Source organism: Paenibacillus sp. FSL H7-0442 (assembly GCF_038593105.1).
In the GTDB taxonomy this organism is placed as follows: domain Bacteria; phylum Bacillota; class Bacilli; order Paenibacillales; family Paenibacillaceae; genus Paenibacillus; species Paenibacillus polymyxa_D.
The window spans coordinates 2,818,014-2,875,684 of the sequence record NZ_CP151963.1; the positions used below are offsets into that span (position 1 = coordinate 2,818,014).

The window sequence follows — 57,671 nt, forward strand, 5'->3', positions numbered from 1 at the left end:
TAAGGATTATGCTCTGCTGCCCCCGCTTAAAGGCCCAAATGGAGATCAGATGATTGGTCGCAACAACGGCGGCGGTCCGGGACGAGGTAGCTTCGTGATTACAAAGGAGAACCGTTATCCGGCAATGACGATGCGTTGGATCGATCAACAGTATGACCCTTACATGGCGGCTCAAATTCACTGGGGTCCGTTGGATGTCGTATTCAAGACGGACGAAAAAGGAAAATTGGTGAACCTGCCGCTTCCCAAGGGAGTCTCCGCAGGTGAATTCCGTCAAAAAGTGGCTCCAGGCACAGGAAATCCGGGCGTCATTACTTTCGATGACTTCGGAAAAGTTGTTGATATGGAACCCCGAGCTCAGAAGCGTGCTGAGTATTTGGAGAAATATTACACTCCATATATGAAAAAGGAAAACTATGCGAGCATCTTCTTTGAACCGGATGAACTAGATAAAATCAATCGGATTGAGCCAGAACTTATTAAATATGTAAATACCCAAAGAGGCAAGTTCATCGTCGATGGCGAGGTAGATGAAAAGTGGGACAGCTATGTGAAGACACTCGAGAAGATGGGGCTGAACGAATTAATGGAGATCTATCAAAAAGGGTTGGATCGATATAATGCAAATTTAAAAAATAAATAATCAAACGATAGGTGGGGAGAAAACTGTGCTTGATGTAATAACCATTGGGGAAGTATTGATAGACTTTACGCCATCAGGTCGTACCACGGGAGGCAACGAGCAGTTTGAATGCAATCCTGGAGGGGCTCCGGCTAACGTAGCAGCTGCTCTATCCCGTTTAGGAGCTAGAGCGACATTGATTAGCAAAGTTGGGGATGATCAATTCGGTTCCTTGCTGCACGATACCTTGATGAACGGCGGCATCGACGTGTCTGCGCTTACGTTTACAGATGAAGCCAATACAACGCTGGCATTTGTTCATCTGGATGACAACGGAGACCGATCGTTCAGCTTCTACCGGAAACCAGGAGCGGATACATACTTGCGCACGCAGGATGTCCCGTTCGATAGGATTGAAAACTGCCATGCACTGCACTTTGGTTCTTTGTCGATGACCCATGAGCCGGCCCGTACGGCAACAAGAGCGGCAGTTGTGAAGGCTAAAGAGGCAGGAGTCCTGCTTTCATTCGATCCGAATATCCGGTTTGCTTTATGGGAGAGTAAAGAGGAAGCGAAACAGAATATCCTTTGGGGCATGAAGTATGCAGATATCCTGAAAATATCGGAAGATGAGCTCCACTTTATAATGGGTACAACTGATGTGGAAAAAGGCTCGCTAGAGCTGCAACAGCAATTCGGCATCGCCGGGATCTTCGTAACTTTAGCGGAAAAAGGCTGCTATTACCGATTAGCTGATCATGACGGATATGTGCCGGGTTTTCAAGTAGAGGCCACTGATACGACAGGAGCCGGCGACGCTTTTCTGGGCTGCTTGTTATATAAGATACTGAAAGCCGGTGTTTATTTGAATCAGCTGACCAAACAGCAAATCATCGGTATGCTAACTTTTGCTAATGCCGGCGGTGCATTAGTAACCACACGGAAAGGGGCTCTTCAATCTATGCCGACGACAGATGAAATTACCCAGATAATCGAGACAAATAAACAGCACGATGATGATAGATTTAGGCCGGGTTTTCATTTTTCACCTCACTCCCATTGGTTGAATGATCCCAACGGATTAGTCTATTACGAGGGAGTCTATCATCTGTTTTATCAGCACCATCCTTATAGTAACCAATGGGGACCAATGCACTGGGGTCATGCTGTAAGCCAAGACCTGGTTCATTGGGAGCATATGCCTATCGCTCTGTTCCCGGATGAGCATGGCGCTATTTTCTCCGGTTGCTGTGTGGTTGACTGGAATAATAGCAGCGGACTGTTCGATGGTTCCCATGGATTGATCGCACTCTTCACTCATGCAGACAGCTGTCCGGAGACCGAACAACCTCGCCAGCGGCAAAGCCTGGCTTACAGCAGCGATAAAGGCCGAACTTGGCACAAATATGAGGAGAACCCAATACTCGACGAGCATGATCTGGTCGACTTCCGGGACCCCAAGGTGTTCTGGCATTCGCCAAGTGCATCCTGGATTATGGCTCTTGTCGCGGGAGACCACGTTCGGTTTTATCGTTCCGACAATTTGCGTGAATGGTCGTTGTCAGGCGAATTCGGAAAGAGTGAAGGCTCGCATGACGGAGTTTGGGAATGCCCTGATCTCTTTGAATTGCCGGTTGATGACAGCGGACATTCCAAATGGGTACTTATCATAAGCATCGGAGATAATCCCAACTGTCCAGAAGGCTCACGCACGCAATACTTTATCGGAGAGTTCGACGGAAATACGTTCATCAATGACCATCCGGCCGATCATATCCTGTGGCTGGATTATGGCCGGGACAATTATGCGGGGGTCACCTGGTCGGATATAGCTGAGCAGGACGGACGACGTGTGATCATCGGATGGATGAGCAACTGGAAATATGCTAACCAAACGCCTACCGGGGCCTGGAGAGGCACAATGACTCTGCCTCGCGTCTTGTCATTGACCAGTCGAGACGAAGGCGTAGTTCTGACCCAAATGCCTGTTCGGGAAATAGAGCAGCTGCGGAAAGGAACGCTCTGCTGGAATGAGGTTAAGGTTACGCCAGAGGTGCCGTTTACGCAAAAAACGAATGATGTTCTGCTTGAAATTGAAGCGGATATCGACATTCGTTCCGAAGACGAGGTTCATATTAAAATGAAGTCCTCTGGGCAAAGTGAGACTATTATCGGTTATGACCCTGTGCGCCAATGGCTATTCATCGACCGCTCGAAATCGGGCCTGAGTGATTTCCACCCGTCGTTTGCGTGCAAGCACGGTGCTAGAATGGTTTCGGAGAATGGGAAGATCAAGCTGCATATCTGGCTGGATCGCAACGCGGTTGAAGTGTACGCGAATGAGGGCTTGGTTGCACTGACGGATCAAATATTCCCTGATGCTCCGATGGATCGTATTGAGATAAGTGCGAAATCAGGGGAAGTTGTAGTGAACTCGTTTTATATGCATGCTCTTAACTCCATTCATATTCCTAATGGTCCAACGGAGCAGACATCCAGGAGGGTTGAAGTATGAGCCATGCAACCGATAATCGGGGATTGATTATGTATTGGGCCTTCAATGAAGGAACCGGTACAAGCGCTCTGGAGAGCGTATCCCAAGTCCAGGATAATATCCAGTACGTGTTTAACCAAGCGGAGTTTACTCAACCTTGCCCTCCACGGTGGAGACAGGGGGTAATTGGAAATGGGCTTCTGTTCGATGGTTATTCGACTTACATTGCGCATTCGTTCGATGAGGGAAATCAGAACACCGAGCCAGAGTATCGATCAGCGTTAAGCATAGGAGTATGGGTAGCCCCACGCTCCTATGAATGGGGGGATGATGGCAAATTGTCCGCCATCGTGAACCGCTACAACCTGGATCGCAAGCAGGGTTATCTGCTCGGCATGTTCCGTCACGGTTCCTGGTCCTTCCAAGTCGGGCTGGAAGGAGGAGACTGGAAGGAACTTTGGTCGCCGGACGGCCATGAACTGCCCAAGAATGAATGGTCATACGTGAATGCTGTGTTCGATGGGAACCAAGGGGAAATCAAGCTGTATTTAAACGGCAGTGAAATCGCTTCAGCTGCCGTGCCTCGTGGTTCCCGCCTGGCTGAGGCGGCGGACACGGATCTTCTTATCGGCAAGAATAACCATAGCAGCCTGCTGGCGGAAGTGTTCAGCCTGCACATGTTTAGCGGTATCATTGATGAACTCAAGATTTATAATCGGGCGCTGAGCGCGGAAGAAGTGGCCGCTTCTTATCGGCATGTGCTGGATACCTTTCATGAAGGCATCCGGCCACAATTAAACTATGACGAGATCAAGCTGGACCGAACGCCACTGCTACTTGATCGGCACAGACCGCAATATCATGTTAGCCCGCCGGCCCATTGGATGAACGAACCTCATGCACCGATCTATTTTGACGGGCAATATCATTTGTTCTATCAGCATAACCCGCAGGGGCCGTTCTTTCATCAGATCCATTGGGGACATTGGGTAAGTCAGGATTTGGTGCATTGGCGTGATCTACCCGTGGCCCTGGCGCCCGAAAAGGATCAGCTCGCACCGGACGGGATCTGGTCGGGAAGCGCAACCTATGATGCTGACGGACTTCCTGTCTTGTTCTTTACGGCAGGTAATGACAGCGCTTCTCCGAATCAGAGCGTAGCGCTTGCCCGAAGCACTTATACCCTTGACGGAAACCCGGATCTGGTTCAGTGGGTCAAACATCCAGAGCCGTTGATCGTGCAGAAGAAGGGAATGGGCGCATTTGGGGATTTCCGAGATCCATTCGTATGGAAGGACGATGACGGCTGGTATGCTCTGGTCGGGTCCGGAATTGAAGGTGGAGCAGCACTGGCATTTGCGTCACAGGATATGCTGAATTGGACGTATAAAGGGCCGTTTTTTAAAGCGGATATTCAGAAGTTTCCTTACCTTGGACCCATCTGGGAGCTCCCTGTGCTTCTTCCCCTTGGCAGTGACAAGCAGGGAGTGAACAAACATCTGCTGCTTGTCAGCCCTGTGGGGAAGGGAGCGGATGTCGAGGTGTTCTATTGGATCGGACAACTTGACAAGCAAAATCTTTCGTTCATCCCCGATCAAGAAGAGCCTCAATTGATTGATGTCGGGGATTTCCATTTTACCGGACCGAGCGGAATGGTTGATCCGAAGACCGGCAGAAATATCGTCTTTACGATAGCCCAAGGCGACCGGACCTCCGAGATGGAATATAAGTCGGGTTGGGCTCATAACGGAGGCTTGCCGTTAAGCGTGTATTTGAGGGATGACGGACGTCTGGGAATAGAGCCGATTCAGGAGCTTCAATCGCTGCGTGGCCCTAAGCGGCTATCGCTTCGAGACCAGTCATTGGCTGAAACTAATGTGCAGCTTAGGAATGTTCATGGTGACATGCTTGAGATTCAATTGGAATTGGAGCCCGGCAGCGCCAAAAAATTCGGAATCAAGGTCCGTTGTACGCCGGACGGAGAGGAAGAAACTCTGCTGTATTATGATTGGAATCAAGCGTTGCTCATGGTCGACCGCTCGAAAACGACCCTGCATCCTGGAGAAAAGTGCGGAGGGATTCAAGGCGGTAAGTTGGAGCTGCTTGGGGAGAATCTGAAGCTTCACATTTATTTGGACCGCTCCATGGTCGAAGCTTATGCAAGCGGATTGAAAAGCCTGACAACCCGGGTATATCCGAGCCGTATGGATGCTTTGGGACTCGAGATTTGGGGAGATGGAGAACCGTTTGTTAAATCCTTGGATATATGGGATATGCAGTCCGTTTGGTAAGACGGTTGTTTAGGCGCTCCTTACGAATGGGGTATGCACAAATGATCAAGAAACTTTGCATTCCTCCGTTTGGAAACGTTTCATTCATATTCTCCCTTCTTCATGACTATTCATCTTTGTACAAGGAGAGCATTTCGAAATGAGGTATCGATGTTCGCAAGTATAACAAGTTTCGAAGGAGGCTCGAGAATGAGGAAAGTCAAAAGAGGAAAATGTTGGATATCGGGAATGGTTATATGGGCTATGGTGCTCCAGCTTGTTGTTCCGGGAATCTCTGTCGCGTCCGAAAATAGAACTGTTGCTGGAGAAACGCTCATTCCTAAGAATGATGTGAAATCATCGGTTACGGATGCGATTTATCAAATCAAGAATATTCCTAAGAATGACATGGGATTGTCAGTTACAGATTCAGTCTATCAAATCCGGAATCCTGGATTTGAAACAGGAGATTTGACGGGATGGACCGTTATCAAAGGCGATGCGTTCGGTCCGAATAGCGTAACCGACGAAACGACTTGGTGGGCAGAAAAAATACCGTATAACCAGGAAGGAGCTTATCATTTAAACGGCTGGAAGTATGACGAATCTGCGACAGGTGTACTTCGTTCCAGCACTTTCGAGCTGGGCGGAAGCGGCTGGATCAGCTTCAAGCTTGGCGGTGCAAAGAACCCAGACAAGGTATTTATAAATATTGTGGAAGTCGATACGGGACAAGTTATTGCCCGATACGGAAATAGCGCATTCGCCGACGTTGGCTTCCCGGATCCTGCGCAGGGCATGCGGCTTGCCAATATGGTGCAATACAAGGCGGATCTTTCCACACAATTGGGCAAGAAACTGTATGTGGAGGTCGTCGATAATGCAACCTCGGATTGGGGAGTCATTTTTGCGGACGCATTCTCCATGTACCATGAGTCGGAGCCAGCTGAAGGAATTGTTGCGACGGATATCAAGCCGGATTTCAAGCGCTATGAAATCGATAATCCAAGCTTTGAAACCGGAAATCTCGATGGCTGGACGGTTGAGGAAGATGCTTTTGAAGTGACTGATGAAGCTCATGCGAGCAAAGAAGGGAACTTTTATGCCAAATCCTCCCTGCAAAGAAAGGGCTCCATCACTTCTAATACTTTCACGCTTCAGGGAACCGGAACAATTAATTTTACTGTTTTGGATATCCTCAAACCGGAAAATGCATATGTTGCACTTTTCGATGCGAACAGCAACACATTGCTTATGAAAACCGGGAATGTCAGCGCGAACGAGAAAATCTCATGGAAAGTGCAAGAACACTACAACAAGAAGCTCTATGTAAAGGTTGTCGATCATTCCAATGAAGCCAGCATTGCCGTTGATAGTTTCCAAGCAAGTGGTAGGGGGACTATTTTCTACTTAAACCTTGATGAAGGCGCAGGAAAGAAAGCGTTGGAGAAAGTACACAATCTTAGGCACGATGTGAACTATGTATTTAACAACGCCAGGTATATGGCATCGAAGGATCCGAGATGGACTCCGCGTGGAATAAAAGGCGGCGCCTTATTGTTCGATGGATACTCGAATTATATTGAGGTCAATGCAAACGTTACTGTGCCTGTAAGCGACGCGTTAACCATCGAAGCTTGGGTTGCACCGCGTAGCTATGAGTGGGGAGACGGAAACAAGCTGTCTGCGATCGTAAACCAATCCGACCAGGATAAAGCGGAAGGCTTTTCTCTTGGTATGTATCGGCACGGTACATGGTCGATGCAAGTAGGCATCGGCGGTCAGTGGATTCAGGTATGGGTAAAGGATCACCCGTTGGAAAAATACAAGTGGAATTATGTGGCCGCTACTTTCAGTAAAGAAGATGGAAAAATTAAGTTATATCTAAACGGTGAGGAAGTGGCTTCCCAAGCAACCCCCGTCAACGTTCCGATCACACCATCTACCGAAAGCCTGATCATCGGGAAAAATAATAAACCTGTAGAGTTAGCAGGGGTGTTCTCCTTCAATATGTTCAGCGGACTCCTAGATGAAGTGAAGCTGCATAATAAAGCCCTTACGAACCAGGAGATACTTGCTGGATATGAGAGCGTGAAGGCGCTTCATGGAGGTTCAATTCCGAAAATTCCGAATGCGGACATTGATGAGGATCCAAGTGTGTTTGACGGAGATCAGCACCGACCCCAGTACCACGCGATGCCTCCGCAAAACTGGATGAATGAAGCACATGCACCGATTTACTATAACGGCAAATACCATTTATTTTATCAACATAACCCGCAAGGTCCATTCTGGCATCAAATCCACTGGGGGCATTGGGTGAGTGACGATATGGTGAACTGGGAAAATGTAAGACCTGCTCTTGCGCCCGAAGCGGGCACCCTAGATCCGGACGGCACGTGGTCAGGCAGTGCAGCGTATGATCGAAACGGCAATCCTGTTCTGTTCTATACCGCTGGCAACGACTCCTTGTCGCCGAACCAAAGAACAGGGTTGGCAACTCCGGCGGATTTGTCCGATCCCTATTTGGAAAAATGGGAGAAATATCCTAAACCGGTAACGGAGCAGAACGGAAAAGGCATCCACAACGAGTTCCGCGATCCGTTTGTATGGTACGACAAAGAGGTGGACAAGTGGTATCAGTTAGTGACATCTGGTCTTCCAGACTTCAGCAGCGGCACAGCTTTGGTGTATGTATCCGATGATATGTACAATTGGAAATATAAGGGGCCGTTATACGTTAGTGACAGAAGCCGTTATCCGGAGTTGGGTACGGTATGGGAGCTACCAGTGTTATTGCCGTTAGGCACGGATAGTACGGGCAAGCAAAAATATATTTTCATGATTAATCCCCATGAAAAGCCGGAGCATGTTCCTCCAGCGAACGATGTGCAAAGAGATGTTGAGGTCTTTTACTGGATCGGGACCTGGGACCGGGATAACTTTAAATTTATTCCTGATCAGGAGGCACCCTCCAAAATGGATGTAGGTGACGGCTATTTAACCGCAGAGAGCGGTCTGGTCACACCCGACGGAAGAACGGTCGTATTCTCTATGGTGCAAAATGTAAGAACACCGCAAGCCGAATATCAATCTGGATGGGCTCATAATTTATCTTTGCCGGTTTCCCTAAGCCTCGATAAGCATGATAAATTGCATATCGAACCGATTAAAGAACTGCAGAGCCTTCGAGGGGAAAAATGGGTTGATTTTTCGGACAAAAATTTGGAGAGTGCCAATCAATTGATTAAGAATGTCAAAGGCGACATGCTAGAGATTGTGATGGAGATTGATCCGCGTGAAGCCCAGAAATTTGGTCTCAAGGTGCGACGCTCGGAAAAAGGCCAAGAAGAGACGCTCATTTACTACGACAAGAAGAACGGGACGTTTAATGTGGATCGAACCAAGAGCAGCATTGATCCGGATGTGCGTGTAGACGGCATTCAAGGAGGATATGTAGATCTTGAAGGAGAGAACTTGAAACTCCATATCTTTCTTGATCGCTCGGTCATTGAAGCCTTTGCAAATTACAAGAAGAAGCTGACAACTCGTGTCTATGTAGGCAGATACGACTCCTTAGGCTTACAGATCTGGGCCGATGGCGATATCAATATCAAATCCATGCAAGTATGGGATATGAATGCCTTAACGGGTAAACCGGCTGCTCCGGTCTATGTACCCGATAAGTGGGATAATTCTGTGTATAAGGATATTACAGAGCTGCCTAACCATGATTTTGCTACGGGCGACTTAACAGGATGGATGACGGAAGGAGACGCCTTCCAGAATGTCCATGTGACCAATACCCAGTTCTTCTGGGACAACATTTTCTTCAACCCGTCGCATAAAATTCCGGGCAGCTACCATTTGTGGGGCTTCAACGAGCAAGCCGGCGGCGACAGCTTAACAGGAGCGCTAAGATCTCAAAATTTCGTCCTTGGTGGGAACGGTAAGATCAACTTCCTTATCAGCGGAGGCCGGGATATAGATCGTCTGTATGTTGCGCTGGTTCGGGCGTCGGACGACAAAGAGTTATTTAAAGAGACAGCGACCAATTATGAGGAATATCAACGTAAGATTTGGGATGCGACGGATTATATCGGGGAGGAGCTTTATATAAAGGTGGTTGACCACTCCAAAGGCGGGTTTGGACATATTAACGTCGATGATTTTAATGTACCTGTTCAGGTAAAGAAGAAAACTAACAACTGACTCTTGTTAATACAGAATACCCGTGAGTCCTGTAGTCACTCCAAGCAAATCGAATAGTCAAATAGCTTATCATTCGAAATGGCATCGGTATTGTATCTGATTCTGGAATTGAGCTTTTGATTCATATTGGCATTAATACAGTAAAATTAAAAGGACAGCATTTCAAACCTGTAGTGAGGGAAAACGACCAAATTACGATTGGTAACAAATTGGTTGAGTTTGATTTGAAGCAAATCGTAGCTGCAGGCTATGATCCAACAGTAATGATCGTTGTTACGAATTCATTTAATTATGATCAGGTCCAAGTCAATTTTGAAAATCCAAACTCGAATCAATTGTTACTATTAACTTCTGAAGAAGCTAAAGGATGATATCCTTCATTCAGTGGATTAATGAAATATGATCCTATAGAAACCGTATCCGCTAGAAGGCTGCGGTTTCTATAAGTTTATTACACAGTATGGTTTGTTCTCGTTAATATGGTGCTCTAAAATGTAGGATATTTTCGATAACTTTCGATGGCAGGTTAAGTAAGATTAAACCTCTGTCTTGAAATCCGGATAAATTCGGATATAGCTGCAGTTTCATAAGTATCTTTACGACGTATGAATAGAGTCGGAACTTTATAGAATTCTTCCGAGATTTCTTGAGATCGCAAGTTATATTGAACCGTGGCTCTTTCAACCACCGAGCGAGGTAAAAGGGATACTCCGAGACCAGCATGAATACATCCAAGGATTCCTTCCAATGTTCCGAACTCCATGATCTTAGCAGGAATAATTCCTTGCAAATGTAACCAATCCTCGAGTTTTCGTCGGTATGAACACCCAACACGAAATACTAGTAAAGTCAGATTTTGCAAATGTTCAGGCTGATCTATTGAGGGGAATTGTCCTCCCGATATAAGCGCAAGTTCCTCAACCCCTACCTCAGTAATATCGAGCTCAGCATGATCAACTGGCGCAGCTACGAAAGCTCCGTCCAACTCGTATTTCAACACTAAATGGATAAGTTCTTCCGTCGTTCCAGTTTTTAATGCCAAATCCACCTCTGGATAGGATTTATGGTAATCAGTGAGAATAGATGGTAGGCGAATCGCAGCTGTGGTTTCAGGCGATCCGATCCGAAGCGGGCCTCTTGGGATCGAGTTATCTGCCACGACTCGTTCTGCCTCTTGAGTAAGAAAGACAATTTTCTCAGCATAGGACTTGAGTGTCTCTCCGGATGTTGTGAGCCGAACCCCTTGCCGGCCACGACGAAATAACGCTGTTTTCAGTTTCTTTTCAAGCTGCTGGATACGGATGCTTATACTCGACTGAACATATTCCATTTTTTCGGCTGCTTTGGTAATGCTTCCTTCGTTCGCAACCGCCAGAAAAATCTGCAAGTCTCGGATGTCCACCGTCATTCCTCCATTTAATTATTGATAATTTTGATATTACAAATCGTATAAATTCATTTTACACGATATTTGTGAGGAGTTACAATTAGTTTAGTGAGCGGCAGGTCTTATGAAGAAAACAGGAGGTTATAGTATGAGGGCCTATCATTCATTAGAGATAGAAGGATTAAACGTATTTTATCGTGAGGCTGGTAATCCCACCAAGCCAGTCATTTTATTGCTTCATGGCTTTCCATCCGCAAGTCATATGTTTAGAGAGCTAATACCTATTTTAGAAAAAGACTACTATTTAATTGCTCCTGATTATCCGGGGTTTGGGAATTCCTCATCACCTGACAGAGAAGATTTCCAGTATACATTTGACCATATTACTGAAATTATCGAAACTTTCATCGATAAACTAGGGCTTACTAAATATGCGTTATATGTCTTTGACTACGGAGCCCCTATTGGCTTTCGCATTGCCAAGCACCATCCAGAACGTGTAACAGCAATAATAAGCCAAAATGGCAACATTTATCGTGAAGGACTAGGAGGAAAATGGGCGGCACGAGAAGATTATTGGCGTTATCCTACACAAGAAAAAAGGGAAAGTTATAGGACAGCATTTGCGCCTAACACAATCAAGGGCCAATATGTTGATGGAACAAAGGAAAGCCAAGTTTCCCCAGATGGCTATACTCTTGATATTGCTTATATGTCCCGGCAGGGAAATGATGAGAAACAATTGGATTTAATTTTCGATTACCAAAATAATGTAAAAATGTACCCGGAATTTCAACAATATCTCCGTGAATATCAGCCGCCCTTGCTAGCAGTCTGGGGTGAAAATGATGTTTCCTTTATTCCGGCTGGTGCTGAGGCTTTTAAGAAAGATTTACCTAAAGCCGAGATTCATTTATTAGATACTGGGCACTTTGCATTGGAAACACATGCATATGAAATTGGAGAACTAATGTTGGATTTTTTAGGAAAACAATAGAATTTGAAGATTCAAAAGTTGGTAAATCCCGGATGGTTTCTACCGTCATTTCTTGTTATAGGAATTGATTTTTTTAATGTTAACTAGGATTTATGTTCATATTAATTGATGTATTGAGAGGTAAATTGAATTTAGAAGGGTGACAGGTCAGTCTCATGGAGAATTCAGGAGCTAAAAATGCGAAATTGTTTAATTCCACAAAGACCATGATCGGTGGTTTAGTTATGCTCATTATTGCAATGGGAATCGGACGTTTTTCATATACTTCCATACTTCCATTGATGCAATCACAAGCTCATCTATCCGCTACGGAATCCGGATATTTGGCAGGGAGTAATAACTTGGGTTACCTTATCGCTGCCTTTGGTGCAGGTTTCATAACCTGGGGATCCCGAAGAGCCTATCATCTTCGGATGCAATTGGTACTCTGCATCATTTTAACGGGACTTATGGGAATCCTTCATCATTTTTATGGTGGATGATTTTGCGCTTTCTTGCTGGAATTAGCAGCGGCCTTATTTTCGTTCTATCATCAAGTTTAGTGTTGGACGCGTTGTTTTCAGATAAGCGTGAGAAATGGGTAGGTATATTTTACGGAGGAGTTGGCGTTGGTATTGTTTTAGTTGGTTTACTTACGCCTTTTCTTAGCATTTTCACTTGGAGGGGGCCTTGGATCGGCCTTTTGATCATTAGTATCATCCTTATCATACCCGTTTGGTCATTTATCCACGATAAAGAGCCGAAACCTATAACTCAAAATGCTGAATCCCTGAGTTCATCAGCGGAAAATCCATCTATTTTCGGCTGGCTACTTATTGCTTATGGACTCGAGGGGTTAGGTTATATTGTAAGCGCGACGTTTCTTGTAGCAATGGTTAAGCAAATGCCTCATATGTCGATTTTTGCTGACTTTAGCTGGATTATCGTTGGGATAGCGGCGGTACCATCAACAGTGATCTGGTCCTGGTGGGCGAGTAAAGTCGGTTACATCAAACCATTGATTATTGCGCTTATCCTGCAGGCTGTTGGGGTCATACTGCCGGTATGGCTTCCCAATATATTCGGCGTGACGTTAGGATCTGTCCTTTTTGGAGGCACTTTTATGGGCATTTCCATGCTTGCTCTCGCCGCGGCTCGTATGTCTAGACCATCCAGTGGTAGTAGAGCAATTGCTTTGATGACAGGATTTTATGGCATAGGTCAAATACTCGGTCCAATCGGAGCCGGAATCGTGTTGGAAATGGCGCATAGCTACAACCTATCACTACTTCTTGCCGCTTTGGTGCTTGTTGTTGCTGCTATAATATCGCTATCCGGTGCAGTCATTTCAAGTCAAAAAGGAGCGGTAGGAAATTTAAACCATGCTCACATTCATCCTGGTCAAGAGCTTAGTTAGATCCTGGGCAGTTTGCTTTGGAATCAGATACAAATGGAATTGGTGAATTGATTCCTTATTGGAGGAATAAAAAATGCAAATAGGTTTTTTTGATTCTGGTATTGGAGGCATTACTGTATTGCATGATACATTAAAAGTTTTACCTAATGAAGATTATATGTATTACGCAGATACATTAAATGTTCCATATGGGCACAAAACGAAAGATGAAGTTAAAAAGTATGTTTTAAACGCTATAGAATTTATTAGCCAGCAAAAAGTAAAAGCGATAGTGATTGCTTGTAATACTGCCACAAGCACAGCAATCGAAGAAATAAGGAGAAAATACAGTATTCCAATCATTGGTATGGAGCCTGCCGTAAAACCAGCTGTTAAATCAAAAAAAAATATAGATAAACGAGTTTTAGTAACTGCTACTGCTTTGACTCTAAGGGAAGAAAGACTTCAAAATCTTATTACTAAATTAGATAACGAACATGTTGTTGATTTATTACCTCTTCCGAAATTACTTCAGTTTGCAGAAAGTTTTGAGTTTAACGAGCAAATAGTGCTGCCTTATCTTCAAGAACAATTATCTATATATGATTTAAGTAAGTATGAAACTATTGTTTTAGGATGTACTCACTTTTCTTACTATAAAGATATATTTAGAAAATTATTTTCATCGGATGTTAATATAATTGATGGAAATAATGGTACTGCAAAAAATCTAAAAAAAGCACTGGAAGAAATGAATTCTTTAGATGAAGGCAACGGTAATATTTCTTTCTATTGTTCAGGGATCAAAGTCGAGGATAAGGCTAAATTAAAAGAGTTTAATAAACTGTTCAAAAGATTGGATGCTATTAACGAATATAATTGAAAAGTCTGAGATTTTATTATCATTGATTATTGCGCTGATCCTGCAAGTCGTTGGTGTCATGCTGCCAGTATGACCTTCCCAATATATTCGGCATGAGGTTAGGGTCTGTCCTTTTTTGGAGGCACGAGTTCGTCTAATTTTCAATAAAAGGAGGTTTTTAAAGGTGTTTGAGACTGATTTGACGCGTGCTCTTAAAATTCGATACCCGATTTTTCAAGCGCCGATGGCTGGTGGCGTTTCGACGCCCGAATTAGTAGAGGCTGTTTCAAATGCCGGTGGGCTAGGCAACCTAGGGGCGGATACTTAACACCGGAGCAGCTCCGTAGCGAGATCCAAAAGATCAAGCAACGAACGGACCAGCCTTTTGGAGTAAACTTGTTTGTGACTGAGCAATCAGAAGATTCGGAAGAAGCAATTTACCGGATGACAGATTATCTGAATAAATACCGCATCAAACTTGGCACTGCTCAAAATCCATCTCTTATGAAGTTTTCAGAATCATTTGAGGAGCAGCTACAGGTAGTGTTGGAGGAGCGTGTACCTGTATTTAGTTTCACTTTTGGCGTACCATCCCAAGACGTGATCCAAACCATGAAACAGCATGGAATATTCATCATTGGAACTGCAACAACTGTTGATGAAGCCAAGCAATTGGAAGCAGCTGGCGCAGATGCAATTGTGGCTCAAGGGAGCGAAGCAGGCGGGCATAGGGGGACCTTCATGAAAGACCCTTCCCATGCTTTGATAGGCACTATGGCTACTGTTCCGCAGATCGTTGACCATGTGTTGATCCCGGTCATCGCAGCAGGGGGAATCATGGATGGGCGGGGACTTGTAGCAAGCCTTACATTAGGAGCCGCTGCAGTACAGATGGGCACTGCGTTTCTAGCCTGCCCCGAGAGCGGCGCCCATGAAACGTACAAACAGAAAATCCTCTCGTCAAATGAGGACTCCACTGAAATTACACGTGCTTACTCTGGAAGAGCTTCAAGAGGCATTCAAACAAAATTTATGATTGACATGCATCAGTACCCAGGAACAATCCCGGCTTACCCCATTCAAAACGCGATGACCCGGGACATTCGCCAAGCGGCTGCAAAAGCGAACAACCCCGAGTACATGTCACTTTGGGCGGGACAGGGTCTTCGGTTAGCAGGCGACCAACCTGCCGCTTCAATTGTAAAACAAACCATCGATCAAGCCAGTGTTCTTGTCCGGAAATTTTCTTTTATTAGAATGGTTGATAATAAATAGGGAAAAATAATTTTTATTAAAGGGAGGAAGTTAAAATGCCATTACTTCGTTTTGATCTTATTAAAGGACGAGATAAAGCAAGCCTGAAAAAACTTTTGGATGTTGCCCACCAAGTTGTTGTGGAAGCTTTTGACGTTCCTGAGCGAGATCGTTACCAAATCATTCACGAACACCCGGCGGACCATATGATTATTGAGGATACTGGGCTAGGATTTAACCGTACCGATAGTCTAGTTATTCTCTCCATAATAAGCAAAGCCCGGCCAAAAGAGAAGAAACAAAAGCTCTATTCCTTGCTGGCTGAAAGGTTAGAAGCTGAATGCGGCATCGCACCAACCGATTTAATGGTATCTATTGTTGAAAATAATGATGATGATTGGAGTTTTGGACTGGGGGAGGCACAATTTTTGACCGGTAAGTTAAGCTGATTCAATGCTAGTCGTTTCGATCTTAATCGGTAATATCTCTAATTCTAATCGCCCTTCAACTGGCCTAGTAGGCTAGTTGAAGGGCGATTTCCATGAGGTTTGGTATTGAGATGGTAAAATAGGCTTATGGATGGTCCAAAATTACAATTACATCCAATCATTCTGATGTGTAACAACCCAATTCATAGTAAGTATTATTGTTGTAATCAAAGCTTTTAATCACGTCAAGACCAAGCTTTTTGGTGTGGGCAGCGTATGATCTGTGATTGATGTGGTTTATAAAAGTTATCAATATCGGATATTTTTTACTCATTTGCATTCTGGAAAAATCAAAAACCTTTCGGAGTACTACCGTCCCCCTGTAATCCATATCAATGCAAATTGGCCCATACTGATAAGTGTTTTCAGTAGAAAGCGTAGTTCCCTTATATTCTGTATCTTTCAAATCGTCAATCATAAATTGAAAAAAAGGCCACTTAGCCCAATACTTCCATGAGGCAGCCATCACATAAGCAACAATCTTCTGGTCATGACATGCAATCGTAATTCCATTTTCTTTTTCAATTAATTCCTTAAATTGTTCTTCTGTAAATAAGGTTGTTACGAAGCCATCAGGTTTGTCTTTTTCACTAATGGTTGTAATGTGATATTTTTTTTGTAATTCCACTATAGCAGATATATCATCAACAGTAGCGTTTCTATAAATCATTGTTATCCTCCTATATGAAATGAGCTTAAAAAAACTTTACTTCAGCATTCGACATATTGCAACCATTTTAAGTTGTAGGTTTTTGCGAGAGGAAGGCTACACTATGATCAGGAGAGCGTTAACAGGGGGAGAGCGACTGGAATTTCTATTATCCTACCTGTCTTACAAGGGAACATTGGAAAAGTTTTTTAACAATTTTCCCAGGAGGGAGAGGATTTTCAGATCGACCCACTGCAGATTAGTGTAGCCCCTGACGAATAAGTAAATGGAGTTAGTTATTAGATCGCGGCGGGTAAAAGAAAATAAAGTTTTAGACTGACGATGCTTCATTAAGCTAACGGGCAAAATTTCAATGCTAAGTGTATAATTTAGAAGACGTAAAGAATCTAATTTGGAGGCTTCTATGATTAGAGATCTTTGGTTTACAGTGCAACGGATTGATGATAATACATACGCAATTAGTGAATACGGACATTGGGAGAAAGTACATTCATTTTTATTATTGGGAGATCAAGAAGGGGTATTAATTGATACAGGGCTTGGGATTGATAGTATCAAAAGAATAACAGAGCAGTTGACATCTTTACCTCTAAAAGTTATTACGACACATGTCCACACTGACCACATAGGTAACCATGGCGAATTTGAACGGATCTTTGTCCATAAAGGAGATGAAGACTGGCTAATTAACGGGATTCAAGGCTTAACAATAGAGCAAATCAGGAAGAATATTAGAAGAGATATAACCTTGCCTACTCCAGAAAGGTTTAATCCGGATACATACCAACCCTTTAAAGGAAAGCCGACAGGTTTGTTGAAGGATGGTGATATATTCGATCTAGGGGACAGAAGATTAATTATATATCACACTCCAGGACATTCTCCTGGCCATATTTCAGTTTTCGATGAAACAAAAGGGTATTTATTTACTGGCGATCTGCTCTATGATGAAGTGCCAATATATGCCTTTTATCCTTCAACGAACCCTGTCGATTTAGTGAATTCATTAGAAAAGATTGCAAGAATACCCAACGTCAAAATGGTATACGGTTCTCACAATACATTAGGACTTAATCCAATAATTTTAGATGAAGTAAAAATTGCAGTTAAATTTCTGAGGGAACATGATCTCGTCAAATTTGGAACTGGGATTCATAAATTCAACGGATTTAGTGTTCAGTTCTAATAATCTTGTCAAACTAACGGGAAACGTTAGCTCAATAAAATAGCGACAGTCTAGGACTTTATTTCGTGTTATTAGGTCAATCAGAGATTTCTGGTTGGCCTTTTTTCTTAGGCACCATATGATGGCGGTAGCCGAGAGAACGTTGACTTTATTGGGGCGGGCCCGTCGTGAAAACAGTTCTCTCACTGCCCTCAATGACCATGTTTGAGCTGGTTGAGACAGGGATCTCGTATCACAAGCGAAGCTATGAGGGAACCATCGTGGGAGTGGCCGCAACTTTAATATTAGGGAGTGTGTTATGGAGCCGGTTGTAGGATTAGATGTGGATTAGTTTCCTATTTTAATACGCGAGGAGTGCAAGCATTTTATAATCAATCCACTTCAAACTAAACGTGCGAGAAACACGCAACTACGAAAAGTAAAAACCGACACTGCAGATGTCAAAAGATTGAATTTATCAATAAATAGGCAAAATGAATAAAGTCCCTGGACTCTTAATGCGATGTGCATGCGGACCGGGGACTTGCTATGTGAAATACACAATATAAGCAATTTGCTTATCTTTTAAAAAACACTTATAAACACTTAACAAAAAGCGTGTAATCGCTTATGATGAATATAGGGAAAGGGGGAGGGGTTATATTTACCAAGAGGAACGACTTTTAAAAATTATGGAGTATCTCCAAAGCCGTAACCAATTATCAAATTCGGAAATTTGCGATTTATTGAACATCTCGAGAGATACGGCAAGAAGGGATATTATTAAGCTTGTTCATGAAGGGGGGGTTATCAGAACCCATGGAGGTATTGCCTTACCCTTATTAAAAGAAGAAATAAGAGCCTATAAGGAACGTGTAACCTCAGCAACAAAGCAAAAGATGCTTATTGCAAAAGCAGCTTCTGAGCATATCGCTGACGGAGATGTATGCTTCATGGATGTATCGACTACCATTCAACTGCTCTGTGGGCAATTGGACAAGAATCTGACGGTTTACACACACTCGTTGGATAATGCAGAAGCTTTATCAGCAAAAAGTGAAATTAACATAAATTTGCTCGGGGGCAAATTTAATCATGAAAACCGTTTTTTTTATGACTACGACACGGCTATGCAGTTGAACGATGTTTTTTTTGACAAAGCTTTTTTAGGAGCTGCCGCCATTATGGAAGACGGAGTGTATTTTGCGAACCGTGATGATGCTTTAGTTAAAAAGCTGGTATCGAGGCGTGCCAGAGAAGTATTTTTACTTGCCGATTTCAAAAAATTTAATTTAACAAGCCCGTTTAAAGGTCTGAATTTTTCCGAAATTGATATTCTAATTACAAATCAGGATGCCCCGAAGCATTCATTGCTGATGTTGCAGGATAGCGGAGTAGAAGTTATCAAGGTGCTTGAGGAAGAAAAGTGATAAAAAATCGCAAGGGAGCATGGGCCATGATACAAGCAATCTTTAGCGATATTGACGGGACGTTGTTAAATTCAAAACATCAAATTACATTCGACACCAAAAATACAATCCAAAAGGTTGTGGGAGGAAATATCCCTTTTGTACTCGTTTCAGCGAGAATGCCAAGCAGCATTTTTCCTCTTCAGCAAGAGCTCAATATTAACGCTCCCGTCATTTGTTATAGCGGTGGTCTAATATTGGGCTGTAATAGGGAAATCCTCCATAGCATCTGTTTATCGAAAAAGAGCATTAAACAAATATACGATATTGTATCGGATCATTATCCTTCTATTAGTTTTAACTTATATGGCTATGACCAGTGGATCGTTGATAACACTCAAAATCCTTGGGTAATTCAGGAAGCGGGAATTATTAATGGCTCTCCCATACAGAGGGTGCTTTCCTCATATATAGAAGAAGATCATGATACTCACAAAATTTTATGCATGGGACCTCCCGAAGACGTTGAGCGGCTTGTACAACAAATCAAAAATGAAGTTACTGGTATCAGTGTCTATAAATCCAAGGGAACCTATCTGGAAATTATGGATGAGATGGTGTCCAAATCGTATGCCATTCAGGAACTCGAGGGGATATTTAATATTACTTATCGTGAATCGATGGCCATTGGAGACAACTATAATGACATGGATATGATTTTGTACGCAGGCCTAGGAATTGCAATGGGGAATGCGCCAGAGGAAGTTAAGAAAATTGCCGACTGGGTCACATTGAGTAATGATGAAGACGGTTTGAAAATAGGCTTGGAGAAATACATTTTGTCCGTTTGAAATGATCCAGTGACATTGTATATCCAAACACCAAAAAACTGTAGGCATTAGAAATAGAACAGAGGGGGACACATAACCCTGAGGATACTGAGTTTGTATCTTCTCGGTCTGCGAGTGACGAGAACGGTAGAAAAAGAAAAGCAGAGTGAGACGACAAAAAGAGATCAACGTGTTCCGACCGTTGATCTCTTTTTTGTTGTGCTCAATCAGCACGACAGATTACAAAAGAGATGAGGAAAGTTAGGTTGGGAGTTTGGTCGTCTGGATTTGTAGTGAAGAGCTTATTTACCTGTAATGCAGAAGAGCAGAAGGGATTAGCGATGCACGTTCTTATTATGCGCATCAAAAATCTAGTTTAATGAATATATAAGTATACTAAATATCACATTCACATAGGAAATCATACGAAAAGGTCCCTAAATATCCATTTTTCATCAGTAAGATCAGAAAATAATTTGGCAAAGTTCATTTACTTCTAGATGGAGGTGAGTTGCATTTTGTTTTAGGTGTGTTTTTAAATAATCTTCTCCAGCTAATTGACAATTTATCATTTGTCGGGTGACAAGAACATTGTTACATTCCCGATAGGATTTCATCGACGGCGACAGAGGCCCTTTTATTAAACTAAAGGGCAGGATAGTCAATTTTTTCACAAATACTTTACATTTGAAAGAAATTTGCGAAATTCGTAGATAAGAGGTTATGAGAAAGTAATGTAAAATAGATATTAATTGTAATTTGCAAGAAATATGTCGTACCGTTCGGCACAATAGCATGCAGCGCTTCCATGAGCTTGAGTGAGGAAACTAAATCATTTCCAGGGAACTTAATGATTAAGTGGATCAATTCGAAAGATCCCAGGAAATAAAGAAATGATCTCGCCAAATTTGGAACTGGGATTCATAAATTCAACGGATTAGCATTCAGTTCTAATAATCTTGTCCAACTCACGGGAAACGTTAGTTCAATAAAATAGCGACAGTCAGTAAGAAGTTCTCTTGTTTTCAACTATCCATTCCCCTTTATATATTAATACCAATTACAAAAAAGTCCCAAAAACAAATGTTTTTGAGACTGGGTTAAAAACCAAGTATTCTTGTTTACTAACTGGTACCCTATGCTACATATTCATTTTTTCCTGCGCCTATACCCGTGATAAAGATAATAACAGAAGTTAAAACTAACATCAGTAAGGAAGTATTCCAATTATGTGTCACATCATGCAACCATCCAAATAAGACAGGGCCGATAGCAGACAAAAGATAACCTAATGATTGAGCCATACCGGATAATTCTGCTGCCCCATTCGTATCTTGAGTACGTAAACTAAAAAACATCATAGCTAAACTAAAGGCAAATCCCACTCCAATTCCAACCATAATTATCCATATTGGAATAAGGATCGTGCTTCCGTGTAAGATACCGAATACCCCTCCAATAAGCAAGACGACTGAAACCAGTACTAATGAATGCTGCTTCTTTAAACGTCCAGCTAAAATAGAGACAATAAACGTAGTAGGAAGCATAGCAAATTGCATTAAAGACAACATCCAGCCAGCTGCATGAGTGTTCAGCCCTTTTTGTTCAAGAATTTCAGGAAGCCACGTTATCATGGTATAAAAGATTAAGGATTGAAAACCCATAAATAACGTGACATTCCATGCTAGTTTAGAATGCCATAAGTTTATAGATTTAACTTTCTTTTTAGTTTGTACAAATCTAATAGATTTATGTTGATTTTGTATTAGTGGTAACCAAAAGAAAAGTGTAAGAAGAGATAAGATTCCCCAGCATCCGAGACCTCCTGACCATCCTAACCCTGATAATGAGGAGATGGAAATACTTATACCGGATCCAATAGCTCCACATAAATTCATAGAGACTATATAAATCCCTGTTATCATTCCTACATTTTGTGCAAAGTTATGTTTAATAAGACTGGGGAGTAATACATTACCAATGGCAATACATGAACCAATTAAGATTGTTCCTATAAATAAGGTTATTACACCACCAAAAGAACGTATTCCAAATCCAATGGTTAATAAGATTAAAGAAATAAATAGGATAAACTCCGTACTAAAACGTTGAGCTAACTTAGGGGCAAAAGGGGATAAGAATGCAAAAGTAAGTAAAGGTACTGTAGTTATTGTCCCTGCTAGTATATTAGATATGCCTAAACTGTCACGTATAGAATTTATTAGTGGACCCACTGATGTTAGTGGGGCTCTGAGATTGGCTCCCATTAGGATGATACCTATAATAAGTAATCCTATTCTAGGCTTTAGATCCGGTTTCGGTTGTCCTAGTTGATTGGTTTTTTGTGAAATACCCATGATCGCTATAGATCCTCCGTATTTAATACTAAAGCTTTTCTAAATTAGGTAATCAATTCATTTATTGTTTGGATTGCCACACTTCCATATTGTTCCACAATAGTAACCGTAAAGCAGAGAACATAATAAAATGTTGTTTTCTACTTGACGGTTACTTTTAAACATTTTAATTAAATTAAGCGAATTTTTGGACTTCCCCCGTTAGTTAATAGGAGAACGACAAGCTCCTACTTTTATACCTAAAGAATTATAGTGATTTTTTATGTTTATGATGGCTTGACCACTTGTAACTTTATTAATTAATTGTTTTATCTTCCAAAGGTCTACTGGTTTATTCATTAATAAGTCATTAAAAATTTGTTTGATTTCTTGTGGGTAAACATTTCCTACCATACTAGAAAGTCCATTACATCCATTCATTATCTTTTCTATAAGATTTACATCTCCACCAGCGAACATGATGAAATCATCTGGTAAGTCAGTATTATGGTGACGTTTGGCATCACTCTCTTCTTTAAGTCCTACAAGGTTAGAGTACTTCTGGTTAATAACAGTCTTTAATGATTCAGCACTTAGCTCAAATCCTGTTCGGAAAGGATTATTATAAAGGACAACGTTTTTGGTGGTATGTTGTAGCAGCTCATTGATATAAGAAATAGCTTGTTGTTGTGTCGGCTGAATGTAAGGTGGAAACTGAATTAGAATAGAATCAAAAACAGATTCCTCAAGCTTTTTAACCAGTTTTATTGCATTTCTTGTTGTTGTAGCTGATACGCCAAACATCAGTTCAACATTTTCAAATTTTTGTTGATTAAAATAATCAATAATATGGATACGCTCTTCAATGCTCATTGAATTTTGTTCGCCTGTCGTAGCAGACACAAGTAGTGAATCTATCCCGTTATCTGTTAAATGTTTAACAATAGGATTGAATCCTTCTAAATATAAGCTCTCATCATCACGAAAGGGAGTTGGAATAGCAACATTAAAATTTTTCATCAGTTATATCCTCCAGTGTATATACATTACAAGAACTAATTTGTACATAAGGTCAAATACTAAATCCTTTCAGATAATTTTTAAAAGGTATATTTGAATGACTAAATTGTTCTATGTTCATGTTGTTTAAAGTTTGGTTACATTCTTCAGGCCAAAAGTATTAACCAATCTTTTCTAGTTATTCTTTATTTGTGTATCTGGTTTGACTATGTGACGAGGTGTACTACCCACCGGTTTCTCTAAAAACCAAGTGCCCATTGAAGTAAGAACCGGTACATTTTGAAACGTGTAAATAATAGCATCCTCTGTTTGCTAAGTGTTGCAATGCTCATGAGCAGAGCAAGGAGGAGCTAAGAATAGGTCGCCTTTTTTCAATTCAATCTTTTCTCCATCCACGATAATATAACCCTCGCCCTGAAATACTAGATTGAGAGCTACATTAGTATGACGATGAGCTTTATTATGCCCACCAGGTTTAAAAATTTGGACGACTACTTTCATAGTTGATGAAGTTCCATGCGTATCCCCTGTATGATTATGAATGAGTGACAATGTTCCACGGCCACTTTAAAGAAAGCCTTCCGATACAGATTAATTGAGTAATGGATAAATGTCTTTCCATTTCCATGAACATGCTCGAACGGCAGGCTTACTACTCTTTATTAAAAACTCACTGTAGTAGATAATCTCTGTTTTTTGACTACCCATCTTATCACCCCCACAAAATTTTTACACAGTTTAAAGAATTTATACTTTTAGGATTAAATGGATCTCTGTGCAACTAATAGTCTAAGACAGTTCAATCAATAGTACAATTCAATTATTTATATAATAACCATAGGTTTAACCTATGATATAATGTGTAATATCTAAGATTGTTTATAGTATTCCTATTGAAATTCATGTTAATAAACTTGCAAAATGTAAAGGTAGGAACTATTACCGTTTAAATCAGGAGGCTTAAGAATGGAGTTAAGACAACTTGAATATTTTTACGCTGTGTGCCAAGAGCTACATTTTACAAGAGCAGCAGAAAAGGTAGGGATTTCTCAACCTTCTTTAAGTCAACAAATTCGTTTGTTAGAACATGAAATTGGCACACTTTTATTTGATCGCATTGGTAAAAAGACGGCTCTTACGGAATCAGGGGAATTACTCTTAAAGTATACACGTAACATTTTTCATGAACTGGAACAGGCAAAAACCTCAATAGATGAACTAAATGGCCTTCAAAGAGGAACCATTTCTATAGGCACCTTGTTAACCGTTGAAAATTACCTCATTCCGCCCACATTACGTAGTTTTCATCATCTATATCCTGGTGTTAAGATATCTGTGTTTGGATTACGTACTGGGGATATTCAAAAACAATTGTTAGAAAATAAGCTGGATATAGGCATTGTTTTTTTACCTATGAAAGGGGATGAATTAGAAACCATTTCTTTATATAGAGAGGAAATGGCGTTTGCAGTGCCTGTTGGACACCCGTTAGAGAATCAGGATAAATTAGGTATAGAAGTCTTGCAAACAACACCTTCCATCTTACTTCCTGAACAATATTTTATAAGACAGCTTATAAATAAAGCTTGTAAAGATGTGGGGTTTATTCCAGAACCGGTCTTTGAAATTACAACCATGCAATCTTTAATTAATATGGTTATAGATAGGATAGGGGTAACTATATTACCGCGACCTTACTTAGAGTACCTTAACCATCCTCGTATCAGAATTATTCCCATTTTAAATGTTAATCTTGCTCGATATATAGGAATTATCTACAGGAAAGATAAATACCTGAGTGCTGCGACACGTATTTTTATTAATACTCTAAAAGAGACTTCACTCCATTTGACTCAGAATTTTATGAAAGGCACTGATTAAACAGTCCACTCATTTTATTAATCTTTATTTATATACTACTGGACATATAAAAGAAAGAAGCTACGACGGTCAGTTCTTTTTTGGTTTGGAAAAGTCAGAGGGAATAGCTTCAGGTGCTATTAATATGTAAAGAACGGAAAAGTCACCCTTTCAAAAATAATAAGGTCACCTTGAATCACTGATTGAATCGTACCAAAGGGCAATCGCGTAGGTAAAGATGCGTACGAAAAACCGTATTGTGATGGTGGGCAGACTTGAATTATCTCGATTCAGATATGAATTTGACTTTTGAGAAAATAATGAGGTTTATACTAGATGCCATCGCTCCATTTAAGAAGGAATGACCCATTTTGCGTTAACAGACTTGGATCTAAGTCTACAGAACAAATTTCCAAGGAGTGCATTGGTACTTAGGGGAGCGGTCGAGGATTCAGCCGCTCCAAAAAAGTCAAACAGTCCTCCTTTTATTAATGGCTATGATGTGCATGTGCATCCGGCGCACCTGACTCTATAGTGCACATAATGGATTCATCGTGTCTATGCTGTTCGGACTCGATCTGCAAAGTAGAGTGAGGAATGTTCTTATGCTCCAGCATATGCTCGATACTATGCAGTAGGGCCTCGGTTTCATACACTGTTTTATTTCCATCAACTACAATATGCGCAGTCAGAGCGTTTAAGTTGCTAGTAATTGACCAAATATGCACATCATGTACGGCTTTCACACCTTCGAACTGCGAAATGGCTTGTACGACTTCCTCTACATCAATGTTACGGGGTGTTCCTTCCATAAGCACATGCAGGGAAGACTTACTAACAAAGTAACCACTGCGAAGGACAAGTACTGCGACAATTACACTAGCAAGTGGGTCTGCCCAACCCCATCCCAAGAACATCATCAGAAGAGCGGCAATAATCGCTCCAACAGATCCCAGCATATCGCTGAGGACGTGCAGATAAGCACCTCTCATATTCAGGTTGTGCTCTGTATCGCTACCTCGCATCATAATCCAGGCAACGAGTATATTAATGAACAGGCCAACAATACTGATAACTAGCATCCCTACTGTAGCTACTTCTGGAGGATTTATAAACCTTTCAATCGCTTCGTAAAAAATGTATAAGGCAATCGCAATCAGAGTAACACCGTTTAGCATTGCAGCCAATATTTCAAATCTCCTGTAACCAAAGGTTTTTTCCTTATTGACAGCTTTCTCTCCAAACTTAAACGCGAACAAAGCGATCGCCAACGCAAGAGAATCCGATAACATATGACCTGCATCCGAGAACAAAGCTAAACTATTGGTAATAAATCCACCAAAAGCTTCGACCAGCATGTAAGTAGTGATGATGATGAAGGAGATCAGCAAAACTTTTTTATTGTTGTGTCGATGTCCATGATTATGTCCTGCCATACATATCCCAGCTTTCTATTTTATTAACATATGAGCAACTGTTCATATGTTTTATTGACTTCAATTATATGTGGGGAAAATATACACGTCAAGTGCAGCATGGCGCAACTGTACAGTGACAACAAGTTTATCCCTTACGAGGAATTTGTAATATTTAATGCGGCGGCTATTAGATAGAGTTACTTATGGGAATGACATAAGATAATTTCGCTTTAATCGAAATTATAGGATTTATTTCGACATAATTAGATTCTCTTAGAAAAAGGAATATTGAAGTATTTGACGAATCATTCCATTGATACAATTTCTCCCATAATGGGGTGAATGTATGTACACACCTACCAAGTTAAATAAGATTGGGGTAAATAGATGGTTTGCTTTTAGTAAGAAGCTTAACTGAGAAGTCACGTTTTATGGAGAGCTAGAATATGATCACTAGGTATTAATTGGAATGGATCTAGAGGTAACAAATTATTGCGAAAAACCATTTGAAATCAACCACTCATATTTAAAATCTGATTTTTTGGCTCTGAATTACTATGCCAGTGACACAGCCAAAGCCTGTCCAGAGGTTGCCGATGAACAGTGGTCGGGAGTTAATGTCTCTGGTATCAAGGGAGAAATATCTGGCTTCGAAACACATCCGGGCTTCTATGAAATGTGCGAGAATCCTGCTCTGGAGACTACAGACTGGGCTATAGATCCAACTGGACTGGAATACATTTTGCGTGATATTTATACAAGATATAATATGCACTTGATGATCACAGAGAATGGTCTTGGTGCATACGACGAGTTGACCATTGATGGGAGGATTCATGATGATTACAGAATTGATTATTTGAAAAAACATATCCTCGCAGTTAAAAAAGCGATTGATTTTGGTGTAAAGGTCATTTCCTATAATCCGTGGTCTGCCATCGATTTATTATCCACTAGTAACGGATATAAAAAACGGTATGGATTAATTTATATAGATCGAACAGATGATGATATCAAACAATTAAAGCATTATAAAAAAGATTCTTTTTATTGGTACAAAAAAGTTGTTGAGTCAAATGGGAAAGAAATTTAAGGACCCGTTGAACAAGAAACTCCGCTGAGAACTTTAATATGAGTCCCTTATAAACTCCACGAACAAGCCACTAATCTGTTAGTCTAGGATTAGTGGCTTGCTGTTGTTGGTAGACAATACAAAGTTGCTCTAGAAGTCGTCTAAATGGAGGCTTTAGGGGCAATGAAACCGTCACATATCAGCTGAGTCTTCTCGGTTCATTAATATCTAAGCCAGGTTTATGATTAGAGCATTCTTCGAAGAAGCAGAAGTGTGAATGTTCAAAATTTGTTCAGTTATACCATGCTAAAATCTTCGTATCAAAATAACAGCCAAAACATACAAAGGAGACAGTAATTGTGTGAACAGGAAAGCAGCATCGTTTCATATATAATATTTATTTAATGTATGTCGATATTGCAATGCATATAATCGCATCCTGATTTTAGTAGGCCAGGGGAATGTTATTTAAGGCAGCGGCGATAAAACAAACTGAAAAGCGGGTAACCGTTCTTTCAATGAACGGTTATTTTTCATGCTTAAATTTAAATTTTTCCTTGAGAGAAAATAGCGTTGCTGTACTTAGTACTATATGAGATGAGGTGGCATTAGCCTAAACAATTCAGATGATTTTATTTGTCGCATAAGAAGGAGGAACTTTTATTGTTACCATTAATTAAGGAATTTCGTCTAAACCAAAAGCTTACTTCTTATTTAAAATTAATCCTAGTAGTCATTATTCTTGCCGCAGCTATTGTTCCCGTCGCCCCTTCACGGGCACATGCTTTTTACGGAACGGGAAACGGTACGGAACATAACCCTTATATCATCACGACAGCGGCGATGCTGGATGATATCAGGACTAATCCGAACGCTTATTACAAATTGGGTGCTAATATCCAATTAACGGATTGTACTTGGAACCCGATTGCCAATTTCTCGGGTGTGTTCGATGGGAAAGGATACACGATTTCCGGCTTGACGATTAATCAGCCCTTGTCAATGAATGTCGGTTTTTTGGCAATTTAATGGCTACAGGTATTGTTCGTAACGTTCGGTTAATGGATGTTAACATAATCGGAAATAGGAACGTAGGAAGTGTTACTGGTATAAGTTTCGGTCAAATCAGTAATGTATTTGCATCCGGCAGTGTAGAAGCGCTCGGAGAGGGCACCTATGATTATGCGAGTGGTCTGGTCGGGTGTTAACAACGCGTCGATTACTAAGTCTATATCGGCTGTCAACGTGAGGGGAACCAAATCTACTGGATATGTTGGAGGAATTGCAGGCTATAATATTCAAGGCACCGTCAGCCAAAGTTATGCGACTGGCCAAGTGGATGGACTGTCCCGCGCTGGTGGTTTAGTCGGATACAATTCTAACGGAACCGTGAGCAATTCTTACTCAACGGGTTCAGTCACAACGACCTTCAACCGAGCTGGAGGACTTGTTGGACAAAATGCTGGCTAGGTAACAAACAGCTATTCCAAAACAACGGACACATCACTTTCACATCAGGCGAAGATTTCGTTATTTATGATTGACCTTTCGAATAGGCCAATAACAGCCGGAACTGGGATGAACTTCCTATAAGCAACCTTAGTTTGTTTATCGCTTATGTTGCTTAAGTTTTTATCGAAAAACGCTCATGGTACGGCTTCTTATAACAGAAAAGGTGGGGCTATATGCTGATAGTGGGTATGAGGATTTACAATATACATTTGATTGTTTTCCCCTGAATGATTAATATAATGGACAATGTCATAAACCTACCGTATTAAAAAAAGAGATGAGGATTACGATGAATAAAGCAAAGATTCTTATTATCGAAGATGATGCCCCGATTGCCGACTTGCTTTCGTACGGGCTTTCTATGGAGGGGTTCCAGACACGCACAGCGGCCAGTGGAGCAACGGGAATGCATGAGCTGCAGTCGTTTCAGCCCGATTTGCTGCTGTTAGATTGGATGCTACCTGACCAGAGCGGTCTAGACATTTGCAAAAAGGTGACAACGGACTATAACATACCGATCTGCATGATTACAGCCAAATCGGACATTACCGATAAAATTCTAGGCCTTGAATTCGGTGCCGATGATTATATTACCAAGCCTTTTGATCTGCGCGAAGTTGTTGCACGCATTCGAACCATTTTGCGCAGAGTGGAGCAGGCGAACAGCTCGGACAGGGAAGAAGCCACGAAAGCCGTCATTCGGTTTGACAATATTGAAGTGATCGAAGAAGAACGACTCGTCCAAATAGAAGGCCGTCCTGTTGAATTGACCCCCAAGGAATTTGATCTGCTTATGATGCTGGTTAAACATCAGGGCAAAACCTTTACACGTTCCGAACTGCTTGATCTGGTGTGGGGTTATCATTTTGTCGGAGATACCCGTACGGTTGATACGCATATCCAGAGACTCCGCAAAAAGCTAGACGCCACCGAATGCATTACTACCGTCTTCGGAATCGGGTACAAATTTAAAAAAATGGGTGGATAAGCATGATACGTAAAATCAGCATCAAATTCCTGATCGGTTTTTTTCTGATTTTTTCGCTTTCTTTTGTCGTGCTCAATCAGACAGTCAAGGAATTTATCCGGACAAGCAATCAGAATCTGGTTACCTCCGAACTGATCGGACTGAAAAATAACAGCAACGTGTATGTGCGTCAGGCTTTCCTGATTAACCATTTCAGTAGCAATGAGCTGTATTTTGGAGAAATTGCGAGGGAAATAGCAACTAATCTGAACCATACCACGGACAGCAGTATTGGCGTGTATACGGTGGAGGGCAAATTGCTTTATGCCCCGGACAGCTCCATTTTTCAGCAGCACATGCAAAGCGATCTGCAGCAGGCGATTGGTGGCAATACAGCGTACAGCATTACTTATGATCGTAATAAGACGACTGTCCTTTTCTCCTATCCGGTTGTTATAGACGGTTCAAAGGTGGGCATACTGCGTTTTTACAAAGATTTCAGCTCACTCTACGAACAAACCGGACAGATTCGGCAGATTACCCTCTATATTGCCCTGGCGATTTTTGCGGCAGCTTTTCTGTTTTCCTATATTCTTTCCAGGCATATTACCATCCCGCTGACCAGACTGACGCAAGCCTCCACTGAGGTGAAAAACGGGAATCTGGATATCCGCCTTCACTTTAAACGCAGGGATGAAATTGGCCGACTGGCTGAGAATTTTAACGATATGATTGATCAAATTAGTAGACAGATTCATATTATTGAGAAGGACCGGGACCATTTGAAAGAGCTTCACCAGCAGGAAAAGCGCTTTTTTGACAATATTACTCACGAACTGAAAACGCCATTAACCTCCATTCTGGGATATGCGGAGCTGATCAGAATGAACGGTGAGAAAGACCGTGCTTTTTTTGGCAAAGGGATGAATCATATTATCGAGGAGAGCAAGCGCCTGCATGCGATGGTGCTAAAACTACTGGAAGTTTCACGCAAAAATATCATGATCAATGAGCTTGATCGGGTAGATATCGGGCTAATTCTGCAGGATGTATGTGAATCGATGATGATCCGGGCACAGCGCTATAAAAAGACCATTGAATATGAGATGAATGAGGAATTGATGATGTTGGCCGATAGGGACAGAATCAGACAGCTGTTCATCAACTTGATAGATAATGCGATAAAATATAGTTTGCCGTTTTCGGTAGTAACGGTAAAAGCAGTACGGGCAGAAGAAAAGATCCGCTTGATTTTCAGCAATCCAAGCGATCCGATTGAGGCAGAACATCTGTCACACCTGTTACAGCCATTTTATCCAGCTCATTCCGACAGTGCGGAGGAAGGCAGTGTAGGATTGGGGCTCAGCATTGTGAAATCCATCGTTGAAGAATTTGCGGGTTCCATCTCGATTGCAAACGAGCATAATGAAACCATCGTTACGGTAGAATTTAAAGCGCTGGAAACCGCGGGGAACGGAGAATGAATAATGGGCAATAAATATGTTGTAATGCTGCTGGTCCTATCTCTCGTGGTATTACTGCTGTCAGGATGCGGTTCAGAACCAAAAACAGAGACCGTCGTCATCGCCGACAGCAATGAAGTTTCCAGTACCGATCAAAGCTCTCGGCCGTTTCAGGTTCAAAAAATATATCGGCTTCCGGATCGTTTTGCAAATCGGGGGGAGCTACTGGGATGGTCGTCTGGAAATGCCGTTATCGCATCGTTCGGAGCCATGACCATACTGAAGCGAGGCACGGTGGAACGTTTAACTTATCCGTATGAGCAGAGCAAGGCCATACCCGGAATCGGTAAGGTAACTTCCAATACGACACTTTCTCCCGATGGGAAATATATTTGCGAATTTTCTCGTTCTTCCTCGGAGACAACCCTAAGGCTTATTTCCTTGCAGGATGGCAAGGAAAAGGAAATAGACAGGATCAGTACTAGAAACGAGTCTTATGTACAATATGTTTCCTGGTCGGCCAACAGTTCGTATATCGGCTACCTGGTAGAAAATCCGTTTGATAATGGAGCGGATAGCCTGTACATCTACGATATGGGGTCTCAAACTTCTGGCAAGTATCAGTTAAAAGGCATTATGAAGGAAGACACGCTTTTGAGTGTTAACATTGCAAATGATGGCCGCAGCATACTGGTGGAGTTGTTTGGTGCAAAAAAAGGTCAGAAAAAGATACTAACCATGGGGAAGGTTTCCGGGAAGAATATTGAATTTCAATACGAGCGTCAGATTGGTGGAGATTCAGTAGCCTGGATGAATAACGACCAGTTTGTGTTTCTCGGAACGGATAATTCACTGTATGAATATGATCGGCGAAACGGCGAACTCTCCGTCATTCTGGAAAAAGTGTTTGATTTTGAATTCTCGCCTGACAGGAAAAATATCGCATACACCGAGTATGATCAAAATGTTACTTACGTAGGCAAGGTGCAGGGAAGAAATATACTGTATAAGGAACCGGTGTATCGCGGAATTGTGCCGACGCATATATACTGGAATCCGAACAATAAAAGTGTACTGCTTCAAGGACAAAAACAATTGGATTCCTCGCAGACTGCGTCAACGGATTCTCCTAGCAAGGAGTCATTGATCATTGAATTGAAATAGCGGTGAGGATCGCCATGTTTGTAGACGTCAAAAACCTTATTTCGGTTGTTCAGCCGGAATAAGGTTTTTCTTTTTGCAACCGTTGTGACAATTTGTTTACATGTTGATCAAACTTTCGCGACATCTTTTTTTTATAGTAAATGAAGCAAGATCATTAGCCTATAAGGACAAGGAATGGACCATAGTGAATGGAAACCGGAATTTGCACCTGAATCAACCCATAAAACGTTATATGACCGGCCTGGATGGGCTAAGAGCCATCTCTGTGCTTGCTGTTATTGCTTATCATCTTCATTTCAGATGGGCAGAAGGTGGGCTGCTGGGGGTGGAGATTTTCTTCGTCCTATCAGGATATCTGATTACGGATCAGATTCTTTTCGAATGGAGGATGCGCAGTGGTTTCTCCATTATACAATTCTGGATCAGACGAATGCGCAGACTACTGCCGGCCATGATCTTTATGCTGACTGCAGTGGCACTGTGGCTTTTAATTACTGATTTCTCCAGACTGCAGGCGTTAAGAGGCCATTTTGTATCCTCGCTTTTTTACGTAAACAACTGGTATCTCATTTTTCATCATGTTTCATATTTCGAGAGCTTTGGCCCGCCTTCTCCAATCGGTCACCTCTGGTCGCTTTCCATTGAGGAACAGTTTTACGTCATCTGGCCGCTTGTTCTACTGATCGGTCTGTGCCTTGCGCCGCGACGAGGAAGACTGATGTTATACATTCTGGGTTGCGCCGCCGTATCCGCCATAGCCATGGCCGTGATATACGAACCCGGAACAGATCCGAGCAGGGTGTATTACGGGACGGACACGCGGGTGTTTGCCATTTTGATCGGAGCGGCTCTGGCGATAATCTGGCCCAGCTGGAGACTGAGCGAAAATGTATCCTCTTCGTCACGGACCATGCTGGATATGACTGGCGTGCTGGGCATTGTAATGCTGTTTATCATGATCGGTCAGACCAACCAGTTTGATGATTCGCTGTATCGCGGCGGTTTTCTTTATTTATCACTCATTACTGCAGTTATTATTGCTGTACTTGTTCATCCGGCCAATCGACTGGAACGATGGCTCGGCTGCCGGCCTCTGAGCTGGATCGGTAAGCGATCTTACAGTCTGTATATTTGGCATTATCCAATCATTATTTTGTCAAGTCCGGTGATGAATACCGAAGATGCCAGCTATATACGTATTGCTCTGCAGGTAACGGCCAGTTTCATAATGGCAAGTCTTTCCTACAGATACATCGAAGAGCCCATTCGTCGCGGGACCCTAAAATCACTCCGCAGGTCAGGCGCTGGCAGCCAGTTAGGCCTTGTCGTCATTGTTATCGCCATTATTCTGGTCCTGACATCATGGAAGACGAATTCACCAGATCCTGTGCCTGATGCTCCAGCAACTGTAAGCCGGGAACCCGTCCAGACAGAAAAGGTGCAATCCGGCTTTTCCGATGTAAATACAGGCCATTCCGCAGAAGGAGAGGGGGTCACGGCGATCGGAGATTCCGTCATTCTGGATGCCGCCCCGTTTCTGGAAAAGCAGCTCCCCGGTATGACCATTGATGGCAAGGTGGGACGGCAAATGTCACAGGCTGGGAATGTGCTTGATGACCTGCGGGCACAGGGCAAGCTTGGCAATAAAATTATTATTGAACTCGGCACCAACGGCGTGTTTAACCAGAGTCAACTGAAGTCCTTGCTGACTTCACTACAGGATTCTCGGCAAATTTATCTGATAACGACCAGAGTACCGAGAGGGTGGCAGAATACCGTAAATGACAATCTGCGTGAAATTGCTGGTGAATTTCAAAATGTACGACTTATCGACTGGTATTCGGCCAGCGAAAACCGCAACGATCTATTTTATGACGATGGTGTCCATCTGAAACCAGAAGGAGCTCAGTATTATGCCTCGGTTTTGATTGATGCTATCAAACAGGATAAAACCTACTAGCATGTTAAAGGAAAGGATGAACTAGGTATGAACAAAAAAAATGTCAGAAAAGTGAGGGCATTATGGGGTTTTATGATTCTTCTTATCGTCATAGGAGCCATAGGCCTCCATCTACATTCAAAGCAAAATTCGGATGATAACGAACCACGCGGCAAGGATTCTTCTCTATACAATTTTGATGCGATGCAGCCTGCTGCACAAAAGCCTGGGGCTTCCAGTACCAGCGGAGAACAAGCTCAACCATCCGCGTCCTTAAACGGCGAGGGCGTCACGATGATTGGAGATTCGGTTACGGTCGGAATTGAGCCTTATTTAAAAGAGCAGCTTCCGAATATGACGGTAGACGGCAAGGTTGGCCGGCAGATGTCTCAAGCTGTAAAAGTCATTAATGAATTAGCCACCCAAGGCAAACTGGGAGACCAAGTCATTATCGAACTCGGCACCAATGGTCCGTTTAGCAGAGACCAACTGCACGACGTACTGCAATCCCTTTCTGGAGCCAGACAGGTAATCTTGGTCACCACCCGGGTTCCGAAAGGATGGCAAAACACGGTGAATGACACGATTGCACAGGTTGCCGATGAGTTTAGCAACGTCAGCGTGGTGGACTGGTATTCGGCCAGTGTAGGCAAAGATGAATACTTTTATAGAGATGGCGTCCATTTAAAACCAGGGGGTAGCCGATATTACACTTCACTCCTCGTAGCAGCCTTGCAAAAATCTTAAATACAGAAGGGACAGGCGCGTTCATAATTCGGAAAGGAAGAATGACATGACACAGAGGAAAAAGAGGATATTAATTGTAACATTGTTACTTGTGGTCGCTGCTGTAAGCTTTATTTTTTATTATTTCTTTTCGATTTACAAAGGGCTGGAAGGATTTAATAAGGCTCCGGCAAACTCCCCGTTCATTAATGTAAGCACCGATAATACCGAAGCTCTGGAAGCTCCAGCATGGGAGGGAACTGAGCCTGTCAATATTTTGCTGATGGGTGTGGATGCCCGTGGAAGCGACAAGGGCGAGGTACCCAGATCCGACAGCATGATGGTTGTTTCGTTGAATCCTACCGATAAGCATATCCATGTGTTTTCGATTTTGCGTGACACTTATACGGATATTCCCGGATACGGCAAAAACCGAATCAACACGGCTGTTACGCATGGGCCGGATACGGCGATGAAAGCAGTCAGTGAATTGCTGGGGGTGCCTGTTCATTTTTATGTATATACCGATTTCCAGGGGTTTATTAAACTCGTGGACTCTGTAGGCGGACTCGATTTTTATGTCGAAAAGGATATGTACTATGAAAGCAAGGCCGATCTGCATGAGTACGATATTAATTTAAAGCAGGGACAGCAGCATTTCAACGGCAAAACGGCGCTTCAATATGTTCGTTTTCGTCATGATGCCATGTCCGATTATTCCAGAACAGAAAGACAGCGCGAATTTATTACGGCATTAGCCGAGAAGGTCAAAACAACGACTTCCATTATGAAGCTTCCTTCCATTCTAGAGGAAATCAGTCCGTATATCGATACCAATTTGTCAGTCTCCGATATGTGGAATTTGGCTTCGGTAGGGTATCAAAGTACGTTAAAGGGAAATGAACAAATACCGCCAATGAAGCTATTAAAAGAAACTTATGTGGGCAAAGCAGCTGTTCTGGATGTAAAAAGTCGAACTGATTTGAAGCAATTTGTGCAAAGTACCATAAACTCCGACGCTTCTCATTCGATGACAGACAATCCTTCCGGGCAGAAAACAGATCTTGAATAGGATTGGACAATATATAAAATCGTAATTTGCCGGACAATAGTCTGTTAAATGCTCTTTATGAGCACAACATGGTCTTCCGGTTATCCATAGGGGGAAAAAGAATGGGTACAAAACCAATAGTAAGGTTCTGCTTGGCGTTAACCATATCCGCCGCCATGCTTCTGGAGATCACTGCTCCGCACATGGCTATGGCTGATGCTGCACAACGTACAGAAAGCACGTTGTTAAACGATAAACAGAGTCAATCAACAAAAACAATCTCAACGCAGGTTAAAAATATCCCGACACTGAAATTGGATAACAATCTGGCATCCATGACGAAGAAAAGAACCATTAAAGCTAGATTTAAGCTTCCGAAGGGTACCAATATAAAGAAAATAAGCTGGACTTATGGTGGCAAGCCATTATCGGAATGGAAATCGTACAAGGATCACGATTATAATGGCGCCCCCTTTATCACCGTTACTCAGGTCAAAGCAGAAAACGGAGAAGTCACTGCCAATATCAATTTTGGTCTTACTTACGGTACGGAAAATCTTGCCGAACCGAGTCTGCAGCGTCCACTGTACGCCTCATTGATGGGAACCTATGAACTGGCTGCAGCAGTCAACGGCAAAACCGTTGCCCAGGCCCCCATTAAGTTGGTCCCATACGACAGCTTCCGTACGTATGATGAACTGAAGCCGGAGATTGATGCGATTACGGCACAAGCAGCTCAAAAAAACGACAGATACATTAAAACGATGTCGATCGGCAAATCCGTTGAAGGCCGCGATATGTATATGACTGTGGTTGCCAAAGATCAAGCAACGATTGACAAATATCAGAATGTAACTCATCCTGCCATGCTGAATGATCCTGCAAAGCTGGAGAACGATATTCAATCCGGTGCATTCGGAGATTATCAAGTGCCCATCTGGATCAACAATATTCATCCAAATGAAGCGCCGGGCTTTGATGCGATTATCAATTATTTTAAGACCATGGCTCTCGATAAAAATGTTACGTACAAGACCACCTCGTCCAATGGAAAATCGAGTACGGTCACTCTGAATATGGATGATGCGCTTGAACATGTGTTTTTCCTGTTCCTGTATACGGAAAATCCAGATGGAAGGGTGCATACCGAACGTTATAATGCTGAATACTTTGACTTGAATCGGGATAATTCTTATCAAACCCAGCCTGAAACACGCAGTGTTACAGAGCAAATTGCCAAGTGGTCGCCGATTTCTTTCCTAGATCTGCATGGCTTTGATAAGAATTTTCTGATTGAGCCTACCACACCGCCTCACGATCCGAATATTGAATACGATCTGCTTATGGATAACATGGTAGAACAGGCAAAAGCGATGGGTGAAGCAGGTATAGCAAACACAAAGTATGATTACTACCATATTCCTTATGAAGAACATCGTAAAACAGTCGAAAATCCTAAATATGTTTCCAAGGGGACTTCTTCAGGATGGGACGATGCGTCTCCAGCCTATACAGCTGTCTTCGCCATGCACCATGGTGCAATGGGACATACGCTGGAAACACCTGAATCGAATGAAGAGTCGACCAAAGCATTGTATTATAGTGTCGCTGCAGCAACCGATTATGTTATGCAAAAGAAAGAAAATTTATTTTTGAACCAGCTAAAAGTATATGAACGTGGAATCAATAACATCGATGATTATGCCGTAGATCGGTATCTAGTCAATGTCAAAAATCAAGTTATTGGCCGCCCTCGTCACGGTAATGAGAATTTTTTTCCTGAGTATTACGTTTTGCCGATCGATAAGAGTCTTCAAAAAAATCCGCTGGAAGCTTATCGGATGATTGAATATCTTATCCGCAATGGATTAACGGTTGAACGCTCGACAGAAGCTGTAAGTACTGCTGGCAAAACCTACCCTGCGGGTTCATTTATCATAAATATGCACCAGGCCAAACACGGCATTGCAAACATGGTTTTATATGATGGTATTAACGTCTCAGATTATGCTTCCGTAGCTGGCGAGATTGTGCAGGATTTTCCTGTCCTGCGAGGATTTGAACGTGATGTGGTTAGAGAAACCGGAGTGTTTGCGGGCAAAACTTCTCCGGTGACTTCCGTATCGATTCCGGCCACACCAATGCCGAATGATTCTGCCTATGTCTTAATCCTAAACACCAATAACGATGCCATCAAAACGGTTAATGAATTGCTTAAATCCGGCAAAGTGGTTACGATGCTATCCAAAAGCGGAACAGGATATGAAGCGGGTGACTTTGCAGTCGCCTATGATGATCTGAACCCGCTGGCCTCGAAATACTATCTTGATGTCACGGCATTCGGCCATAACAAACCCGTTGGTAAAGTTCTTAAACCTTCTACGGTAGCCGCTCTCGGCGAATCGGCTTATGTGCTCAAAAATCTCGGTTTTAAAGTGACCGATGATCAGCAGCATGCCGATGTGTTGGTGAATACATTCGATTCCGATAAACTTGTCGAGAAAGGGAAACCATACATTGCTTATGGAAATATGGGGATGGGTAACGTGAAAAACTGTATTCCTCAATTTGCGTTTGCTGGACCGACATGGGAAAGATACGAAGGGGTCTTCCTAGCGAATGTCAAACAGGATAATGTGATTACAGCCCCTTACGATAACGAAGAATACTTCTACACCGTTACAGGTTCTTACATTACGAAACTACCTAAAGCTGCAAAAATTCTTGCAACCATTAGTAATAAAGAAAACTTCTTCAAAGCGGGCTGGTGGCCAGGTCACGATGCTGCAAGAGGAAAGATTATGGCCTTCACCTATATAGAAAACAAAAAGAATATTACTGTGTTCTCTAATGATCTCACCAATGGTGCTTATTCGCAGCAACAATTCCGTTTGCTGGCCAATTCCATTTTTAATGCTGTTCCCAGCAAATCCTAAGTAATTTTGCAAACAGCCTTATTCCAGTGATCAACTGTGAATAAGGCTGTTTTCGCGATAAAACGGTTTCGCCTACTGTGACATTTTGTTTACAACTTGATCAAACTTTAGCGACATCTGCAGGATATATTGGACTATAGCGTAACATCATCCTGTACATGCGGGTTGATGAAAAATACGAGTCCAGGATTTTCAAGGAGGAATGCAAGTTGCTAAGCAGTATCAAACTGATAAGCAGATCCGTCAGAGAGTATGAGGAAGAGGCCAATATCAAAATACGAGCCTTTTCCGTAAATAGCCAATTGAATGAAAATCAAGTAAATGAAAAGACGGTTGCTAATAAATTAGATGATAAAGAAGTAGATACAGCAGGTATATCCAATTCATCCTACGACGTTACACAAACCGATATTCCTTCTCGAAACTCTGTAGAAGAGTCGAAAAGAAGGCGGGGCACCGGGCGTCTTGTAGCACTTGATGCAGTACGAGGAATGGCGGTGCTGGGAATGTATTTGCAGCACTTCGGATCGAACCCAAACGTTTCTGCGATTGTTTCCGGAAACACGACACTATTATTCGTATTGTGCGGGGGTATATCTTATTCCATTATGGCACAGCGCATGATGGAATGGGGAGCGGAAACGGCCGCTTTCCGTGCGCGAATGCTAGCCCGTGCAGTATTTGTTGATATTATTGGTTATTTGCTTATTATGCTGAACACTCCATATGGCATCATTTTGCCTGCCTATTCAGCTATGTTTGTGCTGGCCCTTATGTTATTTCGCCGTTCGACCCGCACCATTGTTACAACAGCAGCAGTTTTGCTCGTGACAGCCCCGCCGCTAATGATTCTGGGATCAAGTATTTTCTCAAAAGCTTATCTTCTTGGTGATATTGCAGGAGGTCCAATGTCTGCTATCGCCTTGATCCCTGCATTTGTTACTGGTATGGCCATTGGCCGCTTTGACCTGACCAGATTACGCACAGCTCTCATACTCGCAGGCAGTGGTATCGTTATGCTTGTTATTGGCAAAGCACTGGCTGCTTTTGTACTTCCGAATTGGAGTCTCCACTTTGAACAATGGCTGGTAAGGATGCAAGGAGTTGCTCCTGTACAGCCACCGGATGAATACGCAATTTGGCCGCTTAATACGGAATCACCAATGTGGCATATGCTCTTGCAGTCGGCTCCGCACACCGCTTCGACCTTCCAAACGATGATAGGATTAGGAATTTCATTCTTGGTATTGGGCGTTGCATGTCTCATATCCAAAAAAGCCTCTACTGTATTATTGCCTTTTGCAGCAGTCGGACGTATGGCTCTGACCATGTATGCCATTCAATTTGTAATAGTTTGGTTTCTGTATCTGGCAAAGATTGGGCACAGTCTGGACGGAGTTCCGTTCGGCGACGTAATAGTTGCAGTTGTTACACTGTTGCTGGGATTGTTGTTTGCTAAGCTTCCTGTTGGTCCGCTTGAAGGATTGATGCGCCGTTTTGACCGATTGTTCTGCCCTACCCAACCAGTCTCACAAACAGTAAAGTAGATAGCCTTCTTGATACTCTATATTTATAGTCATAGAAAACATCGGATTTCAATTAAAACGGACTGATCAAAATCACAACAGATAAAAAAATAAAGGTTTTGTGAATTTAGTTATTTATTTCCAGGTTTTAAGTATTGCCTATGTTGTACAATGACAACAAGTTTACCCCAACTAAGTCCTGATAATATCAGGATTTTTTTATATTTAGGGGAGAATGACAACAAGTTTGCCTCTTTCGAGGAATTTGTAATATTTAAAGGGGCGGCTATAGTTAGAGTTACTTTGTGGAATGACATGATTATTTTTTGTTCCAATCTACAATACATATCGATGTTTTGTATCTGTTACATTTAATTTTTTTGTCCAATTAAAGTGTAGAAGATTCAGGTTTTATAATCCACTACTATGAAAGTTTAAAAAATTCGGTCTACCGTGACTTTTATGCTATTAGTTCTAAAATGAAGATTAAAGGCGTTCAAAATGACCGCATAAATGCCTGCTTTATTCGAATGAATCCATATCTTCAACCGTATGATTTTGCTCGTCGTTTTTAATATGGGTGTAAAGTGTGGTTGTTTTGGGATCAGAATGACCGAGCATTTAAGTCCACAGAAGTTTGGGCTTTTCTTTGATAATTAGAAATTCTTTTTTGTGGTATGAGAGCCCTAAAACCCCAGATGATATTTGTATCTTTATCCCACATCAAGCATCTCTTTATAAGACGAGTATTCTCTTTTTCATTAATACCCGCAGCTTTAAAAATTTCTTTGTTCGTTAGAGCATGATGCTAGTTGGCAAGATAGAGAAGTTGAACTTAGAGATTTTTAACTCAATACAAGACACAATGATTCAAATTCTAATATCACAGTTTTTTTTGTATTAACCTCCATCATAGGTATTTTTTGACAGTGCCGTACGAGCACTTAAGAAATAGCCCCATCTTTACCGTCGGGTCAAAAGAAGAAAAAACTTTATCGCTAACGCCTTCTTACAATTGGTGTTTAACAATCCTGTCTCCCTCAATAAAGCTATCGGAAACGTAACTTTTGCATCAGACGCCCGTAATAACTAGCACTCTCATTATGTTGGGCAAGTTTTATTAATTACTGGAGTAGAGGGTTGGTATCAAGTAGACGGAAAACCAGTTCAATTCCTTAAAACAGGCGATGTGGTGAACATTCCACCGAACGTAAAATATTGGCATGGGTTACGAAGGATAGTTGGATTTGTATACTTAGTACTCACACTGGGGTGATACAGACCGGTTAGAAAACGTAACCGAGAAAGAATATGAAAACTCTAACAAAAAAAATGAAAAAACAAGCAGAAGCGGCAGCCAATCGGCTGCCGTTGTTTTAGTGTTTCGTTATATACTGTGACCTTTATTGAAAAGGAAAAAGGTCATTTTCTTTACAGAATATAATACCGATTAAAAACTTCTTTCTAACAAGGTGCCAACTTGCGTGGCCATGACTTGCGGTGAATAGGGCATTCCATTTCGAATCCACCATTCAATGACCCCTACATAAGCAGTCCCAGCATATTGCAACATCACATCTTCGACTAATTCCGTATTTTTCCCGCTTTCTTTGTCAATCTCCCCTTTGAACCCTTCCATGAAATAAGCAAGTAGCCGCGTTCTAAAAGATGAAGGTGTACCTTTTGATGCTGCTAGCATGGTTGAAAAAAGCAAATAATTTTTCTCAAAGTACTCGAAATATGGAACAAGAGCATCAGCCCACTCCATCTGACATGCCCACGTATCCATTTCTTTTAATTCATTAATGTGTGTTTCCATGATTTGATCTAATAAATCATATTTGTCCTGATAATGAAGATAAATTGTACCGCGGTTTACGTTTGCCTTGTTTGCAATGTCTTGAATGGTAATGTCATCGAAGTTTTTTACAGCCATCAGTTCAATAACGGCTTTTTTTAAGGATTCTTGCGTTTTTAGGATTCTCCGATCCACTTTAATCATCTTGTCTTTTCCCCCTGATCAAAAAATAATGAACACTTTTCGTGATGATGTTGCTATTTCAACAAATTGCGCTTTTTTAACCATTGAACTTAGGTTTCTTTTTTTATAATAATAGACATAAGTTGATAAAACAACCAGTATTGTTTATTCGCTCTCCGTGGCTTACTTACCTAAAAAAAGGAGAACTTAAATTTAGAAAAGAGGGTGTTCACATGGTGTTTAATAAAGAAGTGTGGATAATCATTACTAATTTCTAAATAGCTAACTGATAAAAATTCTATTCATTGGAGGTTATATATGATTAATGCTAATGCACGTGCTGTGTTCGGTCCAGAAGGTTCTACAGTTGAGCGCAGGGATCTTAAGCCGCATAATATTCTCATTAAGATCAAGTATGCGGGTATTTGCCACTCTGACATCCATACTGCCCGTGGAGATTGAGGGCCAGTCCAATATCCTCCCGTTCCAGGACACGCTGGAATTTTCGCCCAGATTGGTTTGGAAGTCACAAAGTATACTGTTGGTGACCGAGTAGGAGTTGGCTGTATGGTTGATTCCTGTGGAGAGTGCGAGAGTTGCCGTAGAGGAAAGGAGCAATATTGTCTTAATGGACATACGAGTACCTACGGAGTCATCGATAGATATGGACAATATACGCAGGGAGGTTATTCCACCCATATCGTTGTAATAACGGAGGATTTCGTGGTTCGAATTCTAGACGGCATTAATCTTGATGTCGCCGCTCCACTTTTATGTACTGGGATCACAACGTATCCGCCGCTGCGCCATTGGGGTGTTGATTCCGGCTAAAATATAGCGGTCGTTGGATTTGGTGGACTCGGACACATGGTGTGAGATCGCTCATTCTATGGGGGCAGAAGTAACAAACCCATAACATCTAAAGCAAATGCGTTAGTTTAAAGAAAGCATTAAAACAATCATAGGAGTAAAAGGAATGAAATATAAGACCCAAAAAAATTCTCTCGGTTTTGCTCTAATATTGGCCATATTTTCGGCGTTGGGGCCGTTTACCGTCGATATGTATCTTGCATCACTTCCGCAAATCGCTGTTTTTTTTGGAACAAGCGCAACTGCGGTTCAAGCGAGTTTAACCACTAGTCTGTTAGGATTAGGGCTAGGACAGTTGATAATGGGACCTTTAAGCGACATTTATGGAAGACGCCAGCCTTTGTTGATTTCCATGATACTATATATCCTTTCCTCTATTGGATGCGCTTTTGCACCAAGCATAGGATGGTTTATATCTTTAAGATTTATACAAGGGGTTGCTGCGTCCGCTGGACTTGTTATTTCGCGCGCTATTGTTCGAGATCGGTTTAGTGGGATTGAAATGACTAAGTTTATATCGTTGCTGACAATGATAAGCAATGTGGCACCGTTAATTTCCCCTACGGCTGGAAGTACGGTTATGTCATACAGCTCTTGGTTAGGTGTATTTATATTTTTAGGGGTGCTAGGCATAGGGTTAACTGGGATAACCATATGGGGGTTAAAGGAAAGCTTACCTGTACAACAACGTATTTCAGGCAGTCCCCGTGCGTTGATGAAAAATTATAATAGCTTATTCCGAAAGCGGTCTTTTATAGGGTATGCTCTAGTCAATGGCATATTGTTCGCAGGTGTTTTTGCCTATGTTGCAGGTACCCCATTTATTTATCAAAACATATACGGCGTGTCGCCGCAACTGTTTTCAATCCTCTTTGCGTTGAATGGCCTTGCTATTATCTTGGGATCTCAATTCGTCAAACTGCTTGCAGACCGGGTAACGGAAAGTCGATTGTTTTTGATCGGAATAATACTAGCGTTTATATCTTCTGCTGCAGTCTTATTTATAGTACTAGTACATGGAGTATTATCAGCTATGTTTATTTCGATCTTCTTATTCGCTTTATCCATTGGGATCATTGGCCCCATCTCTTTTACATTAGCAATGGAATCGCAGGGGCATATTGCAGGGGGCGCGTCCGCCGTGCTCGGCACTTTACAATTCGCATTAGGTGCCGTTACGTCTCCACTTGTGGGAATTGCAGGCGAAAATTCTGCTATACCTTTTGGAATTATTATTTTTTCTACAAGTTTATTATCTATAATTACCTATCTCATTCTGGTTAAAGGGATAAAAAAATTATCCGGTACCAAAAATAGCTTTGAATCCAATACTTAACCAATCGCTTGCGAACATTAAGATCTATGCGAGGCCCCAGCATTCTAAGACTTGAGTATAAAAAACAGGAGGATCTAAAATGCAAAGTGTTACACTAAACAATGGTGTCCAGATGCCGATACTCGGATTTGGGGTTTATCAAATTGATGATGAAAATGTATGCGAAGAATCGGTTTGTAATGCCCTAATGGAAGGTTACCGCTTGATTGATACCGCTGCTGTTTATAGCAATGAAAAAGCAGTCGGTCGTGCCATCAAGCAGAGTGGCGTGCCCAGAGAGGAAATATTCGTTACAACAAAGCTTTGGATTCAGGATGCAGGTTACAAGAGTGCTAGGAAAGCATTCGAAACATCACTGAAAAAACTGCAACTGGATTATTTGGATCTGTATCTCATTCATATGCCCTTTGGCGATATCCATGGTTCATGGCGTGCGATGGAGGAATTATATCATGAGGGGAAGATCAGGGCAATCGGCGTAAGTAACTTCCTAAATGATCGCCTGATGGATTTAATCGTTCATCATGAAATCGTTCCTACTGTAAACCAAGTTGAAACGCATGTATTTACACAACAAGTAGAAAATGCTCAATTTATGAAGGATCACCATGTTCAGATTGAGTCCTGGGGACCATTTGCTGAAGGGAAAAATGACATTTTCAAAAATGAAGTATTGGCATCAATAGCTGAGAAACATCATAAATCCGTGGCTCAAGTTGCTTTACGTTGGTTGATACAAAGAGGAATTGTTGCGATTCCAAAGTCCGTTCATAAGGAAAGAATTATCGAAAACTTTAATATCTTTAACTTTGAAATGAGTAGGGAAGATATGGAAAGGATTGCTACGTTGGATTCCAAAGAGAGTTTAATCTTATCCCTTCACGATCCTGAAAACGTGGAACGGCTCAGCAACATGAAAATTCGTAACTAATTTTGGGGAGGCCTTATCACAAAATGCTCAAACCCAACAACACTATGTTCACGTAACAGTACCCAAGTCCTTCCCATATATCGATTCAATTCCACATATAAACATATGAATGGTTATAATGGCAGAGAAGTGTGTGAAAAAGTAAACTGAAAGAACGGTATTTAAGATGGTAAGTTAATTACTAGGACATATTGAATCTATTCATAAGCACATATTGTCAACAGGGGGAAACATGGAGTTAAGAGTGCTTCGTTATTTTCTTACAGTCGCTCGTTTGGAAAGTATTACGCATGCAGCAAATGTACTACATGTAACACAGCCGACATTAAGCAGACAATTAGCTGACTTAGAAAAAAATTTAGGAACTCAATTGCTTATTCGCGGTAAAAAAAAGGTGTCATTAACGGATACTGGCATGCTTTTACGTCAGAGGGCAGAAGAAATCCTAACGATTGCGGATAAAACAGAGAGAGAATTCAAAGGTCAAAATAATCTGGTTGGAGGGACTATCTCTATAGGAAGCGTCGAATCACTAACATCGCATTATTTATTTCAAACATTAAAAGCTTTTCATGAAGAGTATCCACAGGTTAATTATTATATTTATAGCGGAACAGGGGATGATATAAAGGAAAAAATAGACAAAGGATTACTTGAAATTGGGATTTTATTAGAGCCCATAAATATTGAAAAATACGATTTCATCAGATTGCCTCAAAAGGAACGATGGGGAATTCTAACACAGGCTTCATCCCCTCTTGCACAAAAAGAATATGTTACTCCCAATGATCTTGTTGGAGTTCCTTTACTTCTTTCTAGTCGTCCAACAGTACAAAATGAAATTGCTAATTGGTTTGCTGATGAATATGAAAATATACATGTTCTAGCCACATACAACTTAATTTCTAACATAGTTAATTTTGTAGATAATGGTATGGGAACTGCTATTTGTATTGAAGGTGCTCTTGCGATGACAGGTTCAAAACATCTTTGCTTCAGACCATTTTTTCCAGAACTCAAATTTAGTTGTGTTATTGTTTGGAAGAAACACAAGATTTTTAACCAGGCTACTTCTCACTTAATTCAATTAATCAAGTATGCCTCACAAGCATAATAAAACATAGATTATAGGTATTGGATAAGGTTATTTATCTAGTGATATCTTAAAGGTGCAGCTTGAATGAAGCCTTTAAATATTACTGATAAATAACTTTTTTTATTTAGCAGGTAAAGTTGTTTATGTTTAATAAATAAAAGGCGTAATTCATTGTTCAACAACAAGAAGAGGGGGCATTTTCTAATGAGCAAAAAATATGAAAAATTAGCTCAGGATATTGTAGAGAAGATTGGTGGTAGTGAAAATGTATCAACACTAACTCATTGTATGACAAGGCTTAGATTCGCACTAAACCAAAATAAAAAAGCCGATCAAGACGCTATTAAAGCTTTAGATGGCGTGATTGATGCGATTGAAAGCGGCGGACAATTTCAGGTGGTTATTGGCACCCATGTTGAAGAAGTATATGAGGAAGTGATCAAATATATAAAACATGCAGAAAATATAGATGATACATTATCTAACGAAAAAAATGTAAGCGTTTTTGGCAAATTAATCGATTTTATTTCAGGTACATTCAGTCCAATCGTTCCGGCTATTGCAGGCGCGGGAATGATAAAAGCGCTATTGGCTTTGCTGATCTTATTTAATGTAGTTTCAAAAGCGTCACAAACTTACTATGTAATCAATTTCATGTCGGATGCCATTTTTTATTTCTTACCCTTCTTATTAGCATATTCGGCTGCAAACAAATTAAAATGCAGCCCTGTACTGGCACTTGTGTTGGCTGGGATATTGCTTCATCCGAATCTGGATCTATTGAGAACTGCGGGTAATAATGTTAGCGTTTTTAATATTCCATTGACACTTGTTGCTTACAGTTCATCGGTTGTTCCGATTCTATTAACCGTGTGGGCGCAATCCTACATTGAACCATTCTTTAAAAGAGTCATTCCTAACGCTGTAAAAATTATTTTTGTTCCGATGTTTACCATTCTGGTTGTTGGATTTATTTCCTTAACTGCACTAGGACCGCTAGGTTCTTTCTTCGGAACATATTTGGCAATGGGGTTTGATTTTTTGGGATCGCACGGAGCATGGGTGGTCATTTTCATAATTGCAACCTTCTGGCCACTCCTTGTTATGTTTGGACTTCATCACAGTATCGTTCCGTTATCATTGGCTCAAATCACGACATTGGGATATGAAAATATCATTGGACCTGGAGCCATGATATCCAATATTTCGCAAGGTGTAGCCGCGTTGATTGTCAGTTGGAGAACAAAGGATACAGTATCCAAGCAAATCTCCACTACAAGTGGAATTACAGGCTTAATGGGAATTACAGAAGCAGCACTTTACGGTGTTAATTTACCTAAAAAATATCCTCTTGTTGCGGCTATGATTGGATCCGCTGCTGGAGGGCTTTACGCAGGGGTTATGGAAGTTTCACGTTATGCAACAGGTTCATCAGGGCTTCCAGCTATTCCGCTTTATATTGGAGAAAACATTTGGAATTTCTATAATATACTCATCGCATTATTAATTACAACGGTTATAACTGCAGTGCTTACCTATTTATTAACCTTAAAATATGAGAAAGAAACGTCTGAGCAGAATAAAGTCACCACAAACGATAAAATCATCACACTTAAAAATACGGTTATTACAAGTCCTATCAAAGGTGAAATGATTCCATTGAAGGATGTTCAAGATGCGGCCTTCTCCACAGAAGCAATGGGAAAAGGAGTTGCCATTGAGCCAAGCGAAGGAAAAGTGGTCGCTCCTTTTGATGGGAAAATTGTTTCGCTGTTTCCCAAGAAACACGCAATCGGTTTACTCTCCGATGATGGGGTTGAAATACTCATCCATATAGGATTGAACACCGTTAAACTGAATGGGAAGTACTTTGAAGCTCATGTTGAAGAGGGTCAGAGAATTACCAAGGGACAGACACTAATCACGTTTGATTTGGAGAAAATCAGAGAGGAAGGATATGTTACCCAGACCCCGGTGATCGTTACGAATACTTACAGTTATGCTGATGTGCTAACTAATAACAGTAGTGCAGTCACTGATTTTAACAATGAGTTGTTAGTCCTAATAGTGTAACCATATCAAATTCAAGGAGTGGATTATAAATGACTTTAGTCAAAGACTTTTTATGGGGAGGAGCAACTGCTGCAAACCAATGTGAAGGTGGATATTTGGAAGGGAATAAGGGATTGTCAACCGTCGATGTTATACCCGCAGGACAGGATCGCGTTTCTGTAATGAAAGGTAAGATGAAAATGATGGAATGTGATGATGAACATTTCTATCCAAGCCATGAAGCCATCGACTTTTATCATAATTATAAGGAAGACATTGCTTTATTTGCAGAAATGGGCTTCAAATGCTTCCGCTTATCTATTGCATGGACACGAATCTATCCAAATGGGGATGATCCATTACCCAACGAAGAAGGTTTGAAGTTCTACGATGATGTTTTTGATGAGTGTTTAAAATATAATATAGAGCCTTTAGTAACGATCACTCACTTTGATGTGCCGATGCATTTGGTAAAAACCATCGGTTCTTGGAGAAGCCGTAAAATGGTTGATTATTATGAAAGACTATGCGAAACGCTATTCACTCGCTACAAAGATAAAGTGAAGTATTGGCTAACTTTTAATGAAATCAATATGTTATTACACCTACCATTCGGGAGCTCAGGATTGGTGTTTGATGAAGATGAAGATGAAGAAGCTGTGAAGTATCAGGCAGCTCATCACCAATTGGTCGCGAGTGCTAAAGCTACTGAAATTGCACGCAAAATAAATTCCGAATTCAAGATAGGATGTATGTTGGCGGGTGCCAGCACTTATCCCTATACTTGCGCTCCTGAAGACGTATGGAAAGCCATAACAAGGGATCGAGAGCATTACTTCTTTGTGGATGTACAATCTCGTGGTGAATACCCGAATTATGCCAAAAAAATGTTCGAAAGAATGAATATACATCTGAAAAAGGAAGATGATGATGAGGAGCTTCTGAAAAATAATACAGTTGACTTCGTTTCATTTAGTTACTATGGTTCGCGATTAACAAGTGCCGACCCAGCAGTTAATACTCAAACCGCTGCCAATCTCTTTCCGACATTACGAAATCCCCATTTAAAAAGAAGTGAATGGGGCTGGCAAATTGACCCACTCGGGCTGAGAATTACATTAAATGCATTGTATGATCGCTATCAAAAACCATTATTTATTGTCGAGAATGGGTTGGGAGCTGCGGACAAGCCTGATGAAAATGGATGTATCTCGGATGATTACAGAATCGAGTATATTCGTGAACATATCCGAGCATTTAAAGCTGCTGTAAAAGAAGATGGCGTAGAGTTGCTAGGATATACAACCTGGGGGTGCATTGATTTAGTAAGCTCAAGCTCTGGAGAAATGAACAAAAGATACGGTTTCATCTACGTGGATAAAGATGACCAGGGAAATGGTACGTTAAGTCGTAGTAGGAAAAAGTCCTTTAATTGGTATAAGAAAGTAATTAGTAGCAATGGAGAAGATTTAGACTAAGTTTATACAGCCATAGCTAGTTGATGATGGAATCACAGTCGACCAGATGTGACGCTTACAAACTTTTTCTAAACAAGACCCTTAATTTAAAATGCGATATATTCTCTTGTTCTCACTAACATGAGCAAGTCTTCTTGTGGTAAGCATTTTCTTGTTATTCGGGATCGTGTTCTCAATAGGAAATAAAGTTATGAATTTAAGTACAAAACATGGAGCGGGTGCCGCTTCATGTTTTTGTACTGTGCCGGGTATGGGCCTTATCTCTAGTGTTCAAGTTCCGAATGCGAGAACAATATTCAAAACCCTACCCTCATCACAAAATTAGGATGAGAATTTTGTTTGAATAACCTCAGTACAAGAAATTACTCGATTTACTAGATTTGTTGGGAATGCAATTTAAAAATTTCTATCTAACAATATCCCAGTTTGTTCTGCCATGACACGAGGGGGGACTGACATTCCATTCTTAAACCACCATTCTACGATCCCCACGACCGCGGCCCCAAAAAATTGAAGAATGACATCTTCACTTAAGCCTTGATTTTTTCCTTCTGTTACATCGACTTCTACCTTGTACTCCTGGACGACTAAATCAAGGAATTGAGTACGAAAATAAGCTGAACTTTTCGTGTTAAGCATAGTTGAAAAAAACAAATGATTGTCTGCAAAGTATTCGAACCAGACATAATTTCCTTCTTGAAAACTCATTTCAGATGCTGAGTGGCAAAGTTCACGGAGATTGTTTATATGTTCTTCAATTATCTTATCTAATAAGTCAAATTTATCCATGTAATGGAGATAGATTGTTCCTCGATTAACATTTGCCCTGTCTGAAATATCGCGAATTGTAATGTCATCAAAGTTTTTTTCAGTCATCAGTTCAAGTATTGCTTTCTTTATGGCTTCTTGAGATTTGAGTACTCTTCTGTCCACTTTAGTCATTTTTAAAGTCCCCTTACTGAGATAATCGGCAATTATTAATAATTTGTTGAGTAATCTACACATCGAGAGAAATTGATTATTGCAAGCATTTTGTTTCCGTTTAGAATTATAAACGTAAGTTGATTAAACAATCAATGTTCATTTTTTATTTGGAGTTATCTAAACTCAATGATCAGTACGCGTACCCGTTCTGAGGCAAGTCAAGATCGCACCAAACGAAAGGAAGGAACCATGAAATGGATTATACGAAACTTGGAAATACTGGCTTGGATGTATCCCGGATTTGTCTTGGTTGTATGGGTTTTGGAGACGCACGAAAAGGTCATCATCGATGGGTACTTGATGAAGAACGCGCTCGTCCGATCATAAAAAAAGCTCTGGAGCTTGGAATCAATTTTTTTGATTCTGCAAACGTGTACGCTGAAGGGACAAGTGAGGAAATAATTGGAGGTGTATTAAAGGATTTTTCGAACCGTGATGAAATTGTCATCGCGACTAAAATACATGGACGAATGCATCAAGGACCCAATGGCGCTGGACTTTCCCGCAAGGCGATCATGAGCGAAATCGATAAGAGCCTTAAGAGATTGAAAACCGACTACGTCGATCTGTATCAAATTCATCGTTGGGATTATAACACGCCTATCGAAGAGACGATGGAGGCATTGCACGATATAGTTAAGGCTGGTAAGGCAAGATACATCGGAGCCTCTGCAATGTGGGCATGGCAGTTTGAGAAAGCTTTACATATAGCTGAGAAGAATGGGTGGACCCGATTTGTATCAATGCAGAATCATTTAAATCTCATTTACCGTGAAGAGGAGCGAGAGATGCTCCCACTTTGTAAGGAAGAAAAAATTGGGGTCATTCCTTATAGCCCGCTCGCAGGAGGAAGATTGGCGCGGGAGACAACAACACATCGTGCCGAAACTGATGAAATTGCAAAACAAAAATATGATGCAACAACAGATGCGGATCAATTGGTGGTGAACCGGGTTGCGAGTTTGGCAGAGAAACATGGTGTTCGCCGGGTTCACATCGCACTTGCGTGGCTTCTGCATAAAGAACCGGTAACCGCTCCTATTGTCGGTGCGACAAAAATATCCCAGCTCGAAGATGCAGAAGCTGCTCTATCTATTCAATTAACTGCTGAAGAAATTGCGTTTTTGGAAGAACCATATGTACCGCACCGAATCGTTGGTCATTTTTAAATTCATATAAATTGGTGTCGCACGGTCTCTTTGATAAGAGAGATGCACATGAGTTTTTGTGTCAGCTCGTCGTCATTAGACATAAACTCACAATAAAGGAGAATAAATTATGCCTGTAATTACAATTGAAGCAGCTAAATTAACTAAAGAGCAAAAAAGAAAGTTAGTAAAAGACCTTACTACATCAGCTTCAACTATCATGAATATACCTGAACAAGCATTCTTTGTGTTCGTAAGGGAAAATGAACTAGATAATATAGGTGTTGCAGGACGGATTTTAGCAGACAAAGCTGTAAATAGTCCACTGAAAAATGAGGAGTAAAATAGTTAACTTGGTAATACCGGATTAGAAGTACATCGTCTTTGTCATGGCTGTTTGAGCTTTGGTGAGCAGGTCGTGATTCCCATCAATGAGTACTAAATAAAGAACACAGTTGCCCAATTATTAAACTAGCTCTTGAACTTGGTATCCATTTAAATAATTGATAGAAAAAAAATTCTTGGATGGAGAAAATTTAAAATGAAAATACTCATTCTTGTTTTTCACCCTGATTTAACTGCTTCCCGTGTTCATCGTCGCTTAACGGAAGAAATGGAGAAGCAAGCTGGTGTTACAATTCATCGTGTTTATGAGGCATACCCGAATGAGAAGATCGATGTCGCTGCCGAGCAGAGGCTATTGGAGCAGCATGATCGCATCGTTTTGCAATTCCCTTTCTACTGGTACAGTACGCCTTCATTGTTGAAAAAATGGGAGGATGTAGTCCTAACTCATGGCTGGGCATTTGGAAGCAAAGGGGACAAGCTGCACGGAAAAGAGCTGCTGATTGCCGTTTCTACCGGCGCTGCTAAAGAAAACTATTTACCAGACGGTAATTTTAAATACACCGTTTCCGAGCTGCTGCGACCTCTTCAGGCAACCAGTAACTTGATTGGAACACGCTATTTGACACCATATATCTTGTATGGTGTAATGCAACACCTGTCAGATGAGGAGCTAGAGCAAAGTGCCAAGGATTATGTGGCTTATGCGCTGAATCCTAAACTTGTCTAGAAGAATGGTGATGCTAAGCCTGTTGGCTTCATCATAGAGACGGGAATTGGAGGTTACCGCGTCGCAATTATCGTCATTCTTTCAGTGGGTCTTATTCATCCACAAAAAAAACAAGCAGGAGGCACAGTTATGAATCGAATTGAAAAGAGTGAAGAAACATTTAAACAGCTATTTGGTAATGGAATGCCGGGAGCATACGCTACTGATCCTGATTTTCAGGACATCCTGAGCCGTTTTATTTTTGGGGAAGTTTTTTATCAAGGGAAGTTGGACGATAAACAACGTGAGCTTATCACTCTGGTGGTGCTTGTAACGAATCAAACGTTACCTCAGCTCAAGGCGCATGCTCATGCTGCACTGAACGTTGGACTAACTCCGGTAGAAATTAAAGAGGCCATTTACCATTGTGCCCCTTATTTAGGATTCCCTAAAACGCTAAATGCCATCGCGGAGATTAATGAGGTTTTCCAATCCAGAAATATCGAGTTACCTCTCGAAAGTCAAAAGCAGGTTGAAGAAGAGAATCGGTTAGACAAAGGCCTTGCAGTGCAGGTAGAAATCTTTGGCGATATCATTGAAAAGAACAGGAAGAATGTCCCATACAATCAAAAGCATATACAGGACTATCTTTCTGCCTTCTGTTTTGGTGACTTCTATACTCGTGGAGGCCTTGATCTGAAAACACGGGAGTTGCTGACCCTCTGTATTGTGAGTAGTCTCGGCGGTTGTGAAAGTCAAGTCAAGGCACATGTGCAAGGCAACCTGAATGTAGGCAATGACAAGGATATGATGATCACGGCCATCACTCATTGCCTTCCTTATATGGGTTTTCCGAGAACATTAAATGCTTTGAGTTGTGTGAATGAAATCATTCCAGAATAGAAAGAGAAATTAAGCGAAAAAATAGATTTTTTTTATAGATGAAAGTGTACCTAAAATTAAGAAAGGATGTTTATCTAAAATGTCAAATATTCAAGAAAAAGTAGTTATTATTACAGGAGCGTCCAGCGGTATTGGAGAAGCAGCTGCAAAAGAACTGGCATCCAAAGGAGCAAAATTGGTTCTTGCCGCTCGCCGCGAAGACCGGTTAAAGAAATTACAAGATGAAATTGAACAAAGCGGCGGACAAGCTATATATAAAGTGACGGATGTAAGTTCGCACCAACAAATGGAGGATCTTGCTGCATATGCGCTTAACGAGTTTGGAAAAATTGATGTTTTAGTCAATAATGCTGGAATCATGCCGCAGGCTTTTCTTGCTTTGAAAAAGGTTGATGAATGGGACCGAATGATCGATGTCAATATCAAAGGGGTTTTGTACGCAATCGGAGCAGTCCTTCCATCTATGAGAGAACGGAAATCAGGTCATATTATTAACCTTTCATCCGTAGCTGGACACAACATCTACCCAGGCGGAACAGTTTATTGTGGTACCAAACATGCCGTAAGAGCAATCTCTGAAGGCTTGCGTCAAGAAGAAGCGATGAGTGGTACAAATATTCGTGTGACCAATATTTCGCCGGGGGCTGTGACCAGCGAACTGCTGGAGACGACAACCGATCCGGCAATGAAAGCGGGCTTGGATGATTTTTACAAGATAGCAATCGATGCAGACAGCATTGCACGTGCCGTTGCCTTTGCCATCGAACAACCATCGGATGTGGGCATTAATGAGATGATCATTCGACCAACAGCTCAAGTTGGATAACGTTAAAAATATAAGAAAGTAGAGATGAAAAATGAAGAACGAGCACTTAAGCCATAGCACACTCTTCCCATTGGGGCAAAAAGTCGAAAAAAACTTTATCGGAGACGCATACTTACAAATGGTGTTTACCGATCCAGCACCACTCAATACAGCAATCGGGAATGTAACCTTTGCTCCCGGTGCCCGTAATAACTGGCACTCTCATCATACCGGGCAAGTGTTGTTAGTTACTGGCGGTGAGGGGTGGTATCAAGAAGATGAAAAGCCAGCTCAATTACTTAAAACAGGCGATGTGGTGAACATTCCACAGAACGTAAAACATTGGCATGGGGCTACAAAGGATAGCTGGTTTGTTCACTTAGCTCTTACACCAGGACAAACAGATTGGTTAGAACCCGTACTGGATGAAGAATATATTAAGCTATAGTAAATGGATTAACACATATAAACGGCAGCCGTTAATGCCGCCGTTTATATAGAAGCTTCTAATAAATCTGGAACCCGCTGTTGCTATTCTGCGAATTATGGGGTCATGGAATATTTGAAGCTAGCACTGAGCGATTGGAGACAGTATTATGCAAACGATCGATCAACAAATGCTTACCGGAGAACGAGCACTTTTCAAGAGAAAGAACCTCATGGTCACTAATTCCATTTTTGCAGATGGCGAGTCTCCCCTGAAGGAAAGCAACGATATTACTATCGATAATAGCATTTTTAAATGGAAATATCCCTTGTGGTATTGCAATAATATTCGTGTTGATCGTAGCACTTTCCTTGAAATGGCCCGATCGGGAATATGGTATACAGACCAAATTGTCATCAGTGACAGCGTAATAGAGGCGCCAAAGACATTTCGGCGTTCGAGCGGAATCCGACTGACGTATGTCGATCTGCCCAACGCGCAAGAAACCTTATGGAATTGCGAAGATATTCACTTGCATCATGTGACCGCAAAAGGTGATTACTTTGGAATGAATAGTGCAAATATCAATATCGACAATTTCACATTAGCAGGGAACTACGCATTCGACGGAGCTAAGGATATGGAGATTCGCAATGCGAAGATTATTTCAAAGGACGCCTTCTGGAATTGCGAGAACGTCACCGTCTATGATTCATTGATCATCGGAGAATATTTAGGATGGAATTCGAAAAACATCTCCTTTATCAACTGTACTATCGAAAGCAATCAGGGAATGTGCTACATGGACCGTCTCGTAATCGAGAACGGAACGATTCTGAATACCGACTTGGCATTCGAATATTCAACCATTGATGTGGAAACCAAGACCTCAATTGATAGCGTGAAAAATCCAATCTCAGGGAAAATCAAAGCAAAGAATATCGGCGAAATCATCATCAATGACGAAGAAATCAACGCTGCCTACACCCGATATGAGCTGGATATAGCAGGTGATCGATTTGTCCTTTAATTTTGATGAAATGACGAACCGTTTGGCCACTAACTCTTATAAATGGGATGTTGAACCAGAAGAGCTGCCGATGTGGGTGGCGGATATGGATTTTGAGACTTCGCCTGCTGTAGTCGATGCTCTGCAAAAGAGATTAGACCATCATATTTATGGATATACCTCGATACCAGATACTTATTATAATGCGGTTGCCCATTGGTGGGAAAAGAGACATCAATATCAGATCCAAAAAGAATGGATTATGTTTTGCACGGGGGTAGTGCCGGCAATATCATCTATCGTACGCAAAATGACCAAAGCCGGTGACAAAGTGCTAGTGCTTGCGCCTGTCTATAACATTTTCTACAACTCCATAAAGAACAATCAACGAGAAGTTCTAGTAAGTGAGTTGATTTACAAAGACAATGGATATTCGATCGAATTTGACGATGTGGAGAAAAAGCTAGCCGATTCTGACACAACGCTTATGATTTTCTGCAATCCGCATAACCCCATAGGCAAAGTGTGGGACAAACAAATTCTTGAGAAACTCGGCACGCTCTGCGTCAAGC

Annotated in this window: 44 protein-coding genes and 3 pseudogenes (2 of these 47 cut by a window edge); 39 read left to right on the forward strand and 8 right to left on the reverse strand. The window is 41.5% G+C overall.

Features of this window, described 5'->3' with window-relative positions; all coding sequences use genetic code 11:
• The 5 genes from MHH57_RS12345 to MHH57_RS12365 all read left to right on the forward strand — a co-directional run.
• A protein-coding gene (locus MHH57_RS12345; protein ID WP_342435137.1) for an ABC transporter substrate-binding protein crosses the window boundary here: on the forward strand, positions 1 to 643 show its 3' end. Its footprint begins 983 nt before the window's first position; the window shows 643 of its 1,626 coding nt (coding positions 984-1,626); its start codon lies beyond the left edge, outside the window; it ends in the stop codon at positions 641 to 643.
• A gap of 25 nt (positions 644 to 668) precedes the next feature.
• Positions 669 to 3,137 (forward strand): PfkB family carbohydrate kinase, encoded by a 2,469-nt coding sequence (locus MHH57_RS12350; RefSeq protein WP_029515272.1) that lies wholly within the window; start codon positions 669 to 671, stop codon positions 3,135 to 3,137.
• Positions 3,134 to 5,407, forward strand: coding sequence for a GH32 C-terminal domain-containing protein (locus MHH57_RS12355; protein ID WP_241113510.1), 2,274 nt, complete (start codon positions 3,134 to 3,136; stop codon positions 5,405 to 5,407). The genes MHH57_RS12350 and MHH57_RS12355 overlap by 4 nt, the downstream gene beginning before the upstream one ends.
• Positions 5,408 to 5,596: 189 nt before the next feature.
• Positions 5,597 to 9,598, forward strand: a complete 4,002-nt coding sequence (locus tag MHH57_RS12360; protein ID WP_342435138.1) for a GH32 C-terminal domain-containing protein — start codon at positions 5,597 to 5,599, stop codon at positions 9,596 to 9,598.
• Positions 9,599 to 9,687: 89 nt separating this feature from the next.
• Positions 9,688 to 9,969: a PTS glucose transporter subunit IIA gene (locus MHH57_RS12365; protein ID WP_340933924.1), complete on the forward strand. Its 282-nt coding sequence runs from the start codon at positions 9,688 to 9,690 to the stop codon at positions 9,967 to 9,969.
• A 155-nt stretch (positions 9,970 to 10,124) separates the two neighbouring features.
• On the opposite strand, the gene MHH57_RS12370 is transcribed toward MHH57_RS12365, so the two are convergent.
• Positions 10,125 to 11,000: a LysR family transcriptional regulator gene (locus MHH57_RS12370; protein ID WP_341070841.1), complete on the reverse strand. Its 876-nt coding sequence runs from the start codon at positions 10,998 to 11,000 to the stop codon at positions 10,125 to 10,127.
• Between the two features lie 133 nt (positions 11,001 to 11,133).
• Here MHH57_RS12370 and MHH57_RS12375 point away from each other — a divergent pair, with 133 nt between their 5' ends.
• From MHH57_RS12375 to MHH57_RS12395, 5 genes and pseudogenes are all read left to right on the forward strand, one after another.
• The gene (locus MHH57_RS12375) at positions 11,134 to 11,982 is read left to right on the forward strand and encodes an alpha/beta hydrolase (RefSeq protein ID WP_340932238.1); all 849 of its coding nucleotides are present in this window, start codon (positions 11,134 to 11,136) and stop codon (positions 11,980 to 11,982) included.
• Between the two features lie 281 nt (positions 11,983 to 12,263).
• Positions 12,264 to 13,378 (forward strand): annotated as a pseudogene (locus tag MHH57_RS12380) (YbfB/YjiJ family MFS transporter).
• A gap of 73 nt (positions 13,379 to 13,451) precedes the next feature.
• Entirely contained in the window at positions 13,452 to 14,240 is a 789-nt protein-coding gene (murI, locus tag MHH57_RS12385; RefSeq protein WP_342435139.1) for a glutamate racemase, read from the forward strand.
• 163 nt (positions 14,241 to 14,403) lie between these two features.
• A pseudogene (locus MHH57_RS12390) lies at positions 14,404 to 15,494 on the forward strand (DUF561 domain-containing protein).
• A gap of 35 nt (positions 15,495 to 15,529) precedes the next feature.
• Positions 15,530 to 15,922, forward strand: a complete 393-nt coding sequence (locus MHH57_RS12395; RefSeq protein ID WP_029515243.1) for a tautomerase family protein — start codon at positions 15,530 to 15,532, stop codon at positions 15,920 to 15,922.
• Positions 15,923 to 16,079: 157 nt separating this feature from the next.
• On the opposite strand, the gene MHH57_RS12400 is transcribed toward MHH57_RS12395, so the two are convergent.
• A complete protein-coding gene (locus MHH57_RS12400; RefSeq protein WP_029515242.1) occupies positions 16,080 to 16,631 on the reverse strand; it encodes a GNAT family acetyltransferase in 552 nt (183 codons plus the stop codon).
• Between the two features lie 403 nt (positions 16,632 to 17,034).
• Between MHH57_RS12400 and MHH57_RS12405 the strand changes: the two genes are divergently transcribed.
• The 3 genes from MHH57_RS12405 (at position 17,035) to MHH57_RS12415 (ending at position 20,056) form a co-directional block, all read left to right on the forward strand.
• A complete protein-coding gene (locus tag MHH57_RS12405; RefSeq protein WP_341070843.1) occupies positions 17,035 to 17,817 on the forward strand; it encodes an MBL fold metallo-hydrolase in 783 nt (260 codons plus the stop codon).
• Between the two features lie 668 nt (positions 17,818 to 18,485).
• Positions 18,486 to 19,226, forward strand: a complete 741-nt coding sequence (locus MHH57_RS12410) for a DeoR/GlpR family DNA-binding transcription regulator (protein ID WP_340957565.1) — start codon at positions 18,486 to 18,488, stop codon at positions 19,224 to 19,226.
• Positions 19,227 to 19,252: 26 nt separating this feature from the next.
• Positions 19,253 to 20,056 carry a Cof-type HAD-IIB family hydrolase gene (locus MHH57_RS12415; RefSeq protein ID WP_318628277.1) on the forward strand — a complete coding sequence of 268 codons (804 nt, stop codon included), beginning with the start codon at positions 19,253 to 19,255 and terminating at the stop codon, positions 20,054 to 20,056.
• Between the two features lie 1,115 nt (positions 20,057 to 21,171).
• Here MHH57_RS12415 and MHH57_RS12420 read toward each other — a convergent pair.
• From MHH57_RS12420 to MHH57_RS12430, 3 genes are all read right to left on the reverse strand, one after another.
• On the reverse strand, positions 21,172 to 22,392 hold the full coding sequence (locus MHH57_RS12420; protein ID WP_341070846.1) for an MFS transporter: 1,221 nt from the start codon (positions 22,390 to 22,392) through the stop codon (positions 21,172 to 21,174).
• Positions 22,393 to 22,593: 201 nt separating this feature from the next.
• Positions 22,594 to 23,391, reverse strand: coding sequence for a dihydrodipicolinate synthase family protein (locus MHH57_RS12425; RefSeq protein ID WP_029515236.1), 798 nt, complete (start codon positions 23,389 to 23,391; stop codon positions 22,594 to 22,596).
• A 312-nt stretch (positions 23,392 to 23,703) separates the two neighbouring features.
• Positions 23,704 to 23,892, reverse strand: coding sequence for a cupin domain-containing protein (locus tag MHH57_RS12430; RefSeq protein WP_318627357.1), 189 nt, complete (start codon positions 23,890 to 23,892; stop codon positions 23,704 to 23,706).
• A gap of 465 nt (positions 23,893 to 24,357) precedes the next feature.
• Between MHH57_RS12430 and MHH57_RS12435 the strand changes: the two genes are divergently transcribed.
• A complete protein-coding gene (locus MHH57_RS12435; protein WP_029515234.1) occupies positions 24,358 to 25,272 on the forward strand; it encodes a LysR substrate-binding domain-containing protein in 915 nt (304 codons plus the stop codon).
• Positions 25,273 to 25,739: 467 nt separating this feature from the next.
• Here MHH57_RS12435 and MHH57_RS12440 read toward each other — a convergent pair whose 3' ends face one another.
• The gene (locus MHH57_RS12440) at positions 25,740 to 26,687 is read right to left on the reverse strand and encodes a cation diffusion facilitator family transporter (RefSeq protein ID WP_025679519.1); all 948 of its coding nucleotides are present in this window, start codon (positions 26,685 to 26,687) and stop codon (positions 25,740 to 25,742) included.
• A gap of 451 nt (positions 26,688 to 27,138) precedes the next feature.
• Between MHH57_RS12440 and MHH57_RS12445 the strand changes: the two genes are divergently transcribed.
• From MHH57_RS12445 to MHH57_RS12495, 11 genes are all read left to right on the forward strand, one after another.
• Complete coding sequence (locus MHH57_RS12445) at positions 27,139 to 27,762, forward strand: family 1 glycosylhydrolase (protein ID WP_342435140.1); 624 nt, start codon at positions 27,139 to 27,141, stop codon at positions 27,760 to 27,762.
• Positions 27,763 to 28,404: 642 nt separating this feature from the next.
• Positions 28,405 to 28,770, forward strand: a complete 366-nt coding sequence (locus MHH57_RS12450) for a hypothetical protein (protein WP_342435141.1) — start codon at positions 28,405 to 28,407, stop codon at positions 28,768 to 28,770.
• A 147-nt stretch (positions 28,771 to 28,917) separates the two neighbouring features.
• Complete coding sequence (locus tag MHH57_RS12455; RefSeq protein WP_342435142.1) at positions 28,918 to 29,211, forward strand: GLUG motif-containing protein; 294 nt, start codon at positions 28,918 to 28,920, stop codon at positions 29,209 to 29,211.
• Between the two features lie 331 nt (positions 29,212 to 29,542).
• Positions 29,543 to 30,241, forward strand: coding sequence for a response regulator transcription factor (locus MHH57_RS12460; protein ID WP_069011890.1), 699 nt, complete (start codon positions 29,543 to 29,545; stop codon positions 30,239 to 30,241).
• 2 nt (positions 30,242 to 30,243) lie between these two features.
• Positions 30,244 to 31,704 carry a HAMP domain-containing sensor histidine kinase gene (locus MHH57_RS12465; RefSeq protein ID WP_029515228.1) on the forward strand — a complete coding sequence of 487 codons (1,461 nt, stop codon included), beginning with the start codon at positions 30,244 to 30,246 and terminating at the stop codon, positions 31,702 to 31,704.
• Positions 31,705 to 31,707: 3 nt separating this feature from the next.
• The gene (locus MHH57_RS12470; protein WP_029515227.1) at positions 31,708 to 32,847 is read left to right on the forward strand and encodes a hypothetical protein; all 1,140 of its coding nucleotides are present in this window, start codon (positions 31,708 to 31,710) and stop codon (positions 32,845 to 32,847) included.
• A gap of 184 nt (positions 32,848 to 33,031) precedes the next feature.
• Entirely contained in the window at positions 33,032 to 34,807 is a 1,776-nt protein-coding gene (locus MHH57_RS12475) for an acyltransferase family protein (protein ID WP_342435143.1), read from the forward strand.
• A 27-nt stretch (positions 34,808 to 34,834) separates the two neighbouring features.
• Positions 34,835 to 35,533, forward strand: coding sequence for a hypothetical protein (locus MHH57_RS12480; RefSeq protein ID WP_340885513.1), 699 nt, complete (start codon positions 34,835 to 34,837; stop codon positions 35,531 to 35,533).
• A 46-nt stretch (positions 35,534 to 35,579) separates the two neighbouring features.
• Positions 35,580 to 36,584: an LCP family protein gene (locus MHH57_RS12485; protein WP_029515222.1), complete on the forward strand. Its 1,005-nt coding sequence runs from the start codon at positions 35,580 to 35,582 to the stop codon at positions 36,582 to 36,584.
• Positions 36,585 to 36,685: 101 nt separating this feature from the next.
• Entirely contained in the window at positions 36,686 to 39,499 is a 2,814-nt protein-coding gene (locus tag MHH57_RS12490; RefSeq protein WP_342435144.1) for a hypothetical protein, read from the forward strand.
• Between the two features lie 209 nt (positions 39,500 to 39,708).
• Positions 39,709 to 41,046, forward strand: a complete 1,338-nt coding sequence (locus tag MHH57_RS12495) for a DUF418 domain-containing protein (RefSeq protein WP_342435145.1) — start codon at positions 39,709 to 39,711, stop codon at positions 41,044 to 41,046.
• Between the two features lie 1,429 nt (positions 41,047 to 42,475).
• Here the strand turns inward: MHH57_RS12495 and MHH57_RS12500 are convergent.
• Positions 42,476 to 43,027, reverse strand: coding sequence for a TetR/AcrR family transcriptional regulator (locus MHH57_RS12500; RefSeq protein WP_069011876.1), 552 nt, complete (start codon positions 43,025 to 43,027; stop codon positions 42,476 to 42,478).
• 297 nt (positions 43,028 to 43,324) lie between these two features.
• Here MHH57_RS12500 and MHH57_RS12505 point away from each other — a divergent pair.
• From MHH57_RS12505 to MHH57_RS12530, 6 genes and pseudogenes are all read left to right on the forward strand, one after another.
• A pseudogene (locus tag MHH57_RS12505) lies at positions 43,325 to 43,913 on the forward strand (alcohol dehydrogenase catalytic domain-containing protein); the annotation flags it as partial.
• A gap of 69 nt (positions 43,914 to 43,982) precedes the next feature.
• Positions 43,983 to 45,212 (forward strand): multidrug effflux MFS transporter, encoded by a 1,230-nt coding sequence (locus tag MHH57_RS12510; protein ID WP_069011874.1) that lies wholly within the window; start codon positions 43,983 to 43,985, stop codon positions 45,210 to 45,212.
• Between the two features lie 79 nt (positions 45,213 to 45,291).
• Positions 45,292 to 46,143 carry an aldo/keto reductase gene (locus MHH57_RS12515; protein ID WP_342435146.1) on the forward strand — a complete coding sequence of 284 codons (852 nt, stop codon included), beginning with the start codon at positions 45,292 to 45,294 and terminating at the stop codon, positions 46,141 to 46,143.
• 232 nt (positions 46,144 to 46,375) lie between these two features.
• Complete coding sequence (locus MHH57_RS12520) at positions 46,376 to 47,257, forward strand: LysR family transcriptional regulator (RefSeq protein ID WP_342435147.1); 882 nt, start codon at positions 46,376 to 46,378, stop codon at positions 47,255 to 47,257.
• 186 nt (positions 47,258 to 47,443) lie between these two features.
• Complete coding sequence (locus MHH57_RS12525) at positions 47,444 to 49,312, forward strand: beta-glucoside-specific PTS transporter subunit IIABC (protein ID WP_069011870.1); 1,869 nt, start codon at positions 47,444 to 47,446, stop codon at positions 49,310 to 49,312.
• Between the two features lie 29 nt (positions 49,313 to 49,341).
• Positions 49,342 to 50,769: a 6-phospho-beta-glucosidase gene (locus MHH57_RS12530; RefSeq protein WP_342435148.1), complete on the forward strand. Its 1,428-nt coding sequence runs from the start codon at positions 49,342 to 49,344 to the stop codon at positions 50,767 to 50,769.
• Positions 50,770 to 51,165: 396 nt separating this feature from the next.
• Here MHH57_RS12530 and MHH57_RS12535 read toward each other — a convergent pair whose 3' ends face one another.
• Positions 51,166 to 51,711 carry a TetR/AcrR family transcriptional regulator gene (locus MHH57_RS12535; RefSeq protein WP_061828373.1) on the reverse strand — a complete coding sequence of 182 codons (546 nt, stop codon included), beginning with the start codon at positions 51,709 to 51,711 and terminating at the stop codon, positions 51,166 to 51,168.
• Between the two features lie 236 nt (positions 51,712 to 51,947).
• Here MHH57_RS12535 and MHH57_RS12540 point away from each other — a divergent pair, with 236 nt between their 5' ends.
• From MHH57_RS12540 to MHH57_RS12575, 8 genes are all read left to right on the forward strand, one after another.
• Positions 51,948 to 52,922, forward strand: a complete 975-nt coding sequence (locus tag MHH57_RS12540; protein WP_029515209.1) for an aldo/keto reductase — start codon at positions 51,948 to 51,950, stop codon at positions 52,920 to 52,922.
• 109 nt (positions 52,923 to 53,031) lie between these two features.
• Positions 53,032 to 53,244 carry a 4-oxalocrotonate tautomerase DmpI gene (gene dmpI / locus MHH57_RS12545; RefSeq protein ID WP_061828371.1) on the forward strand — a complete coding sequence of 71 codons (213 nt, stop codon included), beginning with the start codon at positions 53,032 to 53,034 and terminating at the stop codon, positions 53,242 to 53,244.
• Between the two features lie 198 nt (positions 53,245 to 53,442).
• Positions 53,443 to 53,976 (forward strand): NAD(P)H-dependent oxidoreductase, encoded by a 534-nt coding sequence (locus MHH57_RS12550; RefSeq protein ID WP_069011864.1) that lies wholly within the window; start codon positions 53,443 to 53,445, stop codon positions 53,974 to 53,976.
• 129 nt (positions 53,977 to 54,105) lie between these two features.
• Complete coding sequence (locus MHH57_RS12555; protein ID WP_069011862.1) at positions 54,106 to 54,858, forward strand: carboxymuconolactone decarboxylase family protein; 753 nt, start codon at positions 54,106 to 54,108, stop codon at positions 54,856 to 54,858.
• A 79-nt stretch (positions 54,859 to 54,937) separates the two neighbouring features.
• A complete protein-coding gene (locus tag MHH57_RS12560) occupies positions 54,938 to 55,684 on the forward strand; it encodes an SDR family oxidoreductase (RefSeq protein ID WP_069011860.1) in 747 nt (248 codons plus the stop codon).
• 31 nt (positions 55,685 to 55,715) lie between these two features.
• Positions 55,716 to 56,111, forward strand: coding sequence for a cupin domain-containing protein (locus MHH57_RS12565; RefSeq protein WP_069011858.1), 396 nt, complete (start codon positions 55,716 to 55,718; stop codon positions 56,109 to 56,111).
• A 148-nt stretch (positions 56,112 to 56,259) separates the two neighbouring features.
• Complete coding sequence (locus MHH57_RS12570) at positions 56,260 to 57,120, forward strand: DUF3737 family protein (protein ID WP_342435149.1); 861 nt, start codon at positions 56,260 to 56,262, stop codon at positions 57,118 to 57,120.
• 10 nt (positions 57,121 to 57,130) lie between these two features.
• Positions 57,131 to 57,671: the 5' end (the start) of a MalY/PatB family protein gene (locus MHH57_RS12575; protein WP_340885527.1), read on the forward strand. 611 nt of this gene lie beyond the right edge of the window; 541 of the gene's 1,152 nt are visible here — the first part of the coding sequence; it begins with the start codon at positions 57,131 to 57,133; its stop codon lies beyond the right edge, outside the window.

Bases quoted from the DNA above. Each gene is read 5' to 3' on its own strand.
- MHH57_RS12455 (WP_342435142.1), top strand. From the start codon at position 28,918: ATGATTATGCGAGTGGTCTGGTCGGGTGTTAACAACGCGTCGATTACT.
- MHH57_RS12540 (WP_029515209.1), top strand. From the start codon at position 51,948: ATGGATTATACGAAACTTGGAAATACTGGCTTGGATGTATCCCGGATT.
- MHH57_RS12395 (WP_029515243.1), top strand. From the start codon at position 15,530: ATGCCATTACTTCGTTTTGATCTTATTAAAGGACGAGATAAAGCAAGC.
- MHH57_RS12415 (WP_318628277.1), top strand. From the start codon at position 19,253: ATGATACAAGCAATCTTTAGCGATATTGACGGGACGTTGTTAAATTCA.
- MHH57_RS12425 (WP_029515236.1), bottom strand. From the start codon at position 23,391: ATGAAAAATTTTAATGTTGCTATTCCAACTCCCTTTCGTGATGATGAG.
- MHH57_RS12565 (WP_069011858.1), top strand. From the start codon at position 55,716: ATGAAGAACGAGCACTTAAGCCATAGCACACTCTTCCCATTGGGGCAA.
- MHH57_RS12520 (WP_342435147.1), top strand. From the start codon at position 46,376: ATGGAGTTAAGAGTGCTTCGTTATTTTCTTACAGTCGCTCGTTTGGAA.
- MHH57_RS12485 (WP_029515222.1), top strand. From the start codon at position 35,580: ATGACACAGAGGAAAAAGAGGATATTAATTGTAACATTGTTACTTGTG.
- MHH57_RS12470 (WP_029515227.1), top strand. From the start codon at position 31,708: ATGGGCAATAAATATGTTGTAATGCTGCTGGTCCTATCTCTCGTGGTA.
- MHH57_RS12480 (WP_340885513.1), top strand. From the start codon at position 34,835: ATGAACAAAAAAAATGTCAGAAAAGTGAGGGCATTATGGGGTTTTATG.
- MHH57_RS12360 (WP_342435138.1), top strand. From the start codon at position 5,597: ATGAGGAAAGTCAAAAGAGGAAAATGTTGGATATCGGGAATGGTTATA.
- MHH57_RS12440 (WP_025679519.1), bottom strand. From the start codon at position 26,687: ATGGCAGGACATAATCATGGACATCGACACAACAATAAAAAAGTTTTG.
- MHH57_RS12530 (WP_342435148.1), top strand. From the start codon at position 49,342: ATGACTTTAGTCAAAGACTTTTTATGGGGAGGAGCAACTGCTGCAAAC.
- MHH57_RS12560 (WP_069011860.1), top strand. From the start codon at position 54,938: ATGTCAAATATTCAAGAAAAAGTAGTTATTATTACAGGAGCGTCCAGC.
- MHH57_RS12435 (WP_029515234.1), top strand. From the start codon at position 24,358: ATGGAGTTAAGACAACTTGAATATTTTTACGCTGTGTGCCAAGAGCTA.
- MHH57_RS12510 (WP_069011874.1), top strand. From the start codon at position 43,983: ATGAAATATAAGACCCAAAAAAATTCTCTCGGTTTTGCTCTAATATTG.
- MHH57_RS12515 (WP_342435146.1), top strand. From the start codon at position 45,292: ATGCAAAGTGTTACACTAAACAATGGTGTCCAGATGCCGATACTCGGA.
- MHH57_RS12405 (WP_341070843.1), top strand. From the start codon at position 17,035: ATGATTAGAGATCTTTGGTTTACAGTGCAACGGATTGATGATAATACA.
- MHH57_RS12500 (WP_069011876.1), bottom strand. From the start codon at position 43,027: ATGATTAAAGTGGATCGGAGAATCCTAAAAACGCAAGAATCCTTAAAA.
- murI (WP_342435139.1), top strand. From the start codon at position 13,452: ATGCAAATAGGTTTTTTTGATTCTGGTATTGGAGGCATTACTGTATTG.
- MHH57_RS12460 (WP_069011890.1), top strand. From the start codon at position 29,543: ATGAATAAAGCAAAGATTCTTATTATCGAAGATGATGCCCCGATTGCC.
- MHH57_RS12570 (WP_342435149.1), top strand. From the start codon at position 56,260: ATGCAAACGATCGATCAACAAATGCTTACCGGAGAACGAGCACTTTTC.
- MHH57_RS12555 (WP_069011862.1), top strand. From the start codon at position 54,106: ATGAATCGAATTGAAAAGAGTGAAGAAACATTTAAACAGCTATTTGGT.
- MHH57_RS12400 (WP_029515242.1), bottom strand. From the start codon at position 16,631: ATGATTTATAGAAACGCTACTGTTGATGATATATCTGCTATAGTGGAA.
- MHH57_RS12375 (WP_340932238.1), top strand. From the start codon at position 11,134: ATGAGGGCCTATCATTCATTAGAGATAGAAGGATTAAACGTATTTTAT.
- MHH57_RS12355 (WP_241113510.1), top strand. From the start codon at position 3,134: ATGAGCCATGCAACCGATAATCGGGGATTGATTATGTATTGGGCCTTC.
- MHH57_RS12490 (WP_342435144.1), top strand. From the start codon at position 36,686: ATGGGTACAAAACCAATAGTAAGGTTCTGCTTGGCGTTAACCATATCC.
- MHH57_RS12430 (WP_318627357.1), bottom strand. From the start codon at position 23,892: ATGAAAGTAGTCGTCCAAATTTTTAAACCTGGTGGGCATAATAAAGCT.
- MHH57_RS12535 (WP_061828373.1), bottom strand. From the start codon at position 51,711: ATGACTAAAGTGGACAGAAGAGTACTCAAATCTCAAGAAGCCATAAAG.
- MHH57_RS12420 (WP_341070846.1), bottom strand. From the start codon at position 22,392: ATGGGTATTTCACAAAAAACCAATCAACTAGGACAACCGAAACCGGAT.
- MHH57_RS12525 (WP_069011870.1), top strand. From the start codon at position 47,444: ATGAGCAAAAAATATGAAAAATTAGCTCAGGATATTGTAGAGAAGATT.
- MHH57_RS12550 (WP_069011864.1), top strand. From the start codon at position 53,443: ATGAAAATACTCATTCTTGTTTTTCACCCTGATTTAACTGCTTCCCGT.
- dmpI (WP_061828371.1), top strand. From the start codon at position 53,032: ATGCCTGTAATTACAATTGAAGCAGCTAAATTAACTAAAGAGCAAAAA.
- MHH57_RS12465 (WP_029515228.1), top strand. From the start codon at position 30,244: ATGATACGTAAAATCAGCATCAAATTCCTGATCGGTTTTTTTCTGATT.
- MHH57_RS12445 (WP_342435140.1), top strand. From the start codon at position 27,139: ATGGATCTAGAGGTAACAAATTATTGCGAAAAACCATTTGAAATCAAC.